Raw genomic sequence first — 45,467 nt, forward strand, 5'->3', positions numbered from 1 at the left:
CTTGTCGGGCGAATAGCAGTGCACGCCAATCAATTCCAGGTCTGGCCGTAATGCGATGCGCTTGATCATCTCCGACCCGACGTTGCCGGTGGCCACTTGGAACACGCGCAGCGGTGCATTCATTCGCTTCAGCCTTTCTGGGATGCATAGACGTCGGCGGCGCTACCACCGATGCCGTCGGGGTAGAACTGTTTGGCCCAGGTGCGAATCGCGGTGAACCCCTCGTACTCGGCGGTCGCCAACGCCGGTGGGTCTGAATAACGTTGGTGCCGCCAGATTTCGACGTCCTGCTCGAACTGGCGAATCACTTCCTGCCCGAATTCGCGTGCCTTGGTTTCGGCACGCTCAGTATCTTTGCCCGGGGTGCGGCCGATGTGGACCATGAACCGGACGTCGGAGGTGGACTCGTCGACGGGGGTGATAGCCGAGATGGTGCGGTTGTCGATCATGCCCCAACTCTTGGTCACCGCGATGCCAAGGCCACCGTTGATGGCTTCCACCCGGCTGTCGATGTCCTCGATCTTCTGGTTGTCGTCGCCTTCGAAGGTGATGGTGAAGTCGACGAAGGACACCGGTTCGGCGAAATCGTGGCGGGTGAAGACGGGCACGATCGGCGTGTTGTGCACGTACTTGAAATGCGCGAAGTCAACCCCGTTTTCGAGCACGTACTGCGGGTGCATTTGCAAGCGCTCGCGAAACAACCGCTGCTGTGGGTAGTAGCCGTCGGCACTGCTGCCGTCGTTGAAGCCGGCGAAGATGTCCGGCGCCTCGAAGAACGGTTCGCGCCCCTCGACGTCGTGCCAGATGTAGACCGACTCATTGCGCTCCACCACCGGATAGGTCCGGATCCGCCGGCCGCGATTGGGCCGATCCTGATACGGAATGCAGACATTGCGACCCTCGTGGCTCCACTGCCATCCGTGAAACGGGCATTGCAAGATTTCGCCGACGACCTTGCCGCCGAAGCCCAGGTGCGCCCCGAGATGCTCGCAGTAGGCGTTCATCACGGTCAGCTGACCGGAGTCGGAGCGCCAGGCGACCATCTCCCGACCGAAGTAGGTCATCTTGTGGACGTCGCCCACGCCGATCTCGTCGGACCAGGCCACCTGGAACCAGCCGGTCGGTTTCATCGACAACGGCGGTTTAGCCATGTCAGCGGGTCCTTCCTGACGTTCTCGGGCCGACGACTTTGGATGTTAGCGCCCTGGGCCGCAAATTCATAGTGGGTACTATGAAAATCTCGCAAAACCGCTACCATCCAGAGCATGGCTTCCGCGGACGTGCAGCAGCGGCGCAGTAACAAGCGCGGTCTGGCCACCCGCGAAGCGATGCTCGACGCTGCGGTGCGCTCGCTGGCATCCGGGGATCCGGGTGCGGTGTCTGCCAGTCGCATCGCCAAGGAAAGCGGCGCCACCTGGGGCGCTGTGCAATATCAGTTCGGCGACGTCGACGGGTTCTGGTCCGCCGTGCTGCACCGCACCGCCGAGCGCCGTGTGGCGACGATGTCGACATTCACCAGCGCCGAACCCGACGCGCCGTTGCGCGAGCGAGTGGGCGCGATCATCGACACGCTGTATCACGGACTGGCGTCGCCGGATTCGCGTGCGATCGAGAATCTGCGGGCCGCGCTCCCCCGCGAGCCTGACGAACTCGAGCGCCTGTATCCGCGGACCGCTGCCGAATTGTTCTCCTGGGGCAAGAGCTGGCAGGACACCTGCCAGAGCGCTTTCGCGGGTCTGGGCGTCGACTCGCAGCGCGTGCGCGAGGTGGCGGCGCTGATCCCCGGTGCGATGCGCGGCCTGGTTTCCGAGCGTCAGCTCGGTTCGTACGCCGACCTCGATGAGGCCCGCCGAGGGTTGACCAACGCGCTGGCAACCTATCTCGAGCAGTCTCGTCCTATCTGACCCATTCTGGCTGCTGCTCGGTTTCGACCGCGGAGAAGTCCTTGTGTCCCAGCCCTGCCGTGCATCCGCCGTCGACGACGAACTCCGAGCCAGTCGAGTAGCTGGACTCGTCGCTGGCCAGGTAGATCACCAGGTTGGAGACCTCCCTGGGCTCGGCCGCACGGCCCAGCGCGGTCTGGAAGAGGTCATCGGGTACCCACTCGGTCATCGGTGTCTTGATCAGACCCGGATGGATCGAGTTGACCCGTATTCCACTGGGGCCCAACTCAAGAGCCGTGGATTTTGTCAGCCCGCGCACGGCGAACTTGGTGGCTGTGTAGCCATGACAGGCGATCGTGCCGGCCATCCCTTCGATCGACGAGATGTTGATGATCGACCCGCTGCCCGCAGCCTTCATCGGTGCGACAACAGCCCGGATGCCGAGGAACACACCGGTCAGGTTGATGTCGAGAATGCGATGCCATTCCGAGAGTTCGTATTCCTCGATCAGGCCGACATTGATGATGCCGGCGTTGTTGACCAAGATGTCGACCCCGCCGAACCCGTCCACCGCGGTGCTGACGACGCGCCCCCAATCGTCGGGTTTGGTGACGTCGAGGTGCACGTATCGGGCGGAGTCGCCAACCTCTGCGGCTACCGCTTCGCCTTCGGCGTCCAGGATGTCGCCGAAGACCACCTTGGCTCCCTCAGCCACGAGCGCGCGGACATGTGAAGCGCCCATTCCGCGGGCGCCGCCGCTGACCACCGCGACCTTGCCCGCCAGTCGTCCTGCCATCGATTCCTCCTGTCAACGCACGCAATCGACGCTGACACTAGTCCGATGTGTCACGGTTGATAACTGAGTGGTCGAGGTGGATGTGAGGCGGCCTTCAACTCGCTGAGTTCGACCGAAACTCTTCTTCGACCTTCTTGCCGAGATCTGGGTCCATGTTGCGCCAATACTCGAACACTCGCGACAAACACCGGCCCCCTGACACCCTTGGATATGTGTCCAACGACGTTGTGCCCCAGACGACCTCACACGTCGCCGTCCGACGTCTCACTCTCGACCTCAACATGCGGCGTAGTGACCGGGATCTGCTTGTAATTGGTCCCAAGCCATGCCCGATCCGCGTCGAAATAGCAGAAGCCGCACGGGTCGCGTCACGTGTTTGGGCTGCTTCGCATGTGGGCTACAACAGATCCAACACCTCACCGATGCTCAAGCTGTTTCTATCGCGACTCGACGATCTGATGAGCCCAAGCAAGAAGGACTGACGCCGCGGACGCGCCCATCGCATCAAGCGCGATCAGCACTGGACCGCCAGGTTCGGATGGCGCGGCGTGGAGGCGATGAAGTTCTCGAGGATATCCGCGACCGCCGTCGGCTCCTCGGCATGCGGGAAGTGCCCAACACCGTCGAGCACCTCGAGGCGACTGCCCGACAGCGCGTCATGGGCGGCGTACGCGTGCGAGACGGGGATGATCCGGTCGCGATCACCCCAGATCAGCAGGGTGGGGAGATCGGCCGTGAGGTGAAGCTTGTTCAGCGCACTGACGGCCTGACCGCGGTGATCCACCACCGAGCGCAGAGTCCGCAAGAATGCCTGGCGGGCCCCTGCATCCGAAAGAGAGCAGTACGCCTGCCACATCTGACCTGCGCGAGGTGCCCGAATCCCTGTCGACGTCAGCCACGAACCCAGCTTGTTGCCAAGGTTCAGCACCGGTTGCGGTGCGACCACCGGAAGCACGAGCTCGGCACCCGGTGCCGACAGGATCCGCAGCAGCGGACTCAGGTCTGGGCCCAGACCGCCGCTGCCGATAAGGACCAGCCGCTCGCAATAATCGCGGTGTTGGTAGGCGAACTGCATCGCGATGCCGCCGCCGAGGGACTGCCCGATCACCGTTGCCCGGTGCACTCCGAGTTCGTCGAGAAGATCGCGCAGCCATACCGCAAACGCGCCCAACGAATAGTCGCCACGCGGTTTCGCGGACTTACCGTGGCCCAGCAAGTCAGGGGCGATGACCCGGTACGTCTTGGACAATTGCGGGATGATCGCCCGCCAAGTGTCAGAACTGCCGGCCATACCATGAATCAGCAATAGGGCGGGGCCACTACCCACATCTCGGTAGGCGATCCGGTCTCCGTGCAGTTCGAGGTAAGTCAGCTCGGTCATGCGCCTAAGTTACGCCACCGTAGGTTACCCGCGGGTAATTTGTGGTTTGACTCACTTTCGGAGACACCGGCGTGACAAGACAATCGAGTGATGCGCAATCACTTCCGACCTTGCATTCTGGTGATCGCCACGGCCATAGTCGGAAGGCACCCACGCAAGGATGTCGAGGTCATCATCCGGGCCCGGTCGCCTTTACTCGATCTTGACCGTGCGTTGAATCGCCCACCCGACGATGGGCGATATGAGTACGCTTCCATGCGTGGAACTGGGGGTTTTGGGACCTCTCCAGGTCCGGCAAGGCGACAAGCCCGTGATGATTCCGGGCGCCAAGCCGCGCGCCGTCCTCACGATGTTGGGGCTGCACAACGCCTCGGTTGTCTCGGCCGACACCCTGGTCGAGTTGCTTTGGGGCGATGCTCCGCCACGCACTGCCGCGAAGGCCCTACAAACCCACATCTCGTCATTGCGTCGCGTCCTCGGCGACGGTGTGGTGGCAACTGAGGGCGTCGGCTGGGCACTGCAGGAAGCCGAGGTCGATGCTTCACGCTATAAAGCGGCGGCAAAAGAGGCGCGCGATGCCGCCGCGACCGGCGACATCAGCCAAGCGGTGGCCCGCTTCGAGGAGGCACTTGCCCTTTGGCGAGGTATCCCCGAACTGCCGGACGGTCGGCGGGGAACCTCCGAGAAGACGCGCTGGATCGAGGGCCACGCTGCGCTCGTGGAGGATCGCGCCGACGCGCTCCTCGCAACGGGCCGCGCCGCCGAGGTCGTCGGGGAGCTCGAGGCGGCGGTGGCCGAGGCGCCGCTACGCGAAAGGCGATGGGGCCAGCTCATGCTCGCCCTCTACCGCGTCGGCCGGCAGGGTGACGCTCTTGGCGCCTATCAACGGGCGCGGACGCTGCTGGCCGACGAGTTGGGTATCGATCCCGGGCCAGAGCTTCGGCGACTCGAGACCGCCATTGTCGCACAAGATGCTACGCTAGATGTTGTTGTAGCACAACAACTTCCATCGGTAATGCGCGCAGTGACCTTTCTGCTCACCGACATTGAAGGATCGACCGCCGCTTGGGAGGCAGACGCCGCGGCGATGGCAGTGGCGCTTGCACGACACGACGAACTGGTCGAGCAGGTCGTCACGTCGCGCGGAGGACGGCTGATCAAGACGCGCGGCGAGGGTGACGCCACGTTCTCGGTCTTCGAGCGACCATCGGCAGCGGCGGCGGCCGCTCTGGAGCTGCAGGACGCAATCACCCACGAGCAGTGGGACATCCGTGAGCCGATGCGCATCCGCATCGCACTGCACACCGGCGAAGTCGAGCTCCGTGACGGCGACTACTTCGGTCGGGCGGTCAACCGCGCCGCCCGCCTGCGATCACTCGCGATAGGTGGCCAGATCCTGTGCTCGGGCGCGACCGCCGAGCTCGTCATTGACTCACTGCCCGACGACGTCGTGCTCGGCGATTTAGGCATGCGCCAGCTGAAAAACCTGGCCCGCCCGGAGCATGTCTTCGAGCTTCGCCTCGATGCCGGCGAGCGCGAAAGTCAAGGGGAGACCAGCGAAACGCCAATAGAGCGTCCCGCTCTGCCCACGGTGCTGACCGGTGCCGGGCCGTTCGTTGGGCGCGGCCGTGAACTCGAACGACTTGTGTCCGCCTGGCAGACCGCGCTCACCGGTCGCATGCACGCGGTGCTGATCGCCGGCGAGCCCGGAGTGGGCAAGACGCGCTTGGCCGGCGAGTGGTCGCAGCAGGCCTACGAGCAAGGAGCGGTGGTGTTGTACGGCCGCTGCGATGAGGATCTCGGCGCGCCATACCAGCCATTTTCGGAAGCGCTGCGCTCGCTGGTGCCCTGCCTCGGGACCAGCCGGCTCAGGGGAACGCGCGGTGTCGAAGCACTGCTTCCAGTGGTTACCGGGCTGACCGACGTGCTACCCGATCTTGCGGCGCCGACTCGTGCTGACCCGGACACGGAACGCTATGCACTTTTCGACGCAGTCGTCGCACTGTTGGAGACAGCCTCCGCGAGCGCGCCCGTCGTGCTGATTCTCGACGACCTGCACTGGGCGGCCAAGCCGACATTGCTTCTGCTGCGGCATCTCCTGCGCTTCGGTGATCACGCCCGCGTGCAGATCGTCGGGACATACCGCAGCACCGACCTCGACCGTGCCCATCCGCTGGCCGCGATGCTCGCCGACCTTCACCGGGACGGCACCGCCAATCGCCTTGCGCTCACCGGGCTAGACGAGGACGACGTGACGACATACGTCGCCGAGGCCGGTTACGACGACGAGGAGCTTGGGCGGGCGTTGGCATCGGTCACCGGTGGCAACCCGTTCTTCCTCATCGAGGCGCTGCGCCATGTCGACGAAAGTGGCGGTGTCTGGGATCCGAGCACGTTGCCGCAGGGTGTCCGTGAAGCCGTGAGCCGCCGGCTTTCTCGGCTTACGGTGGAGACGAACAAAGCTCTTGGTGCGGCCGCTGTCGTCGGGAGCCGGTTCTCCCTGGACCTGGTGGAGAAAGTGGTCGAGCAGGATCTCGTTGACGCTTTCGACGAGGCGTGCAAGGCCGGTATTGTCATCGAAGAGCCCGGAGGTCGCTACCGGTTCAACCACGCCCTCGTCCGGCAGTCGTTGCTCGCCGAACTGCCCTCGGTACGACGGATGCGGCTGCATCAACGCATCGCCACGACACTGGAGGCCCAGCCCGGTGCTGGCGACGAGCTGTTGGACGAACTGGCTCACCACTACTTCGAATGTGCTTGGGCGGGAAACGCGGCCAAAGCCGTTGAGTATTGCCGGCGCGCCGCAGACCAAGCGATGGCCCGTCTCGGTTACGAAGGGGCCGCGGATCTGTACGACCACGCGCTGCACGCGTTGGAGGAGCTTGACGACGAGTTGCCCGACCGGGACGACCAGGCCGCCGAACTGCTGGTCGCGCGCTGCGAGGCTTTACTCGCCGCGGGTGACGTGGCTCCAGCGGTAGGCGCGGTCTCGCAGCTGCAAGAAGCAACAACGCATTCGGGCCGCCTAGCGGCATGGGCGACGTGCTTCGACGGCCAGCTGTCGATGCTGATCCATCCCGAGCGATTAGACGAGGTTGAAACCGCACTCGGCACGGCCGCCAACAAGCTGGCCGAATTAGACGATCCCGCAGGCGAAGCCAAGGCCCACACCGTTCGCGCCTCATGCCTTGCCCGCCTCGGAAGAATCGGTGACTGCGAAGTCGCCCTCGACGATGCGCTCACGGCAGCGCGTCGCGCGCGCGATCACCGCCGAGTCAACGCGGTACTGGCCGGCGCGCCGCTCGCCGCGCTGTGGGGCCCGAACCCGGTTCCGCGTGCCGGCGGGCGCTGTCTCGACGTGGTGCGGCTACTCCGCATCACCACGGATTCGCCTGCGGTCGAAGCGACGTCGACGCGGTGCCAGGCCGTATTGGAGGCCTTCCGCGGACGCGCCGCGGCGGCCCGGCGAATGATTGACTCGGCCCGGCGGACGGTCACCGAACTCGGCCTGCGCCATGCCCTTCTCGAGGTCGAGCAGTTCGCAGGCATCGTCGAGCTCGTCTTAGATGATCCAGCCGCAGCCGAGCCGCATCTGCGTAAGGCGTACAAAGGATTTCGTCGGATGGGGCTGGACGCCGATACCGCCGAAACCGCCGCACTACTAGGCCGCGCCTGTCTTGCACTGGATCGAGATACCGAGGCCGACGAGTTGTGTTCGGAGAGTGAGCGTCTCGCGGGACATGCACTAAAACCATCGATCGCCTGGCGCACGGTCCGGGCTCAGTTGCTTTCACACACCGACGATCACAAGGAGGCCCGGCGGGTAGCCGAGGCTGCGGTGAACCTCGCCGAGCGCACCGACGCGCTGGTCGACCACGGTGACGCATGTCTGGCACTGGCAATGGTTTTGAGCAGCGCAGGCGACGTCGCAGGGGCGCGAACCACCGCCGAGCGGGCGGCGAACTTGTACGACCGGAAAGGCGCTGCGGCACTTACCGAAAAGGCGCGCCGCATTTTCGGCGAGCGCCCTGAGACACCCGCACCGCCCAAGGTGCCGAGCCCCGAGCTGTCCAACGCCTGCGTACAGGCGGCCAGCCGGCTCATCGATGCTGTCAATTGCGAGGCCTTGGACGAGGTAGAGCAGCTGTTAGCCCCATATGTTTCCGTCGAGAGTCGCCGCAAGATCGTCGGCTTCCCGCGTAGCGACATCCCATCCAGCCAATGGCCCCAGGATATGCGGGGCTATCTGCAGACGGGCATGGTGCGCTACCTCGGCACGCCTCTGGCCGTGCGCGGCGACCGTCTTGCCCTCTTCCGGCTGGAGATGGGCACTGCAGATCTGAGTTCGGGGGCGCCGCAGGACGAGATGCTGCAGGTGGCGGGCCTGGACGAGGAAGGTCGAATAGCGCTGCAAGTGAAGTTCGACATCGAAGACATGGACGCCGCGCTCGCCGAACTCGACGCCGCGCACGCCCGATTCGAGGACCAGCGCGCACAAACGCCGCGGCTGGACAATGCGTGCGTGCGAGCGATCGCCAGCAGCGACGCTTGTCTCGATCGTGGGGATTGGGACGAGTTCGAACGGCGTTTCGCGGCCGATGGGTTCTTCGAAAGTCGTCGCAAAATGGTCGGTTTCAGTACGGCAGATATTCGGTCTGGTAAATGGCAACACCAGTTGAGAGGCCTCCTTGAGACCGGGGAAACGATTATTTACCGTCACGAGGCTGTTGCGGTGCGAGGCCAGCGGTTTGCCCTCTACCGAGCGGAATATGGCACCCCAGATGTGAGCCCAGGCGCAGCGCGACAGGAGGTGTTACAGCTATTCGGGATCGACGAGGACGGGCTGTGCGTGTATGAGGTGTGGTTCGACTCCGATGACATGGACCTCGCTCTCGCCGAACTCGACGCCGCGCACGCGCGTTTCGAGGGCGAGCAGCCGGCCACGAGGCAGCGGCTTGAGAACGCTGCAACCCAGGTGTACCAACGCATGTGGCAGTACTTTGAAGCCCGCGATTGGGCGGCCATAACCGAGATGGTTGCTGACGATGAGTTGCTTGACGATCGCCGGCGAGTGGTCAATTCCGGTATGCGACGGGGTCGCGAAGCCGGAATCGAAGAATTGCGGGCGGCGGCCGACATCGGCTTCACGATAACGATGGTGGGCATCATCGCGGCCCGCGGCGACTGTCTCGCTCTAGTGTGTGTTCGCGCGTCGGGGCGCGATCCCGATGCGATACAAAACGATGTCTTGCAAATCGTACAGGTCGACGCCGACGAACGGATTGCGGTCGTAATTACGTTCGACAGCAACGACTTCGATGCCGCCGTCGCCGAACTCGACGCCCGCTACCTCGCCGGCGAGGCTGCTGCCCACTCGCCCACCTGGCTTGCCATCACGCAAGCGTGCGCCGCCTTGAATCGACACGAACTCCCCGCGACAAAGCCCGACTTCGTAGACGTCGACCACCGGCCGATTACATCGTTCGGACCGGGAGACCTCATGTCGTACCTTGCTGCGGCGGTGGAGGACTCGTCGGAGATCCGGATCTACATAGAGACCGTTCACCGGATAAGCGATCGCGGGGCGGTCACCACCCACGTGGCAACCGGGACCTCAAGGGAGGGCCTCTATGCCGAGTGGCGAATGATCGATGTCTTTGCGGTCGAGGACGGCGTGATCAGTAGTGCTGAACTCTTCGACGAGGCAGACCTCGACGCCGCGATCGATAAGTTCGATGAACTCAGCCGACCGGCACCGCGGCTGGAAAACGCCGCAATACGTGTGTACGAGCGCCTTTGTTCCTGCGTTGCGGCCGGCGACTGGGACGTCGTGGCACAGATAACGGCCGAGGACGTTTGCGTCGACGATCGCCGGCGGGTGGTCAACGCCGGGGTCCAACACGGTCGAGACGCCAACATCAAAGATGCCCAGGCGACCGTTGATGTCGGCTTCACGCTGACGATGGTCGGCACCCTGGCAACCCGCGGCGAACGCCTCACCCTCTCACGAGTGCGCGTGTCGGGCAGCGATCCCGGCACGATTCAAAACGACGGCCTGAACCTCGTCGAGATCGACGCCGAGGAGCGAATCGCGGCGATCGTCGTATTCGACCTCGACGACTTCGAGGCTGCCTTCGATGAGCTTGATGCCCGCTACTGCACGGGTGAAGCCGCCGAATACGGGGGCACGTGGTCGGTGATCACGGAGGGTTACGCCGCGATCAACCGGGGCGAACTTCCCCGGACGACGCCGGATTGGGTCAACATCGACCATCGGCTTGGGACGTCGTTTGCGCCGGGCGATCTGCCCGCCTTACTCGCCGAGTGGAAACTCGCACCTGACGTGAGCAGCTTTTCGTCCATCGAAGTTGTGCATCGATTGAACAACCGCGGCGCTGTGATTATCTCCGTGTCGCATGAGACCTCACACGAGGGCATCGACGCCGAGTGGCGGACGATCAGCGTTGTCGCGGTCGAAGGCGACCTGATCAACCGTCTAGAAGTCTTCGACGAGGCAGAACTCGACGCGGCGATAGCCAGGTTCGACCAGCTCAACCGTTCGTCACCATCCGTTGAAAACGCGGCGAGTCGAGCGGCCGGAATCTATCTACAACGAGTCATTGCTCATGACTGGGACGCGATCGCAGAAATGTTGGCCGCCGATTTCTCCATGGACGATCGTCGTCACGTGGTGGGCGGCGGGATCCACCGTCGGGACACCGAGATCGTCATGTCGCAAGTGCAAGTCGACCTCGGCCTCATGCGCTCTGTGCCGACCGTCATCGCGGTCCGCGGCGAGCGCCTCGCGCTGAACCACGTCCACCACTCGGGGCGCAATCAAGAGCTAGAGCCATTCGTTGCTGAGATGCTGGTCGTCGTAGAACTCAACACAGACGATCGGATCGCAGCAGCCGTCGCTTTCGACCTTGACGAGTTCGACGCCGCCATCGAAGAACTCGATGCCCGATACCTGGCTGGCGAAGCAGCCGCGCATGTGCACGTATGGTCCACCGTCAGCGATGGCTTCACTTCTATGCGCCGGTACGAGTTGCCGCCGACGACATCGGACTGCGTCAGTATCGACCACCGACGGACAGCTGCGTTCGCCCCGGGTGAACTGAACGACTATTTCCGTGCCGCGTTTGACCTCACGACAGACCTGCGGATCTACATCGAGACGGTGCACCGCCTGAACGACGTCGGAGCGGTTTGCACCCATGTGACACATGGCGCTTCGCACGAAGGCTTCGAAGCCGAGTGGCGAGAGGTCGACGTTTTGATGGTCGAAGGCAACATCGTCAACCGTTGCGAGGTATTCGACGAGGCAGACCTGGACTCTGCGATCGCCTGCTTCGACGAACTTCAGCCGCAGACGCGACGGCTGGAAAACGCGGCAACCCAAGTGGCCGAAAGGTTTTGGAGATGCTTCGCGGCCCGCGACTGGGATGGCTTCGCCGAGACTTTGGCCGACGACTACTACAGCGACGATCGCCGTGCGATCGTGGGCTCGGGAACCCGCTATGGGCGAGATCGCGCGCTATCAAATATGCAGGCAATGGCCGACCTCGGTTTCACCAACGGGGTGACGACCGTTCTCGCGATCCGAGGGCGTCATCTCTGCCTCGTACGTTCCGTCTACACGGACAGCGGCCAAGCGGCAGCGAATGTCATCACCGACGTTCTCGGCCTTGTCGAGGTCAACGCCGATGATCGGGCTACTGCCATCATCGTGTTCGCCCTAGACGACTTCGATACCGCCATCGCCGAACTCGATGCCCGATACCTCGCCGGTGAGGCCGCCGACCACGCGGAGACTTGGTCGGTTATCGCAAAGTCCTACGCCGGGGTCAATCGCCAGGAGTTGCCCCCGACGACGTCGGATTGGGAAAATGTCGACCACCGGCGAGCTATCGCGTTCGCGCCCGGCGATCTGGAGGCATACCTCCGCACAACATTCGACAACTTCGTGCCGGACTTGCACGTCTACGTCGAAGTTGTGCATCAGCTCAGCAACATTGGAGCAGTGGTCACCCGGTTCGCGCGTGGAACCTCACGAGATGGTCTCCAAGCCGAGTGGCGAGAGATCGGCATTTCCACGGTAAGTGGCGACTTGATCACCCATTCTGAGATGTTCGACGAAACAGATCTCGACGCCGCGCTCGCCCGCTTTGAGGAGCTCAATCTGGCGAGGCCGCGACTGGAAAACGCCGCAAGCCAGGCAGGTGAGCGCTACTTGGCCCTTTTCGCGGCGCAAGCCTGGGACGCGATGGCGGGATTGCTGGCCGATGAGTATTCCAATGACGACCGCCGTCGCGTCGTTGGCGCAGGGGTACGACACGGTCGAGACGCCCAGATAGCGGACATGCGGACAGTCGCGGACCTGTGGACCACGAACGTCACCAGCACCGTCGTGGCGACGCGCGGAGGCCGCCTTGCCCTCATGCGGCTCACCTACTCGGACCGCGATCGCGCATCCGAAGCATTTCTCACGGAAGCACTCGGCGTTCTCGAGATCAACGCCGACGGGCGGATCGCCGCAGTTGTCTTTTTCGACCGTGACAACATCGACGCAGCCTTCAATGAACTCGACGCCCGATACGTCGCCGGCGAAGCAGCAGCCCACTCGCAGACGTGGTCGGTTATCGCGGCAAGCTACGCCGCGTTCAACCGGCACGACCTTCCCGTCGCGGACTGGGTCACCATCGATCGCCGACGGGCTACCCCGTTCGAGTCCAGCACCATGACCGAGACACTCCGCGCCATTTGGGATCTCACGCCTGACCTCAACATTCGGATCGAGACGGTGCATCGGCTCAACAGGTTCGGTGCGGTCATAACCCATGCGGCGTCGGGCACCTCGCCGGAAGGCTTCGAGGCCGAGTGGCGGGCGATCGACATCTTAACCGTCGACGACGACCGGATCACTGGTTGCGAAATCTTCGACGAGGCAGACCTCGACGCGGCGCTTGCCCGGTTTGACGAATTGTGCCCACCAACACCGCAGTTGGAGAATGCGGCAAGACGGGTGTACGAGCGCATGCAGGATCTTTTCGTGGCGCGTGATGAGGGCGCCATAGCCGAGATCCTGGCCGACGACATCTATACTGACGATCGACGTCGGATAGTGGGGGTTGGAGCCCAACACGGCCGGGATGCCGTGATCGCCGAGATGTCGGCAGTCGTCGAGGTCGGGGTTAGGAACCATACGTCGGAGATCGTTGCGACCCGCGGCGAGCACCTTGTCCTAAGTCGTGCGCGAACCTCCGGTCGGGATCAGCATGCCGAGGCCTTCCACGTCGAAGCCCTCGACGTCATTGAGATCGACACCGACGAACGGGTGGTGGCCCGGGTCGTATTCGACCCGGACGACATCGTCGCCGCCCTCGAGGAACTTGACGCTCGCTACCTTGCCGGCGAAGCCGCCGACCGCGCGCACACGTGGACGCTTATCGCAGGCCTTTATGCCGCGCTAAACCGGCACGAGCTGCCTGCGAGAACGCCAGACTTTGTTGACGCCGATCACCGTCGGTTGGCTTCGTTTGCGCCCGGTGACATCGTCGAATTCACCAGTTCCGCTTTCGATCAAATTCCGGACATCTCGTTCCGTATCGAAGCCGTGCATCGGTTGAGCAACTCCGGAGCAGTTGTCACCCAAGCACTGCGCGGGACCTCGAGAGGGGGCTTCGAGGCGGAGTGGCGCGAGATCCACCTCACGATGATCGAAGGCGACCTGTTCTGCTGCAGTGAAATCTTCGACGAGGCAGACACCGGCGCCGCGATAGCCCGCTTTGACGAACTTCAGCCGCAAACGCGGCGACCAACAAACGCGGCAAGCCAAGTCAATGAACGCTTCTGGGGTTATTACGCGGCCCGCGAATGGGACGCCATGGCCAGGCTGCTCGCCACCGACATCTCCTCCGACGATCGTCGTCGCGTCGTAAACGCCGGAATCCAGCACGGCAGGGATAACCAGATCGCAGACATGCGTGCCCTCGCCGCGGTTGAGTCGAACATCACGGTGACCGACATCGCCACCCGCGGAGAGCGCCTCGTCCTCACTCGTGTTTGTTCGTCGAATCGCGACCTGAGGCACGGGGAGTTCGACGTCGAGCTGCTGGCCATCGCGGAGATCGACGCCGACGATCGGATCGCGGCGACCATTCTGTTCGATGCCAACGACTTCGACGCCGCCTTCGAGGAACTCGACGCCCGCTACGTCGCCGGCGAAGCTTCCGCCTACGCCGACACTTGGTCGGTGATTGCCGGAAGCTTCGCCAGCTTCGTTCAGCACCAACTTCCCGCGATGACGCCGGATTCTGTGTTCGTAGATCATCGACCGCTGGTAACGATCGAGTCGGTGGATCTGGCCGCGTTAACTCGTTCCGTATGGGACGTCACCCCGGACGGCAAAGTCTCCGTTGAGGCGGTACATCGGCTGACCGAACTAGGAGCCGTCGTAACCCACGTGCTGAAAGGTATCTCGCCAGAAGGCTTTAACGCTGAGTGGCGGATGATCGATGTTTTCACGGTCGAAGGCAGCCTGCTCAGCCGCTGCGAAATTTTCGACGAGTCAGATCTCGACGCCGCGTTGGCAAGGTTCGACGAGCTCAGTCGGCCGACGCCGCGGCTAGAAAACGCGGCAAGCCGAGTGCATGCCCGCCTCAAGGCGTTCATTACGGCCCGGGACTGGAATGCGTTAACCGAGATCGTGGCCGACGACATTGCAATCGAAGACCGCCGTCGGGCCGTGAACTCCGGGATTCAATACGGTCCGGATGCCGCCATCGCGGACATGCGGGGCGCCATTGAGTTGGGACTCACGAATATCTCGTTGACCGTCACTGCGACCCGCGGCGATCGCCTTGAGCTCTCTCGTATGTATGTCTCGGGCGAAGATGCACCTGATGCGTTCGGCATCGAGTTTCTCAGCGTCTTCGAGATCAACGCTGACGGGCGCCTGGTGGCACGCGTCGGGTTCGACCCCGATGACATCGACGCCGCCCTCGTAGAACTCGACGCCCGGTACCTTGCTGGCGAAGCGGCCGCCCACGCGCACACATGGTCCGTCATCGCGAACGCCAACACAGCGTTCAACCGCCACGAGATGCCGCCGACGACGCCGGAATGGGTCAATATCGACCACCGGCCTGTGACAGCTTTCGGACCCGGCGACATGGAAGCCTACATCCGTGCCACATGGGACGTCGCGCCAGACATGAAAAACAGCATCGTGACCGTGCATCGTTTGACCGACCTCGGAGCGGTCAACACACAGATGACGCTTGGGACCTCGCAAGAAGGGTTCGAGGCCGAATGGCGAGAGATCGTGCTTTTGACGGTCGACGGAGACCTGCTCAACCGGATCGAAGTCTTCGAAGAGACCGACCTCGACGCCGCTCTCACGAGGTTCGACGAACTGCACCGCCCGGAGGCGTGAGCCTAGCCTGACCGGAGTCCCTCCTCGACCTTCTTGCCGAGATCTGCGTCCACATTGCGCCAGTACTCGAGCACCCGCGACAGGACCGGCTCCTTGACACCCTGAGACACGTGTCCAACGATGTTGTGCACCAAGCGGTCTCGCGCCGCGTCGTCGAGAACCTCACGCACCATGGTTCCGGCCTGGCCCCAGTCATCGTCCTCGGCGCGCAGGGTGTAGGCGGCGCGGATCATCTCGCCATCGGCTTGCCAGCGCACCTCGGCGGCCCGCGCCGGGTCCGCGTGCGGACCGCCATACGAGTTGGGTGCGTACACCGGATCGGAGACGTTCTTCATCCGCATCGCGCCGTCTTTGGAGTAGCTGTTGACCTCCACATGCGGCGTGTTGACCGGGATCTGCTTGTAGTTGGCACCCAGCCGTGCCCGGTGCGCGTCGGAGTAAGAGAAGCCACGGGCCAGCAGCATCTTGTCCGGGCTCAAGCCGGTGCCGGGCACGATGTTGTTGGGCTCGAAAGCCGCCTGCTCGATCTCCGTGTGGTAGTCGGTGACGTTGCGGTCAAGGGTCATCTTGCCGACGTCGATCAAGGGATAGTCGCCGTGCGGCCACACCTTGGTTAGATCGAATGGGTTGAAGCGGTAGGTCTTGGCCTCCTCGAACGGCATGATCTGCATTTTCAGCGTCCAGCTCGGAAAAATGCCGCCCTCGATCGAGTCATAGAGGTCCCGCTGGTGGTAATCGCCATCCTCACCGGCGAGCTGGTCGGCGTCCTCCTGGGTGAGGAAGTCGACGCCCTGGTCGGTGATGAAGTGGTACTTCACCCAGAAGATCTCGTCGGCGGCGTTGATCCAGCTGTAGGTGTGGCTGCTGTAGCCGTTCATCTGCCGCCAACTCTTGGGGATGCCGCGGTCACCCATCAGCCACGTCACCTGATGAGCCGACTCCGGCACCAGACTCCAGAAGTCCCACTGCATGTTGTGATCACGCACATTGCTTGCCTGCAAACGCTTTTGGGAGCGGATGAAGTGCTGGAACTTCATTGGGTCGCGCATGAAGAACACCGGTGTGTTGTTGCCGACCATGTCGAAGTTGCCCTCCGACGTGTAGAACTTCAACGCGAAACCGCGCGGGTCGCGCCACGTGTCTGGGCTGCCGCGCTCGCCGGCGACAGTGGAGAATCTGGCCAGCATGTCGGTTTTGGTGCCCGGCTGGAATACCGCGGCCCTGGTGTACTTGCTGACGTCGTTGGTCACCTCGAAATGGCCGAAGGCGCCGCCGCCCTTGGCGTGCGGCTGCCGTTCCGGGATGCGCTCCCTGTTGAACTGCGCCATCTGCTCGATCAGGTAGTGATCCTGCAGAAGGATCGGGCCGTCGGGTCCGATCGTCAGCGACCGTTCGTCGCTGGGCGCCGGGGCGCCGCCGTCGGTGGTGGTGTAACGCTCAGTCACGTATCTGCCTCCTCGCTTTTAGCTGCGCCGAAGGGCTGGCGGCGCACTATTGAAGGAGATACCCGCAAACGGCCCGAATTATCGGGGTTAGCTCGGCAATCAGAAAATTCAGTGATTGCGGAGCTTGGCGACCAACTTGTCCTTGGTCAGCCCCGAGTAACCCGTCACACCGAGTTCCTTGGCCCGCTTCTTCAGGTCGGCGACCGACCAGTCGTCGTAGGAGCCGGCCTTGCCGCCCTTGCGACCTACCGATTTCTTCCCGCGGGCAGCTGCGGCGTTCGAGATGCGCGCGGCTTTCTCTTTGGAGTTGCCTTCGCTTCGCAAATCCTTGTACATCTTTTCGTTCTTGATCGACGAATTTGGCACGATCCACCTCCAGCGATGTGATTTCTGATGGGCAGGATTCCCACCTCCACACCGCTGAAACAGCGTATTCAACAACCGACGTCACTCCGTTTCGGCGCAAGCGCTACGGGCGAATGACCCCGCGTAGTGGCATTAATCCGAGTTCGTTGTGGCTCATGAATCCAGGCGGCGCATCCACGACGGCCGGAATCGCGTTTGCCGGGCCCATGGCGGTCCAGGTGTAGCCGGGTAACGCATAGCCCCCGTCGGGATCCTTGGCCCCTTGCAGGATGAGCTCGGTGGATGAATCACCTTCGATAACAATGCGGTAGTGATAGTGCTGCGGCCAGTCCTCTTGCGGCTCAATAGCATCGAATGTATCCATTGTGTAGATCTCGTGGAAGATGACGAGCGGCTTGTTGTTCACCCATGACGTCCATTTATGGTGCTGTCGCGCGACGGTGCCTTTCTTGATCACGCCCTTGAACCCCGGCATGTCGCTTGTCTCGCCACCTTCGAATGGGATGTCGCGGGTGGCGACCCCGAGCTCGACCTCGGTGGTGTACCTGTCGATTGTCTTGCCCATTCCCTCGACGATCATCGCCATCGATTGTGCAAACAGCGGCCATGCCTGCCCCAGCAGGTTTGGGCCGTCCTCAAACCCGTCCGGATCACTTCCCATGCCCATCTCGTACAGGTACTTCAAGGTGTCCCTGCCGAAGTTCACCACCTCGTAGATGTGGATCGTGTCGATCTGGCTCACGATTCGAGCCAGCGTGAGAACGAGCAGGTCCCCTGCGAAACCGGGATTGACACCCCCGGCGTGGAACGAGGTGCCACCCTCGAGGCACGCCTGATGGATCTTGTCGATATCGGCCTGGCTGTGTTCGGTCCGGTACCACCACGCGCCACCCGACGCGACGACGTTCTTACCTGCGCGCAGCAGACGGCAGACCTCATCGGGGTCAGACCAAAGCGGCGCATAGAAGACGCAGTCGGCGTCCAGTGCCTCGATAACATCCTTGTTGTTGGTGGCGAACACACCGGTCGGCGCCTTGCCGCAAAGTTCGCCGGCATCCTTGCCGACCTTCTCAGGGCGATTGCACAGCACGCCAACCAGTTCATAGGAAGGGTTGTGGGCGAAATGGCGAAGCGCTATCGTTCCGACGTTGCCAACGCCCCACTGGATTACGCGGTACTTCTTGTCGACCGGCGACATGGTCGTCTTTGCGTGACCTTGCTCGACCGTCGTCATTGCTCCTCCTTCGATGTGATGATCACTGCTACTAATTGATCGACACTCCGGCATCGACTTTGAACTGCAGGCCGGTGACAAATCGCGATTCATCGGAGATCAGGAACAGCACCGCATTGCTGACGTCTACGGGTTCGATGCATGGGGTCGGCATAGCGTTGACGAACATCGGTATCAGGTCCGGACGTTCCTCGCCGAGAGTGGCGCCGAACGACGGCGGAACCATTCCGGTGGGCGTGCCGGTGGGATGCACCGAGTTGACCCGAATACTCTGCGCAGCAAGCTCATTGGCGAGCGCAATCGTCAGACCGGTCACGCCGTACTTAGAAGCGGTGTACGGAATCTGTAGCGGGAATCCCTTCATCGCACCGGCCGAGCTGATGTTGACCAGGCTGCCGCCACCCTGCGCGAGCAGATGCGGGATCGCCACAGCGCAGGTGTTCCACGCCCCAATGAGGTTCACATCGACCACTGTGCGCCAGTGATCGGAAGTTGTTCTGTCCCAAGGGGCGACGGTCAGCACACCGGCGTTGGCGACGGCACTGTCCAACCCGCCCAGCTCGTCGACCCCGTCGTCGACAGCTGAGCGCAATGCCGCTTCATCGCGCACATCGGCGACTCGGCTCACGCAGCGGCCGCCGTGCTCGGCGACCAAACGTACCGTCTCGGCTAAGTCGTCCTCGGTAGCCAAGTCGTATTCGATCTCCGGAAGGGATCGGCAGAGGTCGACGAGAATAAGGTCCGCACCCTCCTCGGCGAGTCTGACCGCGTGACTGCGCCCCAAACCGCGCGCGGCGCCGGTGATCAGCACTCGTTTGCCGGCGACCCGTCCGCTCGACGATGTAGATGCTGTCACCACATCAGCCCGCGAATGATTTCTGCCGGAGGGATGTCCTCGACGGCGATCAGCCCCTGGGGAGCGCGGCAGACCCAGTCAATCGCATTCACCACTCGGGCTGCGGTAGAAAGGCATCCCGCTTCGGTGACGTCCAGCCCCGGGTGCGACACGTGCGTGTTCAGCTCGACGCGAGGGTCCCCGTCGACCACGACTCGGTGGACCCCGGGATGGCCGTCGGGCGGGTATGCCCAGTCTGGTGCCGAGGCGGCGGTGAGGCGCGTGATGTGTTCCATGATGATCACCGGAACTCCGTCACGAACCCCTTCGACCGCGAACTTCACTGCGGACATCTGTCCCGGCTCGACGGTCGCCAGCTTGCATTCGATCCGTTTGTCGGTGTACCACGGCTCGATACGTTGCCGGACATCGTCGAGTTGCACTCCCAGCTGCTCGGCGAGGTTGCGAACCGCTCCGCCCCACATCGTGGTGAGCACACCCGGCAGGAACAGCATCGGCGTCTCGTCCTGGGCGGAGGTGCCGAAACCCATTGATTTGCCGGTGAACTCGTAGTCGTCGTAGTTCGCGTAGTCGAAGATCTCCTGAACGGTGATCGCACGCGCACGAGTGACCAGGCTCAGTGCGGAATGCACCTCGGTGTCGCCGGAATACCCGGGATCGATGCCGTTGACATATAGCGAGGCCTTACCGGCCTCGCAGGCTTGTTGTAGTGGTATCCGCAGCCAGTCGTCGGCCTGGTGCGGAGTCACCAGCCACACCATCGACGTCGCCACGATATTGATGCCCGCGGACAGGAACTTCGACATCTGCTCGATGACTTCTATCGGCCGGGTCTCCCCCTGCGCGGTGTACACCACACAGTCCGGCTTCAGCGCAATGAGCGCATCGATGTCGTCGGTCGCGATGACGCCGGTCGGCTCGCTCAACCCGCACAGTTCGGCGGCGTCACGCCCGATCTTGTCCGGGCTGGCGGCATGCACACCAACCAATTCCAGATCGGGGCGCCCGATGATCGCCGGTAAGGAATGGACACCGACATTGCCGGTCGAAAATTGAACTACTCTGCGCATCCTGCGTTCGTCCTTGATCAGTAGTCGGGAATCGGCAACGGCGAATTGTTGGAGTCGATGCCGCCATCCACATGAAAGATCGCGTTGGTCGCATAGCAGTCCCGTGTCGACAGATAAACGCACAGCCGACCAAGGTCGGCGACGTCGCCCAGGCGATGCAGCGGTGTCGCTTCCTGCATCTTCTCCTGCGATCCGGGCATCATGTCCAGGCTGCCCCGCAGACCGTCAGTGGCGAAGGAGCCCAGGGCTATCGCATTGACCCGGATCTTCGGCGCAAGCTCCTGTGCCATCGCACGGGTAAGCGCTTCGAGGCCACCCTTCGCGACGCAATACGCCGTCAGCGCACGGATGCCGAAACGTGCTGAGCCAGAAGAGATGTTGACGACGTTGCCGCGGCCGGCCTCGATCATGTGGGGCGCCACGAGCTGGCTCATGATGAACGCCGATGTCACACACCAGTCGAAGGTGTGGCGGAAGTCCTCATCAGTGATGTCGAGGAAGCGCGCGTAGGTCGAACCCCCGACGTTATTGACCAGGATGTCGATGCGCCCGAAGCTCTCCATCGCCGCGGCCACAACTCGCTCGCCGTCGGGGCGGCTCATCGCATCCGCGACGATCGCCAGTCCCCTACCGCCGGCATCTTCGATACCGGCGATGGTTCCGTGGATATCGGATTCCGTACGCGCGGTGCCGACTACGGTTGCGCCCGCCTCCGCCAGGACCCGCGCAATACCCTGCCCGACGCCCTTTCCGGCGCCGGTGACGATCGCGACTTGGCCGTCGAGATTGAATTGTTCAAGCGCCATCGCAATCCTCTCGCCCGCATCGTGTCGTGCTCATCTAACAAATAAAACTGACTAAAGTCAACGGAATGAGGTGCGCAGATGGCCGCCTCGGCAGCTATTCTGCACAGTGGGTGGGCAATCCAGATCAGAGGAAACGCATTATGGCAACGGTGGAAAAGCCGTCGGCGCGCGAGACCAAGCGTCTACAGACGCGGGAGCGCCTATTGGGAGCTGCCATCGCCGAGTTCAAACGAGACGGCATGGCGGACGCCGACGTCGGATCGATCGTCACGGCCGCCGGGGTCGCACACGGCACTTTCTTCTTTCATTTCCCGACCAAGGAACACGTGCTGCTGGAACTCGAACGGCGCGAAGAGGAACGCATCGCCAAGCAACTCGACCGCTATGTGGGCGACGCACATGATCTTTCCTCCACGCTCAAAGAAGCAGTTCGACTCATCTTGGGTCTGGAGCGCCGCCTCGGCGCCAGTCTCTTCAAAGACTTTCTTGCTCTGCACTTCTCACAGACCCGTCCCGCGGATGAAAGCAAGGAGCATCCGGTCATCGTGCGGGTCGCCCAAGAGATCGAGCAAGCCCAGTCACTGGGTCACGTTGCACCCGAGGTCGTTCCGGTGAACAGTGCGGTGTTCTTCCTGTTGGGCCTCTACGCGCTGCTGACCACCACCCACGATTGGCCTACGCAGGGAGCGATGCTCGACGACTATGTGGCCAGCACGCTGCGTAGCCTCCTACCCAGAAAGTGATTGACGACAGTCAGTCTCTGCGGGAAGATCGGGCCAGCCGATCGGTAGGAGGAGTTCGTTGAATTCGCCCACGTTGACCGCCGCAGGCAGCCAGCTCGACGAACACTACGAGCAGTCGCGCCTCGCGCAGCGGCAGGCCGACAAGTGGCTCATCTCGGGCAGCATCCTCATCGGCACCGCGGCCCTCGGCATCTTCGGCCTCCCCCTGTTTCTCCGGGGGGTGTGGCTACTGCGCAAGGCGCAGCGCGACGGCTTGTCGGTCCGCCCGATGCTGGTGACGTTGCTCGGGTACCTGGTCATCATCGACGCCGCCATCAACACAGTCGGATGGGCGCTCGACCTGGTTGCCAACCACACCATCCTGGCCCGAATCCTGTTGAATGGCTGGGGCGCAATGTTCGACGCCGGCTACTTCTGGCACTACAACGAGCTGTGGGTCGGCGGTGCGGCGGGGCCGGGTGAGAAAGCACTTGAAGTGGGCCTGATCCTCACGGTGTTCACCATGCGGATCGCGGCCGCGATCGGCTTCCTGCAGATGAAGCGGTGGGGCCACCAGTGGATGGTGATCACCTGTTGGATGGGCGTGCTGATTTGGTGCGTCTATGTCTTCAACATGACGATGTTCGCTGACGTGCGCTATGCCGGGGTCATTGTCCCCGTCGTCGGTTGGTGGCTCTACGACATCTTCTACATCAGCCCGTTCCTGGCGATTCCCTATCTGCACTCCGTCAACCGCGAGATTTTCACCGACTGACGTCGCTTTCATTGACTTTAATCATTGACCTTGGTCAGTAATCACGCTACAAATGCTAGACCATGACACCACCGGTCAAGGCCACCGCACGCGAGGTGCGTAGGCGACAAACCCGGGAACGCATCCTCGGCGCGGCGATCGCCGAGTTCAAGCGCTCCGGGATGACGGGCGCCGATGTCAATACGATCGTCTCAGCCGCGGGCGTCGCGCACGGAACGTTCTTCTTCCACTTCCCCAGCAAGGAGCATGTGCTTCTCGACCTGGAGTCCCGCGAAGAAGCGCGCATGGCCACGGAATTCGCCGAATATCTCGAGGACGCACACGAACTTGCAGCCGTGTTGAGCGAAGTCGTCCATCTGGTGACCGGCCTCGAGCAGCGGCTCGGTTCGCTTCTTTTCAAAGAACTTCTGGCGCTCCATTTCTCGCCGACGCGCCCCAGCAAGGATGACTGGAGCGATCACCCGGTGATCGTTCTGCTGGTCGATGAGATCGAGCGGGCGCGAGGCGACGGCGAAGTGCATCCGGAAGTGGACGCCTTCTACAGCGCGACGTTCTTTCTGCTCGGCATCTACGGCGTACTCACCACAACCGACAACGCCGACAAGCGCGACACGATGCTGACGAAGTTGATCGCTACCGCCGTGCGCGGTCTGGAGGTCCGATGACGCGATCGTGCGTGTGACAACCCGTCAACAAGGAGGTCTGAAGTGGATTGGGTCTGGGAGATCCTGCGGTATGTCGCAGCCTGGGGAGGGACAGGGCTGGTCATCTGGTTCTGGTACTGGATGTTTTCGAATCTCGGCACGTTCTGAGCGTCGATGATCAAGCTTTCCGACACCGACGCCATGGCGCTCGAACGCAGTTGCGCCGTAACGGCTGTCGCCATGAGCGGGCGGCGCCGCGAGGGCGTGCGCCTGGTGACCGGCGAGCGTCGCGAGTTCAGCTTGAGTTCGCAACTCGATTTCGTGCACGTCCCTTACCCATCGATCGAAAGGGACTGGACGCGCAGGACTCTGACATGCGGTGTGGCCCTGCAATGTTCACCGTCAAAAGAACGAATCACCGCGTTTAGGCTGAACGAACTGTCAGCGCGCGAACTGCGTGCGGTAACACTCGTCGAGGCCAGCGTGGCCCTGGGGTGGATCGCCTCGAACTGGCCCGGACTGCTCGTGGAAGCGCACCGGGTGCTGCCTGACGTCCCGACGTTGCCGGCCGACACGGACGCTGACGAGATGGTCAACCGGGCAATCTCGATGTCACGCACCGCCGCGTCGCTGAGCGTTCATCCGCTCTTGGGTCGTTTGCCCTTGGCCTACACCGCGCCGCAGGGGTTGTCCGACAAGCTGCGGCGCTCTTTCGGCAGAATGCCGTGGACCACAACGCAAAAACGCCTGCCCCGCCCGTACTCCGTTCCGGTCGGCGGCGACGGCGGGGTGCGCAACCCCAACCTGCCGCCACCCAGCCGGCCTCAGGACAACGACCTCGATATCACACCACAGCACCGCCCGGGCATCCCCTACCCCGAGTGGAACTCCTGGACAAAGAGTTTCATGCGGGACCATGTTGCTGTTCTCGAACGCACGCATGCCACCCCTACGCGTTCACCGGGCCCGGTGTCCGCAGAGCTGCGGAAATGGTTCGAAGAACACACCCACCGGGCGATGAAGAACCGCCTCGAGGACGGCTCCGACCTCGACGTCGAGCAATACGTGAGCCACTACATCGACCTCGCGACTGGCGAAGCAATCGAACCGCGCATCTTTCGCGATTTGCTGCCCACCAGCCGCGACGTCACAACAGCGCTATTGCTTGACGGCAGTTCGTCATTGGGTGTGCACGGCGGACGGATCTTCAAATTGGAGTTGGCCTGCGCCGACGCTCTGTCAAAAGCGATGACGCTCGCGCGGGAGCGCCACGGAATTTTCGTCTTCACCGGCAACACGCGACACCGCGTCGAAGTCAATTGCCTCAAGGACTTCGAAGATCGGCGGTTCGTGCCGCCGGGCCGATCGGGTCTGGCCACCGGCGGCTACACCAGGCTCGGTGCACCATTGCGCCACTTGACCAGTCGGCTTCTTGCTCAGCCCTCCGAGCGGCGGCTGCTCATCGTGATCGGCGACGGCCTGATCTCCGACGAGGGTTACGAGGGCCGTTATGCGTGGGCCGATGTGGCGCATGCGGTCGAGGAAGCCAACGACGCGGGCGTCGCCATCTACTACCTGGGTGTCGGGCCGACCCGCGTCGACCCGCTGCCCGAAGTTTTCGGACCCCTTCGCTCCCAACGCATCCGGCGAGTCGAGGAGCTTCCGCGGGTGCTGGCCCACGTCCACCGGGAGCTGGTGACCGCATGACCACCGATACCTATTACTCGAACGGCAACGAAGTCCAGTTGTTCGAGCAGGCCTATCAGCAGCGGCTGCCGGTGATGCTCACCGGCCCGACCGGCTGCGGCAAAACACGGCTGGTCGAGCACATGGGCCTGCTGCTCAGCCGGCCGGTGGTCACGATCAGCTGCCATGACGATCTGACCAGTTCGGACCTCGTGGGCAGGTTCATGGTGACCGGCGGCGATGTGGTGTGGACCGACGGCCCCCTGACCCGGGCGGTGAAAGCCGGCGCGATCTGTTATCTCGATGAGGTGGTCGAAGCACGCCACGACTCGCTGGCCATCCTGCATTCGCTGACCGACCACCGCCGTGCTCTCTACCTCGACCGGGCAGACGAAGTCGTCGAAGCGCCCGAGACCTTTATGCTCGTCTGCTCCTACAACCCGGCCTACCGCAGTTCCCTCAAGGAACTCAAGCCGTCGTTTCGCCAGCGCTTCGTGACGCTTCCGATGCGGTATCTGCCCGCGTACCGCGAAGCCGAGGTGATCGTCGCCGAAGCGGGCATCGAGCTTTCAACCGCGAGACGGCTTGTTGCCTGTGCCGCCGCGATCCGGACCGCCGACCACGCCTTCCACTTCGAGCCACCGTCCACCCGCGTCCTTGTCACCGCCGCGCAGCTGATCGCCGCCGGCGCAACCGAATTAGAGGCGGCCGAGGCCTGCATCCTGGCGCCACTGTCGACCGACGGTGCCATCGGCGACGGCTTACGCGAGGTCGCCGTCGCCAGCCTCTCCACCGCCGACAGCTCGCGAACGTCGCACTAGTAGAACCGGGAAGGGAGCCACCACCATGGATCAGAAGGAACGACAGCGCAAGAAGGCACTCATCATCTTGCAGATCGTCATTTACGGCTACCTGCTGCTGATGTTTGGAATTCAGCTCTACATGTCCTTCGCGCGCGGCTGGTGGGAATTGTGAACTCACCTTTACTGAGCGGCAAACCGGCATCCGATGAATCGGTCAGCCTCGAGGACCATCACGACGAATCCCGTCTCGCACAGCGCCGGGCCGACAAGTGGATGATCGTCGGCGCGGCCTTGATGGGGATGTGGGCGCCGGGCCTGATCGGCTTCCCCATCTTCATGCGCGGAGTCTGGTTGCAGCGCCAGGCTTTACGGGCGGGTCTGTCGGTGCGGCCGATGATCGTCACCTTGATCGGTTATCTCGTGTTGATCGACGGAGCACTCAACAGCCTGGGCTGGGCGCTGGATCTGGTCGCCAACCACACATTGATCAACCGGGTGCTGATGGTCGGCTGGGGCAACATGTTCGACGCGGGTTACTTCTGGCATTACAACGAACTGTGGGTCGGCGGCGCCGCGGGCCCCGGTGAGAAAGCCTATGTGGCGGGGCTGATTTTGACGGTGTTCGCGATGCGCTGTGCCGCGGCAATCGGCTTCCTGCAGATGAAGCGGTGGGGCCACCAATGGATGGTCATCACTTGCTGGATGGGCGTGGTGATCTGGTGCGCCTACGTGTTCAACATGACGATGTACGCCGACGTGCGCTATGCGGGGGTGGTCTTCCCCGTCGTCGGCTGGTGGCTCTACGACATCTTCTACATCACGCCGTTCCTGGCCATCCCGTACCTACACACGGTCAATCGCGAAATCTTTACCGACTGAACAGTTTAAGGAGAGCACCGCTGTGACTTCCCCCTCATCCGCACCGGCGTCCACCGAGGACAAGGACCCGGCCGACGATCTGCCCCCGGGCACCACGCCGTATTACGCCAGGATGCACAAATACATCAAGAGGGCCGTCATCGTCTGTCTGGTCGCCCTTGTCATCGAAGGCGCCTTCACGCTGCCCTTCATGGCGGTCTATTACGGCTATCCGACGCTGAGCCTGACTCAGATCTGCAGTGAATTGCTCAAGGTCCGCTACTCCGACGACACCTTGGAGTGCAAGGTTCCTTATCCAATGTTGGGGCCCCCCGAGGGCGCCGAGGGCAAGGACACCGCCCGGGACCAGTGGGGCATCCAGCCGGTTCCGAAGTACCACCGGCTGAAATTCCGCGAACTGGTGCGCATCCACGACGCACGTGTGGCCCGGCAGGCCGCCCAACAACATGGCGCTCCGGCTCCGTGACCTATCGAGTAGTTCAGTGGACGACGGGCAACATCGGCAAGAAGTCGGTACATGCGATCGTCGAGAACTCGCTGCTCGAACTGGTCGGATGCTACGCGTGGTCGCCGGACAAGGTCGGGCGCGACGTCGGCGAATTGTGCGGCATCGAACCACTCGGCGTACTGGCCACCGACGACGTTGACGCCCTGATCGCGCTCAAGCCCGATTGCGTGGCATACAACCAGATGTTCGCGGACGTCGACGATTTGGTTCGCATCCTCGAGGCCGGCATCAACGTTGTCACCACGTCCGAGTTCATCACCGGCCATCGACTCGGCGACGGTCGCGAACGCATCCTCACGGCCTGCGAACTCGGTGGGTCGACGATCTTCGGCAGTGGCCTGAATCCCGGCTTCATCGAGCTCTTCGCGATCGTTTCTGCGGGGCTATCGGACAGGATCGACCGGGTGTCGATTGTGGAATCGTTTGATACCACGATCTACAACTCGCCGGAAACCGAGAAGATCATGGGGTTCGGATACCCGATCGACTATCCGGACCTGCTGGCGGTGACCGAGCAGGGGTCGGGGATCTTCCGCGAAGCCGTCCTGATCGTCGCCGATGCGCTGGGCGTTGAGCTCGACGAGATTCGTTGCGAGGCCGAGTACGCCCAGGCCACCGAAGACGTCCACCTGCCCGGGGACTGGGTCATCGCCAAGGGTTGCGTCGCGGGAATTGACGTGAGCTGGAAGGGCTTTGTCGGTGAACGTGACGTCGTCGAGGTACGTGGGGTCTGGACCAAGGGTCAATCGCTGGAGCCCATTTGGACGATGGGATTCGGATACAACATCACCGTCGAGGGCCGACCGACGATAAAGACCACGCTGGCGTTCGAGCCGCCTGCAGATTTTGTCGCAGAGACGATCGAGGAATACATCCTGCTCGGTCTGACCATCACGGCAGTGCCGGCCATCACCGCAATACCGGCCGTCGTGGCGGCGCCGTCCGGCATAGCGACCTACAACGATCTGCCATTGCTACTTCCCCGTGGAGTCCTCAATGTCTGAACAGCAATATCGCGTCATTCAGTGGATGACGGGCGACGTCGGACGAGTCGGGGTCCGTCACTTCGCGGACAATCCCTTGTTCGATCTCGTCGGCGTACTAGTGCATAGCGAGGACAAGGTCGGCAAGGATGCCGGCGAGATCGCGGGCATAGGGCCGATCGGAGTGATCGCGACCAACGACATCGAGTCAACCGTTGCCTTCGAAGCGGATTGCGTGTTCTACACACCGATCATCATGGATGTCGATACCGTCTGCCGACTTCTGCGCTCGGGCAAGAACGTCGTCACCACGAGCGGCTTCTTCCATCCGACGGACGACTTCCGCGAGGGCGGTGACCAGATAAGCGCCGCCTGCCAGGAGGGTGGGACCTCTTTCCATGCCGGGGGAATCCATCCGGGCTATGCGGGTGACATCTTGCCGCTCACGCTGGCTCGCGTGGTCAGCAAGATCGACCAGATCCGCGTCTACGAAGTCGTGAACGTGCTGACCGATGCACCCTCAGATCACATTGATTGGCTGGGTTTCGGCAAGGAAAGGGACAAATTCCTCGCCGAGCCAACGATTCTGGGCTTCGGAATGACGTTCTTCGCGCAGTCGATGCACATGATCGCCGACGGCCTGGGCGTGCACATCGACGAGGTGACCCCGGATCTCAAGGCCGCCGTCGCGACCGAGGACATTACGCACGAAATGGGCTCGATTGCCCGCGGCACGGTCGCCGCACAGCATCACGAATTCACCGCGTGGGTCGATGGCCGACCGCTCATCATCTTTCATGCGATCTACACGACCTGCGGTCCGGAACATCTTGATACGGCCTGGGATTGGGGCAAGACGAGGTACCAGATAGTGATCGATGGAGATCCGCCGACCGAACTGACGCTCGAAGGCGCGGCACAGCCGGACGGCACCATGGCCCATCCTGGCTACAACTGGACCGCGATGGGCGCCATCAACGCGATCCCCGACGTCTGCGACGCACCACCGGGATGGCTCACCCATCTGGACCTCGGGCTGATCCGGCCGCGCGGGCTGGTGCGCAAATGACCGGTGAACCCAGCTCGTTGCGGCTGCATCACGTGACATTTGCCGTGGGCCTCGAACGCCTGGACACCGTGACAGAGTTCTTCACCGAACTCGGGTTCACCCTCCAGCCCGCCGAATTGACCGAATCCGGACTGCAGATCCGCCTGGACTGGGAGCGAGGCATCGAGCTGATCAGTCCGATCGCCGGATCGTCCGCGTCGGTCGCGGCCTCCGTCAACGAGTTCCTCAACGAACACGGCGATGGTGTCTACACCGTGGTGATTCAGGTTCCGGGGGCGTCAGCAGCCGAATCTGTCGCCGTCCGCTATGGCGCTGCGACGCGCTACCGGTTTCACCTCGAGGGTGGCGGCACCCATGTGGACGAGAACGAACTATCGGTTCTCGGCCTGCCGCTGACCTTGCTGGACACCAACATCCCGTGACGAAGCCATCAGCTAGGAGATGTCGTGACTGTTGACGCGGCCAGGCCGAGTATTTTCAACGCCGGACTACCCACCCTGAGTTATGACCTCACCGACACCCCGCAGCAGATCTATCCGCAGTTCCGAGCAGCGCTGCAAGAGGCCCCAATCGCATTGGGGCCCATTGGCCCCGAGATACTCTCCTACGAACTTGCCCGGACGGTCCTTCGCGATCCACGCTTCGTCATCCCTCCGGGGATTCATCTCTCCGCTCACGGCATCACGTCGGGACCGTTGTGGGACAGAGTCACCCACAGCATTTTGAACATGGAAGGCGACGAACACCGTCGCCTGCGCAGCCTCGTGTCCAAAGCTTTCACACCGCGGGCGACCGCGGGCATGGACGACACGATCCACACCGTGGTCAACGAGCTCATCGATCGCGTCGCGGACTCGGGCCGCTGCGAATTCGTCGCGGACATCGCACGGCCGTATCCCATCCCGATCATCTGCGCGTTGCTCGGTGCGCCTCGTGAGGACTGGCAACAGTTTTCACGGTGGGCCGAGGACATCTTCAAGATCGTGAGCTTCGACTGCGATCTCACCGCGGAGGAGCCCGTCATCCTCAAGGCGTGGGGTGAGTTCGACAACTACATCGACGACATGGTCGCGCGTCGGCGCCGACACCTGACCGAAGATCTGTTGTCTGAGCTGATCGGCATCGAAGATGCGGGCGACCGCCTTAACGCCGGCGAATTGCGCATGTTGGCGTTCAGCATTTTGGTGGCCGGCACCGACACCACCCGCAGCCAACTGGCCGCATCCATGCAGGTGCTGTGTGATCACCCAGAGCAGTTGGCGCTGCTGCGCGACCAGCCCGAACTGGCGATGCGCGCCGTCGAGGAGACCATGCGACACTCGCCGTCGATGTGCAGCACGGTGCGGAGCGTCACTGACGACGTCACCATCGGCGACTACACGTTCCCCGCAGGCACTTTCATCTTGGTGAACACATACGCGGCCAACCGCGATTTCGCCGTCTACCACGATCCGACACGCTTCGACATCACCCGTGACGAACCTCCGCCGATCCTGACATTCGGCGGCGGGGTGCACTACTGCCTCGGCGCCAACCTGGCGCGCCGCGAACTCGCCGAAGCGCTCAAGGTCCTCGCCCGGCGCCTGCCGAACCCCAGGAGCGCCGGACCGGCGCGATGGAAGCCGCTACTGGGCATGAGTGGGCCGACCAGCCTGCCCATAGAGTTCGATGCCGAATAGCGGGAATGACATGGCGATCGACACAGCCTCAACCAGCGTCTTCGACGCAGACCTGCCGACGCTCGCCTATGACGTCACGGAGACGCCGTTCGAGGTGTACGGCCGCCTGCGGGAGGCTCAGCAGCAGTCCCCGGTCGTGATGGGACCTGTTGGCCCCGAGGTGCTTTCCTACGAGTTCGCACGGGCGCTGCTGCGCGACAACAGGTTCGTCATCCCGCCGGGCATCCACCTCACAGCGCAGGGTGTGACGTCAGGTCCGTTGTGGGACAAGGTCGTATCGAGCATCATGTGCAAGGAGGGCACAGAGCATCATCGGCTGCGCAGCCTGGTGTCGCGGGCATTCACGCCGCGCGCGACAAGCCGTCTGCGGGACACGATCGACGACGTGATCAACAACCTGTTCGACCGGGTGGACGACGCCGGCCGATGCGATGTAGTCGCCGACATCTCGCGGTCCTATCCGATCCCCATCATCTGCGCACTGCTCGGGGCGCCCCCGGAAGACTGGGCGAACTTTGCAGAGTGGGCCGAAGACATCTTCAAACTCGCCAACTTCGAAAGCAATCTCATCGAGGAAGCGGACGCCGTGATGAGGGCGTGGGCCCAACTTGACGGCTACGTCGACGAGATGATCACCGAACGACGGAAGAGCCTGACCGACGATCTGCTCTCTGAGCTCATACGCGCCGAAGACCACGGAGACCGTCTCAACGCCGACGAATTACGCATGACGGTGGCCAGCCTGCTGCTGGCTGGAACCGATACCACCCGAAATCAGCTGTCGGCGTCGGTACAAGTCTTGTGTGATCATCCCGAGCAGTGGGCGATGTTGACCCAGCAGCCCGAGCTGGCGATGCGCGCGGTCGAGGAGAGCATGCGGCATTCACCCGCCGTGTGCAGCACAGTTCGTACCGTATTGGAGGACGCGACCTACGACGGCTACACGTTCCCCGCCGGTACCTTCATCATCCTGAATACCTTTGCCGCCAACCGTGATCCGCAGGTGTACGACGATCCGGACAGCTTCGACATCACCCGCGAGACAGCGCCGGCAATCTTGACCTTTGGTGGTGGCATCCACTACTGCCTGGGTGCGAACCTGGCCAGAATGGAGCTGGCCGGGGCGCTCCAGGTTCTCGCTAAACGGATGCCGAATCCCCGCCGCATCGGCCCGGCGCCATGGAAGCCGATGCTCGGCCTGAGTGGACCGATCGAGCTGACCGTCGAGTTCGATAGCGCGACCGCCGCGCAACCTAAGGAGACTCAGTGAGCGACATGAGATTCGATGGCAGAGTTGCCATCGTGACCGGCGCCGGCGGCCAGCCGCCCAGCCTGGGTCGGTCGCACGCCAAGCTACTCGCCGAGCGCGGCGCCAAGGTTGTGGTCAACGATCTCGGCGTCGGCCCGGACGGGCGCGGCATCCTCCGGGCGGATGCCGAACAAGTCGTCGACGAGATTCGGGCCGCGGGCGGTGCGGCGGTGGCCGACCAGCACAGCGTCGCCGACGAAGACAGCGCGCGCGAAGTCGTCCAGACCGCGCTCGACACCTGGGGTCGCCTCGACATTCTGGTGAACAATGCCGGCGTCGCGTTCATCGTCCATTTCGATGAGATATCGAGCGCCGACATCCGCAAAGTGATCGACGTGCACCTGATGGGCACGCTGTGGATGTGCCGTGCGGCTTGGCCGTTCATGCGTGACGCCGGCTACGGCCGGATCGTGAACACCACATCGGGGGGGATGTTCGGGCAGGAAAACCTGACCATTTATGGCACCGCCAAGGGTGGGATCTTCGGGTTGACGCGGGGGCTTGCGATCGAAGGTGCCCCGAGCGGTATCAGGGTCAATTCCCTTGGACCGGCAGCGAACACGTCCGCCATGCACCACCTCCACGAGGCCTGCGCTTTCACGACCATGATGGAGGAACACTTTCCGGCCGACCTCGTATCGCCGGCAGCGGCGTACCTTGCTCACGAGGAATGCGAACTCTCCGGGGCCTACCTGGAGGTCGGGGCCGGAAACGTCGCGATGCGGGTTTTCGGCATGAATGCCGGCTACCACGACGTCAAACTGGACATCGAGAGAGTGCGCGACAACCTCAGGGCCATCGTGGACAAGTCCACGACAACCATCATCCCGGACTTCTGGGAGGCGTCCCCGGGTGCGGGTGGGGCCGCGCAGCTGGGGATCGTCCCGAAGCCCTACGAAGCGGTGTGAGGTAACGGCTGATGCCCTACGAAATCGATCGCGGCGTACTGCTCAAGGTCGCCCAGGAGGTTGTGGGTCTGCCGCTGGAAAGCGGCGAGCCTCTGACGCGCGCGACCCAGTTGCTCGCCGACGAATATCCCGATCTGATCGATCCCACGCCGGGTCGCTGGGTCGGCATTAAGGCGGGCGGCATCCTCGGCAACATCGAGTACGGCAGGGGCGCCGTGGCCACCACGCTGCCGTTCGCGATGGTGGACACGCTGTTCCTGTCGCTGGAATTCGGGTCCGTCCGCAGGTCGACCGTCGAGTTCATCAAGCTGGTCAGGAAACGGGTTCGCCCGTGAAAATTGCTCATGTCTGTCAGAGGAGAGGCCATGCTTCAGGATCGGAAAGTCCTAGTGACCGGCGCGACCGGTCAGATCGCTGGTCCCATCGCTGAGAACTTCGCGGCAAGCAATGAGGTGTGGTGTGCCGCGAGATTCTCCGACCCGGCGCGCAAAACGCAACTCGAGGCATTGGGCGTGAAGACGGTGCTGTGGGACATGGACTCCGGCGATATGTCCGCGCTACCCGACGACTTCACCCACGTCGTGCATTCGGCGCTTCATGTGAGTCCGGACTACGACGAGTCGATCACCAACAACGCTGAAGCATCCGCTCTGTTGATGCAACATTGCCGGAAAGCCGAGGCATTTCTGCATGTTTCGAGCACGTGCGTGTACAAGCGGCACGACGATCATCCCGATCACCTGTATGCCGAGACCGACCCGCTAGGCGGCCTCGCCAGCTATGCAGAGGTGTACCCGGTGATCAAGCTGACTTCGGAGGGATCCGTGCGCGCGGCTGCCCGAATGCTCGATCTTCCCACAACGATCGCGCGGATGAATGTGGGATACAGCTGGACCGGCCACGGCGGGCTACCCGTGATGATGTACCACACGATGAAGGCGGGCCAGCCCTGGCCCGTACCGATCGGTTACTTCAACGTGGGCTCGCCGATCGGCGGTGTGGATATCGGTTTACAAGCGCACAAGCTGCTCGAAATCGCCTCCGTCCCAGCCACGGTCGTGAATTGGGGCGGCGATGATGCCGTCTCGGATGGCGAGATGGGCAAGTACGTCGCAGAGCTGACAGGCATCACCTTGAACCTCGCCGAGAGCCCAATCAGCTTCGACTCGTTCCCCTCGGATAACAGTCGCCGTGAACAGCTCATCGGCAAGTGTTCGACGCACTGGAAAGATGGGATCCGAGACACTTTCGAGCGCCTCGGAATACTCGCGACTTAGCGGGCCCGCGGAAAGCTGACCGGTGCAAGCGCCTTCAGAAGGTCAATGTCAGCGGATGGGCTAACGTTCCGGTGCACGTAACCCGCGGACCATCAACGCCTTCGGTGAGGATCCCATCTTGACGGAGTGGGTTCCCTCATAGCCGATGGAGGTCTGCCCTGGCGATAGGGCGCCCACGGGACGAATCGATTGCCTCACCGGTCGCTGCGTCGTGTTCGGATAGCGGCGACGGGGTCAACTCGGCATGCAGGGTCCGTCCATACTTGAACCGCATCAGCCGGTGTACCGACGGGACCACCACGCCATGAAGGACGGGATACTTGCGCCGCAGCAGCCGAGCTGCTTGTCGGTACTCGGCTCCCTCCAGCAGCCGTGCCCGCGCCGGCAGCATCGGGCCGATCGGCTTGCCTGCCATCGTCGCCGAGCCGAATTCGACGGTCGGGTTGCGCCGAATCCGTCGTGCCTTGATCGCTTGCTCGTACGTGCGGAAGTACGCACGGTCGCCATCCACCGCGATACTGACGGGACTGGTTCCAGCGGTCCCATCCTTGCGAAATGTGGTGAGCCTGATGGTCTTTTGCCGAACGAACGGGACCAGCCGCGGGTCCGTCGCCACGCCGACGTTGCCCAGGACGTAGTTGAGCTGACGTAACCGCAGCACGAACGCGATGATCAACGCCACCGACGCCGCGCCTAGCGCCCAGGCTTGCAGGGCCGAACCGCCGAGGTCGAGGTCTACGGCATGGTTCACGGTGTGCACGGTGTTCGCCACGATGTACCCGGCAAGCACGGTGGCCAACGCATCCGACCAGATCAGCGCGAGCAGCAACAGAACGCCAAGGCCCACCTGGAATGCGCCGACATCGTGCACGAAGTGCTCATGTGCCGGGAACCCGACGGCCTCGGCGAACGAGCGGGGATCGATCAGACACCAGACCCCTATCCCCGTGGTGAGCAACCCTAGTAGTGCCGTGATCGTGACCAGGTACACCCGTGCCGGGGTGCCGATGGGAATCATGCGCCGTCCTCCAGTCGTTTCGTCCACAACTGCTAGACGAGGCTGCACGTCGATGTGTGACAGGCGGCGGTGGCGCTTAGAGGTTGCGGGACATGTAGGCCAGGAGTTCGGCGGTGTACCCCCACAATCGGGTGGTGTCGTCGAGGAAAGCGGCCGGCCCGACCCAGTGGCCGAAGCGGTATTCGTGCCAGCGGGCCGGGTCGGCGAGCTCGGACAACGCGACGGTGAACACCCGACAAGTCTCTGCGGAGTCGACGGGATAAATTGGGCCGGATCGACGCCAATCGGCGATGACAGCGGTGACGTCGAACCCTGACGGATGGATGTGGAGTCTGGGCAGAGTGATCATCGGAACGACGTCGCGCGGATCGAGGCCGATCTCTTCTTCTGCCTCGCGCAGGGCGGTAGCCGCGGGACCACGGTCGGTCGGCTCGCGGGACCCGCCGGGGAAAGCGACTTCGCCTGGGTGGTCCCGGAGTTTGTTGCTGCGCTGCAGGAGAACCGATTCGGGGCCTTGGGGTGACTCGCGAAGCAGGACCAGGACAGCTGCCTGACGGACAGCCACGCTAGTCGCGGCAGGATCGTTGACGCTGAGCTCATCGGGTCGGGCGGCGCTCAGCGCGGTGATGAGCGGGACCAGCGGGTCGGGGATGTCGGCCGGATCGACCAGTCGTGTTGGCGCGGCGATCCATTGGTCAATGGTGTAGGTCGGCTGGCTGGGCATGAGGAGTGTTGAGTCTATGGGGGAAGTCGAGGCAGTGGCGTTTCGGTAGCGCTTACGTGCGCGTGGTCGGCTGCCCTAGAAGGCTGAGCATCGACTTTTTGGCGTGCTCGGCAGCCCGCTCGTCGCCATAGATCTGGCGGGAGGGAGACACGCTAGCGGCCAACGCCTCGAGTCCGAAGCCGATCTGTTCGGCATCGGTGCCCCGGGGTAGGTCTCCGGCCTCAACGGCAATCGCGGCGTCTTCGATAAGTTGTGCGCGCCATCGGCGCATATATGCGGCAAGGGCGTCGTGCACCGGACCGGGGCGGCTGTCGAATTCGAATGAGGCCGCGGCGATGAAGCAGCCGCCCGGGAAGGCAGGACGTCGGGCGTAGTCGATCCAGCTATCGCAGATCGCGAGGAGGCGGGTCAAGCCGGCCGGTACATGCTCGACGGGCCGCCACACCTCGCAACGGAACACCTCGGCCGCGAAATCGAGAGTGGCCAACTGAAGTTCGAGCTTGTTGCCGAATTGACCGATCACGCCGGCTTTGCTCATGCCGAGCGCGGTGGCGAGCCTTCCCAGGGTGAGGCCCTCAAGACCCTCTACCGATGCCATGTCCGCAGCGCGGCTCAGGATCTTCTCGCGAGTGTTAGATGCCTCAACCAACGAACGTCGACCTGCCATGATCCAAATATACCGTACGATCGATCGCTATTGCCTTACGAACGATCGTTCGCTATATTTCCCTAAATCTCGTTTGCGACCACAACACGGCGCCTGCACCGTCATTGCAGGGAAGGAAGGGGAACCATGACCGTCGTCTTCGTCCACGGCGTACCTAACACCGCGGCGGTGTGGGATCCGGTGCGCTCACTGCTGACAGATCACAACACGATCGCCGTGAAGATGCCCGGCTTCGGCTGCGACGGACCTGCCGACTTCAGCGCGACGCGGTACGCATATCGCGATTGGCTGATCAAGCAACTGGAGGCGATGCATGAGCCGGTCGACCTTGTTGGACACGACCAGGGCTCAGTCATCAGCCAAGGCGTCATCCTCGCCCGACCCGATCTGGTCAACAGCTGGACACTCGGCGGGGGGGTTTGCGCGGCCGAATTCCTCTGGCACCCGCAGGCGCGTATCTGGCAGACGTCCGAGCTCGGCGAGCAGTGGCGCGACCACTTTCTCGGCCTCGAAATGGACGCCCGCGCAGCGATATTGGCAGCGGCCGGCGTACCCCAAATCGACGCTGAGCGCGTCGCGGCCGAAATGGACCGGCGGATGCTTGACCACATACTGCCGCTGTACCGGTCCGAGCCATACCTCGAAGACTGGGCGTTCGATCCGACCTCCACGTACCCGCCGGGCCTTGTGCTGTGGGGCAGCGAAGATCCATACCAGGCAACAGAATTCGGACGCTCCGCCGCCGCAGCCGCCGGTGCGCGTTTCCACGAACTCGCGTGCGGGCACTGGTGGCAGGTCGAGCGCACTGAAGAGGTGGCCGCCGAACTGACCAGCCACTGGTCTGATAGCGGCGCGGCCGCCGCCTGACGTCGAATTCATGTCGCGGCCGTTGCAGCATGCCAGCGAAAATTGTTCGGCCGCAAGGCTTACGCGTAGAGCTGACAGCGCTCAATCAGGATGCCGGCCAGCCGTTCCGGTTCACTGATCATCATGAAGTGACACGTATCCATCTCGATGAGCGTCGACACACCACCAAGGGCCTCAATGTATCTGCGCTGTACCTTCGGCGCGAGGGCACGATCCCGCCGAGTCAGAATCCATGTGCGGGGAATGTCATTCGGCATTCCCTGCCGAGATACCTTCTCGCTGAGGATGCGAAGCGATTCCGCGTAGAGCTTGCCGGCCATGAATTGGCGGCGACGTGAAGGAATGCCGTTCATGAACGCGAATCTCGCCATCCACTTCGGCGTTGGGGTCGGCACGTTCTTCTTCGCGATGCGTCGGGCGACTTGCGCGATCAGCCACGGTGAGCTCTCCACAATGGACGTGCCTTCGGGCGGAAGGAATCCGGCGGCGAAGATCATTTCACGCACCCGCGCCGCTCCCAGCTTGGTGACCACCCCGGGCAGCATCATGCCTCCGATCGAATGGCCAACGATGACAATGTCGCCCAATCCGGCGCTTTCGATGTCACCGACCAGCGAGGCGACATAGTCGGCGATATTCATCTCTTGCAGGTCGCCGAGCTTGTTCCCCCGTCCCGGCATGTCGAGGGTCACCACGGTCAACTCCGGCGCCCGCCGATGGATCTCTTCGACGACCAGGCCCCACGAATCAGCGGCCATGCCGCCTCCGTGCACGAGGACCAGCGCGGGTAGTGCCATAACGAATTCCTTCAGTGCCGTAGCCCCTGGACCGCATCGTAAAGGCCGCGGCACGGTGGTACGCCACGATTGCGGGTCAAGTCAGCTAGCTGTGCCCGGGCGCCGCCACCGGATCGGCGTCCCACGAGCTCGTTTCCGTTTATCCTTTGTGGACCTAAGTGGGGACGGTGAGCATGTTTCTCCGCGAGTATGAGCAAAAGTTGGCGCCGCATCTGTCATCGGAACTCGGCGAACCGATTTTGCGCTGCATCGCGCTCAACGCCGCCGGGCTGCACGACAGGATGGAAATGGAGAGTGCCACTACTCTCTGGTGGCGGCCGTCGTTGATCGTCAATGGGCAGCCGCAAACTCGACTGCCGCGGACAATGTTCCTCATCCTGACGCCGACGCGGGTCCTGATCACCGACACCAAGAGCGGCATGAGCGGCCACCGGCCCGTTCTCGGCTCACCGATCCTCACCCTTCAGCGAGGAGACGCCGAGCTGAGCGCCGTCAAAGACGACGACGGCGTCTGGCTTTATCGCCTGAAATCCCGGGCCCAATCAGCGGAACTGGACTTGGAACTGGCGTATAGCGGCCGCGGCATTGCCGCCGAATTGGCCGCCCAGCTGCAGGAGTTCTCGGTCACACAGCCCCCGGCCAGCGCCGAGTCGGAACTGACTGCGCCGCCGGAATCGATCGTCGCGTCGCAGATGCTCGATGCCCGCCGGCGGTACCGGAGAAAGTCATATCGGATGGGCGGCGTCTTGAGTGCCGTGGCTTCGCTAATGCTCTTCGGCTTCGGCGCCTATCAGATCTGGGGGTCTCACGTCTACACACCGACCACGAAGTGGCTGTTCGTTTGGTGCGCAATTTTTGCGGTCGGTGCCGTCTTCCTGTTCATGCCCGAATCGGGGCCTGACCACAGTGCCGAGCCACGGCGAGGACGACACGCTGGCTCGTAGTCGTCGACTTACCGTTGCTACATGTGGCGACCGTCCGCCTGATGCCCCCATGATCAGCACAAGATGAAGCTCTTTACCCCATCGGGTAGTCAGCTCGCCGCAGCGGCCAATGGAAGCGTGGCGCCCAAAGTATGCAGCTTATCGGAAAGCCCTGCAGCCCTGCGTATTTCGATAAATGCATCGATCATCGCGTCGGTCGCCTCATGCGGGTCGACCAGTGTGACATCGTCGGTCAACACGGAGATGGCCAGTTGATCGACGTAGCTCCACACCGTGATGTTCAGGCCACTTCCGGCCACTACCGGCCCGACCGAATAAATTTCGCTTACCGTCGCGCCCTCGATCTGGCCGCGCTCGCGCGGTCCCGGCACGTTGGAGACTGTGAGGTTCATGACGCTGGCGGACTCGACGCGGCGGGCCTGCGTCCGAAAGAACCGCGGCGCAAGCGAGGGCGGCAGGTAGGACAGCCAGGCCGGCAACAAGGTGGGGCCGAGCAACTGGTGATTCTCTTTGGCAATCTTGGTCGCCGTCGACGTCAGTTGCACCCGTTGCAGCGGGTCGTCGATATGAACCGGTAGCGATGGCGTCATGTAAGTGAACTCGTTGCCATCCAAGCGGTCGGGCGAGGTGTTGTAACTGACCGGCACACCGGCAATCAACGGCGCGTCAGCGGATCCGTCGTAGCGCAGCAACAGCCGACGTAACGCACCGGCAGCCGTCGCCAACACCACGTCGTTGAGCGTCACACCGAGGTGCTTACTGGTCTCTTTGACATCGGACAGTGCCAGCGGCGCCGTCGCGAAGCGGCGCCCCGGCGTTACGCGGTGGTTTATGAAGCACTGCGGCGGGGCGAAGTTGCGGGCGAGGTCGGGGTGCGCGCCACGTTCCTTGGATCGGCGTCGCACCCGCGAAACCCCGGTCGCCGTTTCCTGAACCAGCCGAGGAAGTTTGCGGATCAGCCCGACGTGGTCGCGGGCGGCGGCCCGCAGCAGACCCACCCGAGTGAGCGGCTCATCGGCTGAGCCCCACACCGGGAGGTGGGTGGATTGCTGTTGTTCCAGCGCCATAGCCAACTGATTCGCCGACGCGAGGCCGTCGGCCAGCACGTGGTGCACCTTGTGGATGATGGCGATCCGGTTCTCGGCCAGCCCTTCGACGACGTACATCTCCCACAGCGGCCGGCCGCGGTCCAACGGGGTGCTCGCGATCTCGCCGATCAACTGGTCAAGCTCGCGACGGCCGCCGGGAGCCGGGACCCGGGCCTGACGCAGGTGATAGTCGAGGTCAATGTCCTCGTTCTGCACCCACATGGGGTGATGCAATTTCAGCGGGATGTCGACCAGTTGATAGCGAAGCGGTGCCAACGCCATGAGGCGTGCATACGCAACCTGGCGAAACAACTCGAAACTGAAGCCGCCCTGCACGCCCGACACGTCGAGCACGCCGATCTTGAGCGTGTGCATGTGGATCTCGGGTGTTTCGCTGTAGAGCATTAAGGCGTCCACGCCGTTGAGTCGCTTCACATCCCACCCCGTTGGTCAACACCGGCCAGGTCAATCCACATTGGACATCGCGCGAACGTTGGTTGGGTGGCTTTGGCGAAACCCCCTTCTGATTAGCCGGACCGTCCGGGAGAACCCCGGTGCCAGCGATAAGTGCGACTCGATGTGAGCAACGCATGCTGTGTCTCATCAGGAATTTCGAGTGGGGCGGGCGGGCTCGAACCCGCGACCAACGGATTATGAGAACGCTTGATCTGGCCTTTGGTCATCGCAAGCGTTTTACGACCAGTATCGGTCGAGGACGGTTCTTCGTAACCTAATCACCTGTGCCACAGCGTGTTTCATCTATGGGTCGGCACTGGCTTCTACGGCTTACTGATGCCTGCCGTCCCTGCTTCACACCAACTGAGGGTGAACACCGGGGATGAGGTCAGCTCCGGCGGCGATGCGCTGCAGCAGGTGCCTCAGGGTGTCGCGCTCTCGGGAAGACAGCGGTGCAGTGATCTGGTCTTCCAAGGCAGATGCCTGCTTATCGAGCGCGGGGATCAGGCGGCGGGCCTTCGCGGTCAGCGTCACCGCGACTGCGCGACGGTCGTCCGGATGGGGTAGCCGTTTGGCCAGTCCCTGGCTCTCCAGGTTATCGATCGCGGTGACCATCGCGTTCCGATGAATGCCTAGTCGTTCCGACAGCTGGCGTTGCGATTGTCCGTCATCGGCGGCGAGTGCCGCCAGCACCGCATAGGTCCGCGGCTCCACGCCGATTGGAGCCAGCCGGTGTTGGAAGTCGACGCCGACGTACGAGCCTAACTGGGCGAGCAGAAAGGGAATTCGCTCATCGAGTGCCGCGATGCCGCGCTGACCATCATCCATGCCCAGTAGATTAGCACTGGTGAGGACTGTCACAAATCATGATGGCTTGGCCGCGGCGCGTCCTCTCCTACCTGTGGGCGCCGGAGACGTAGGTGCATCCAGCGCCTTGTGGCGAGAACCATACCGAGCCGGTTAAGAATAGCCCTTTACATGACTGTCCTGTTAGATGATGATCATATTTAGTGATTAATTGGAGGTTGTTATGGACATCATCATTTTCGGCGCCAATGGCCAAACCGGCCGTCTGCTCGCCGGGCAGGCACTAGCGGCCGGGCACCGCGTCGTCGCGGCGACCCGCCGACCCGGCGATTTCCCGCTGTCAGACCCAAAGTTGACCGTGGCTGCAGCGGACGTACGCGACCCGGCCACGGTCACCGCCCTTGTTGCGGGCGTCGACGCGGTGCTCTCCACGCTGGGGGTTTCCTTCACGCGCGAGCCCGTCAACACCTATTCAGTCGGCACGGCAAATATCGTCGCCGCGATGCAAGCCTCGGGCGTGCGGCGGCTCGCGGTGGTGAGCTCGACCGGTGCCTACCCCACCAGGCGTACCGAGTTCCCGTTGGCCCTGAAGGTATTTGAGCCGATCATCACGCGAACAATCGGTAAGACGGTCTATGACGACATGCGCCGGATGGAAAATATCGTGCGTGGCAGCACGCTTGACTGGACGATCGTGCGGCCATCAGGACTGTTTGATCTGCCGACACCCACCGACTACCACGCCGGAGAGGTTGATCCGATTGGTGGTTTCACCGCGCGCATCGACCTGGCCCACTACCTGCTGACGCTGGCCGATGACTCCGCAACGGTCGGCAAAACCGTCGTTGTATCGACCACGAGACATACACCCACCGTGTGGCAGATGATCCGCCGAGAGGCACGCTCGAAGCCCGCCGACGACGCGAGCTCCGCCGCGCCAACAACATAGCCAGCACCGACTCTCGTACCAGACCAAAACGTGCACAACACTTCCCGGCGACCATTACCGCGACACAACGCTGCAACCCTGCGAAAGGATCAACCGTGATACTTGTCACCGGCGCAACCGGTACCATCGGCAGGCCCCTTGTCAATGTGCTCGCGGCGACGGGCTATCAGGTCCGCGCCCTCGCGCGCCACACCGGCATACACGCCTACCGCCTTCCTGCCGGTGTCGAGAGTGTCCGCGGCGACGTATCGCGACCCGAGACGATCGTGGCGGCGCTGCATGGAGTCACGACGTTGTTCATCCATCCGCGCGCGGTCGAAGCGGACGCCGCACCCGCGCTGCTGGCGCTGGCCGCCGAACACGGAGTCAAACACGTCGCCGCGCTATCGGCCATCAACGTCGATGACGATCTGGCATGGCAGCCATCGCGGTTCAACGGTGACCGCAACAAGGAGGTCGAGGACGCGGTCATCACCAGCGGCCTGCCGTGGGTGAGTGTGCGGCCCTCTTCATTCGCGGTCAGCGCAACAGGCATGTGGGCCTCTCAGATCCGAAACGGCGATGTCGTGCGCGGGCCATACGCGGGATTCGCCGACCCGTTCATCCACGAAGTCGACGTGGCCTCCGTGCTCGCCCGGGCGCTGCTCGACGACAGCCTTGCCGGACAGAAGATTTCGATCACCGGACCGCAGTCGGTTACCCACGCGGAGATGGTCAGCACCATCGGCGGAGCGATCGGCAGGCCGCTGCGCTACGAGGAGATCTCCCCCTCGGAAGCGGCGCAGGGCATTATCGCGCTAGGGCTGCCACGGTCCTTCGCTGACGCGATGATGGCCCGCTACTCACGGGAGCTGGAGAATCCGTATCCGGTCACCGACGGGGTCGAGAAGACTCTCGGCCGACCCGCACGCAGCTACGCCGAGTGGGTTGTGGATCACGCCAGCGTGTTCCAGAGCTCCCCCGCCGCATGAACCCAGCCGGCAGCCCGACGCACCCCCAAGAGAGATGCCATGACCACACCGCCTGAAATCCACTCTGCGCGTGCCGAATCCTCAAGCAGCACAGGCAACCCGCCGCCGCGGCGGACATCCGACACTATCCGGCGAATGGCACTGTTCGCCGGGTTGTTATTCGGCGGCCTGTTCGCCGGATTCCTTCTCGCGGTCCTGATCCTCGAAGCCAGCCTGCGAAGATCTCCGGTCTCCGTCTATACCCAGGTCCGGCAGGTCGAGCTGGCGCACCTCGACGACCTCGCCACTGTCCTGCTGCCGGCGGCGCTACTCGCCACCGCCACCCTTGTCGTCGTCACGATCCGACGGCCGGGGCGCACGCGCTGGCTGGCCCTGACCGCACTCGTCCTGCTCCTCACAACGTTCATCATCAGCGCGCTGCTCAGCGTTCCCATTAACACGGATCAACAACGCTGGTCTGTCCACGCACCGCCCAGCGACTGGGCCCGCGTGCGCGACCGCTGGCAGATCGCTCATCTCGTGCGCACCACCACCACCGTGTGCGCGTTCATTACCCTTGTGGCAGCGGCCATCACGCAAGCACCACAAGAAGGGCCCGGGGCGCAGGCACTGCGTTGGCGAGGCACATGACGTAGTCGAAGTCCGTTACGTCACCTGCGAACCGCACTGCGGCCGTCGCTCCGGTGATCGCGGAGAATGTAGAAGGAGCCAGTTGACTCATGATGCCCGGGTGAGAAAGAGGACGCCATGGCTGAAGCCGCCGTTCGACAGCACGTAGCAGACGCGGTCGGGGCGATTTGCGCAAAGGACATCGACACCCTCATGGCCCTCTATGCACCCAACATCGTGTCATTCGATATCGGTCCGCTCTTGCGATACACCGGAGCTGACAATAAACGTCGAGCCTGGCAAGAGGTCTTCGCTGCATTTGCGGCTATCTCCTATGAGGTCCGCGAGTTGAACGTCACGGCGCAGGGCGAGCTCGCCTTCGTTCATAGCCTCAACCACATGAGCGGAACCCTGGTTAGCGGTGACATCATCGACCTCTGCGTGCGTTGGACAGCGTGCTTCCGCCGAATCGATGGCCTATGGCTGGTTGTACACGACCACGTGTCAGTTCCGGCAGACCTCGAGCATGGCCAGTCTCGGTTTGTCAGTTCGGATCAGCCTGCCCCTTGGTGAGAGCTGGATGCCGGTGCGTTCAGACCCGACCGCGGCGGCGACCTGGAGGCTAGGCGCCTTCCCCACGGCCGTGTCGCGTCGGCGGATTAGCTAGAGCGCCTTCCCTCGCCCAAGCGCCGGTATTTCGCCGGTATTTTCCGGCCTGCCGGCGCGACGACTACCGCCAACAACGCCTCTACCAGCCAAAATGCGTGGGCGGGCGGGGCTCGAACCCGCGACCAACGGATTATGAGTCCCTTTTCAGCGCTTCCGCGACCAGCGAAAACGGTCAGCTCAAACCGCCCAAACCGCTTCCGTAGAGCCATTTTTAACCGTTGCCGGTACGGCTACAAATCGCCCCCAGCCGCCGGGGTGACGCCGGGGTGAGCTCCGGGTCTGACTGTCAGCGAACTGGCGGCCGGAGGTGACGCCGTAGCTCCAGGGCCAGTGCCACGGCCAGCCGTCGCTCCCCTGGCGGATAGCCCAGCAGCTCGGTCGCGCG

39 protein-coding genes, 1 tRNA gene and 2 pseudogenes are annotated in these 45,467 nt (G+C 63.0%); 24 read left to right on the forward strand and 18 right to left on the reverse strand.

Annotated features, from left to right (window positions below):
- Window positions 1-123: pseudogene (locus WAO18_RS12715) on the reverse strand (dihydrodipicolinate reductase); the annotation flags it as partial.
- A 5-nt stretch (window positions 124-128) separates the two neighbouring features.
- Window positions 129-1,151 (reverse strand): Rieske 2Fe-2S domain-containing protein, encoded by a 1,023-nt coding sequence (locus tag WAO18_RS12720; protein WP_422206628.1) that lies wholly within the window; start codon window positions 1,149-1,151, stop codon window positions 129-131.
- A gap of 177 nt (window positions 1,152-1,328) precedes the next feature.
- Between WAO18_RS12720 and WAO18_RS12725 the strand changes: the two genes are divergently transcribed.
- Window positions 1,329-1,904 (forward strand): TetR/AcrR family transcriptional regulator, encoded by a 576-nt coding sequence (locus WAO18_RS12725; RefSeq protein ID WP_422206663.1) that lies wholly within the window; start codon window positions 1,329-1,331, stop codon window positions 1,902-1,904.
- Here WAO18_RS12725 and WAO18_RS12730 read toward each other — a convergent pair.
- From WAO18_RS12730 to WAO18_RS12740, 3 genes and pseudogenes are all read right to left on the reverse strand, one after another.
- On the reverse strand, window positions 1,897-2,679 hold the full coding sequence (locus tag WAO18_RS12730) for a glucose 1-dehydrogenase (RefSeq protein WP_422206629.1): 783 nt from the start codon (window positions 2,677-2,679) through the stop codon (window positions 1,897-1,899). The genes WAO18_RS12725 and WAO18_RS12730 overlap by 8 nt on opposite strands.
- A gap of 94 nt (window positions 2,680-2,773) precedes the next feature.
- Window positions 2,774-3,035: pseudogene (locus WAO18_RS12735) on the reverse strand (catalase); the annotation flags it as partial.
- A gap of 158 nt (window positions 3,036-3,193) precedes the next feature.
- Window positions 3,194-4,060 (reverse strand): alpha/beta fold hydrolase, encoded by an 867-nt coding sequence (locus WAO18_RS12740; protein ID WP_422206630.1) that lies wholly within the window; start codon window positions 4,058-4,060, stop codon window positions 3,194-3,196.
- 349 nt (window positions 4,061-4,409) lie between these two features.
- Between WAO18_RS12740 and WAO18_RS12745 the strand changes: the two genes are divergently transcribed.
- Entirely contained in the window at window positions 4,410-15,497 is an 11,088-nt protein-coding gene (locus tag WAO18_RS12745; protein ID WP_422206664.1) for a BTAD domain-containing putative transcriptional regulator, read from the forward strand.
- Window positions 15,498-15,499: 2 nt separating this feature from the next.
- Here WAO18_RS12745 and WAO18_RS12750 read toward each other — a convergent pair whose 3' ends face one another.
- The 6 genes from WAO18_RS12750 to WAO18_RS12775 all read right to left on the reverse strand — a co-directional run bounded on the left by WAO18_RS12750 (window position 15,500) and on the right by WAO18_RS12775 (window position 21,274).
- Window positions 15,500-16,942: a catalase gene (locus WAO18_RS12750; protein ID WP_422206631.1), complete on the reverse strand. Its 1,443-nt coding sequence runs from the start codon at window positions 16,940-16,942 to the stop codon at window positions 15,500-15,502.
- 108 nt (window positions 16,943-17,050) lie between these two features.
- Window positions 17,051-17,308, reverse strand: coding sequence for a DUF7218 family protein (locus WAO18_RS12755; RefSeq protein ID WP_422206632.1), 258 nt, complete (start codon window positions 17,306-17,308; stop codon window positions 17,051-17,053).
- A 103-nt stretch (window positions 17,309-17,411) separates the two neighbouring features.
- A complete protein-coding gene (locus WAO18_RS12760) occupies window positions 17,412-18,542 on the reverse strand; it encodes a dihydrodipicolinate reductase (protein WP_422206633.1) in 1,131 nt (376 codons plus the stop codon).
- Between the two features lie 31 nt (window positions 18,543-18,573).
- A complete protein-coding gene (locus WAO18_RS12765; protein ID WP_422206634.1) occupies window positions 18,574-19,398 on the reverse strand; it encodes a mycofactocin-coupled SDR family oxidoreductase in 825 nt (274 codons plus the stop codon).
- Window positions 19,395-20,468, reverse strand: a complete 1,074-nt coding sequence (locus WAO18_RS12770) for a dihydrodipicolinate reductase (protein WP_422206635.1) — start codon at window positions 20,466-20,468, stop codon at window positions 19,395-19,397. The genes WAO18_RS12765 and WAO18_RS12770 overlap by 4 nt, the downstream gene beginning before the upstream one ends.
- A 17-nt stretch (window positions 20,469-20,485) precedes the next feature.
- Window positions 20,486-21,274: an SDR family NAD(P)-dependent oxidoreductase gene (locus tag WAO18_RS12775; RefSeq protein ID WP_422206636.1), complete on the reverse strand. Its 789-nt coding sequence runs from the start codon at window positions 21,272-21,274 to the stop codon at window positions 20,486-20,488.
- A 140-nt stretch (window positions 21,275-21,414) separates the two neighbouring features.
- On the opposite strand from WAO18_RS12775, the gene WAO18_RS12780 reads away from it, so the two are divergent.
- The 16 genes from WAO18_RS12780 (at window position 21,415) to WAO18_RS12855 (ending at window position 34,516) form a co-directional block, all read left to right on the forward strand.
- Window positions 21,415-22,017 (forward strand): TetR/AcrR family transcriptional regulator, encoded by a 603-nt coding sequence (locus WAO18_RS12780; RefSeq protein WP_422206637.1) that lies wholly within the window; start codon window positions 21,415-21,417, stop codon window positions 22,015-22,017.
- Between the two features lie 58 nt (window positions 22,018-22,075).
- On the forward strand, window positions 22,076-22,771 hold the full coding sequence (locus WAO18_RS12785; RefSeq protein WP_422206638.1) for a hypothetical protein: 696 nt from the start codon (window positions 22,076-22,078) through the stop codon (window positions 22,769-22,771).
- Between the two features lie 62 nt (window positions 22,772-22,833).
- Complete coding sequence (locus tag WAO18_RS12790) at window positions 22,834-23,436, forward strand: TetR/AcrR family transcriptional regulator (RefSeq protein ID WP_422206639.1); 603 nt, start codon at window positions 22,834-22,836, stop codon at window positions 23,434-23,436.
- Between the two features lie 153 nt (window positions 23,437-23,589).
- Window positions 23,590-25,122 (forward strand): nitric oxide reductase activation protein NorD, encoded by a 1,533-nt coding sequence (locus tag WAO18_RS12795; RefSeq protein WP_422206640.1) that lies wholly within the window; start codon window positions 23,590-23,592, stop codon window positions 25,120-25,122.
- Window positions 25,119-25,922, forward strand: coding sequence for a CbbQ/NirQ/NorQ/GpvN family protein (locus WAO18_RS12800; RefSeq protein WP_422206641.1), 804 nt, complete (start codon window positions 25,119-25,121; stop codon window positions 25,920-25,922). Before WAO18_RS12795 ends, WAO18_RS12800 begins: the two co-directional genes overlap by 4 nt.
- A gap of 25 nt (window positions 25,923-25,947) precedes the next feature.
- Window positions 25,948-26,076, forward strand: a complete 129-nt coding sequence (locus WAO18_RS12805) for a hypothetical protein (RefSeq protein ID WP_264072759.1) — start codon at window positions 25,948-25,950, stop codon at window positions 26,074-26,076.
- Entirely contained in the window at window positions 26,073-26,783 is a 711-nt protein-coding gene (locus WAO18_RS12810; protein WP_422206642.1) for a hypothetical protein, read from the forward strand. The genes WAO18_RS12805 and WAO18_RS12810 overlap by 4 nt, the downstream gene beginning before the upstream one ends.
- A gap of 22 nt (window positions 26,784-26,805) precedes the next feature.
- Window positions 26,806-27,249: a hypothetical protein gene (locus WAO18_RS12815; RefSeq protein WP_422206643.1), complete on the forward strand. Its 444-nt coding sequence runs from the start codon at window positions 26,806-26,808 to the stop codon at window positions 27,247-27,249.
- Window positions 27,246-28,295, forward strand: coding sequence for a dihydrodipicolinate reductase (locus tag WAO18_RS12820; RefSeq protein WP_422206644.1), 1,050 nt, complete (start codon window positions 27,246-27,248; stop codon window positions 28,293-28,295). Before WAO18_RS12815 ends, WAO18_RS12820 begins: the two co-directional genes overlap by 4 nt.
- On the forward strand, window positions 28,288-29,343 hold the full coding sequence (locus tag WAO18_RS12825; RefSeq protein ID WP_422206645.1) for a dihydrodipicolinate reductase: 1,056 nt from the start codon (window positions 28,288-28,290) through the stop codon (window positions 29,341-29,343). The genes WAO18_RS12820 and WAO18_RS12825 overlap by 8 nt, the downstream gene beginning before the upstream one ends.
- Window positions 29,340-29,765 (forward strand): hypothetical protein, encoded by a 426-nt coding sequence (locus WAO18_RS12830; RefSeq protein ID WP_422206646.1) that lies wholly within the window; start codon window positions 29,340-29,342, stop codon window positions 29,763-29,765. Before WAO18_RS12825 ends, WAO18_RS12830 begins: the two co-directional genes overlap by 4 nt.
- Window positions 29,766-29,789: 24 nt before the next feature.
- Window positions 29,790-31,022: a cytochrome P450 gene (locus WAO18_RS12835; RefSeq protein WP_422206647.1), complete on the forward strand. Its 1,233-nt coding sequence runs from the start codon at window positions 29,790-29,792 to the stop codon at window positions 31,020-31,022.
- A 10-nt stretch (window positions 31,023-31,032) separates the two neighbouring features.
- A complete protein-coding gene (locus tag WAO18_RS12840; RefSeq protein WP_422206648.1) occupies window positions 31,033-32,292 on the forward strand; it encodes a cytochrome P450 in 1,260 nt (419 codons plus the stop codon).
- 5 nt (window positions 32,293-32,297) lie between these two features.
- Window positions 32,298-33,239, forward strand: a complete 942-nt coding sequence (locus WAO18_RS12845; protein WP_422206665.1) for an SDR family NAD(P)-dependent oxidoreductase — start codon at window positions 32,298-32,300, stop codon at window positions 33,237-33,239.
- Between the two features lie 11 nt (window positions 33,240-33,250).
- A complete protein-coding gene (locus WAO18_RS12850) occupies window positions 33,251-33,574 on the forward strand; it encodes a hypothetical protein (protein ID WP_422206649.1) in 324 nt (107 codons plus the stop codon).
- Between the two features lie 30 nt (window positions 33,575-33,604).
- Entirely contained in the window at window positions 33,605-34,516 is a 912-nt protein-coding gene (locus WAO18_RS12855; RefSeq protein WP_422206650.1) for an NAD-dependent epimerase/dehydratase family protein, read from the forward strand.
- A 136-nt stretch (window positions 34,517-34,652) separates the two neighbouring features.
- On the opposite strand, the gene WAO18_RS12860 is transcribed toward WAO18_RS12855, so the two are convergent.
- The 3 genes from WAO18_RS12860 to WAO18_RS12870 form a co-directional block, all read right to left on the reverse strand.
- Window positions 34,653-35,534 (reverse strand): PPOX class F420-dependent oxidoreductase, encoded by an 882-nt coding sequence (locus WAO18_RS12860; RefSeq protein WP_422206651.1) that lies wholly within the window; start codon window positions 35,532-35,534, stop codon window positions 34,653-34,655.
- Between the two features lie 76 nt (window positions 35,535-35,610).
- Complete coding sequence (locus WAO18_RS12865; protein WP_422206652.1) at window positions 35,611-36,258, reverse strand: NUDIX hydrolase; 648 nt, start codon at window positions 36,256-36,258, stop codon at window positions 35,611-35,613.
- A gap of 52 nt (window positions 36,259-36,310) precedes the next feature.
- Window positions 36,311-36,925 carry a TetR/AcrR family transcriptional regulator gene (locus WAO18_RS12870; RefSeq protein WP_422206653.1) on the reverse strand — a complete coding sequence of 205 codons (615 nt, stop codon included), beginning with the start codon at window positions 36,923-36,925 and terminating at the stop codon, window positions 36,311-36,313.
- Window positions 36,926-37,051: 126 nt separating this feature from the next.
- On the opposite strand from WAO18_RS12870, the gene WAO18_RS12875 reads away from it, so the two are divergent.
- A complete protein-coding gene (locus WAO18_RS12875) occupies window positions 37,052-37,792 on the forward strand; it encodes an alpha/beta fold hydrolase (protein WP_422206654.1) in 741 nt (246 codons plus the stop codon).
- Window positions 37,793-37,851: 59 nt separating this feature from the next.
- On the opposite strand, the gene WAO18_RS12880 is transcribed toward WAO18_RS12875, so the two are convergent.
- Window positions 37,852-38,589, reverse strand: a complete 738-nt coding sequence (locus WAO18_RS12880) for an alpha/beta fold hydrolase (protein ID WP_422206655.1) — start codon at window positions 38,587-38,589, stop codon at window positions 37,852-37,854.
- A gap of 173 nt (window positions 38,590-38,762) precedes the next feature.
- Between WAO18_RS12880 and WAO18_RS12885 the strand changes: the two genes are divergently transcribed.
- Window positions 38,763-39,533, forward strand: coding sequence for a hypothetical protein (locus WAO18_RS12885; RefSeq protein ID WP_422206656.1), 771 nt, complete (start codon window positions 38,763-38,765; stop codon window positions 39,531-39,533).
- A gap of 89 nt (window positions 39,534-39,622) precedes the next feature.
- Here WAO18_RS12885 and WAO18_RS12890 read toward each other — a convergent pair whose 3' ends face one another.
- Entirely contained in the window at window positions 39,623-41,056 is a 1,434-nt protein-coding gene (locus WAO18_RS12890) for a WS/DGAT/MGAT family O-acyltransferase (RefSeq protein ID WP_422206657.1), read from the reverse strand.
- A 375-nt stretch (window positions 41,057-41,431) separates the two neighbouring features.
- Window positions 41,432-41,905, reverse strand: a complete 474-nt coding sequence (locus WAO18_RS12895) for a MarR family winged helix-turn-helix transcriptional regulator (RefSeq protein WP_422206658.1) — start codon at window positions 41,903-41,905, stop codon at window positions 41,432-41,434.
- A gap of 202 nt (window positions 41,906-42,107) precedes the next feature.
- Here WAO18_RS12895 and WAO18_RS12900 point away from each other — a divergent pair, with 202 nt between their 5' ends.
- From WAO18_RS12900 to WAO18_RS12915, 4 genes are all read left to right on the forward strand, one after another.
- Complete coding sequence (locus tag WAO18_RS12900; protein WP_422206659.1) at window positions 42,108-42,833, forward strand: NAD(P)-dependent oxidoreductase; 726 nt, start codon at window positions 42,108-42,110, stop codon at window positions 42,831-42,833.
- 95 nt (window positions 42,834-42,928) lie between these two features.
- A complete protein-coding gene (locus WAO18_RS12905) occupies window positions 42,929-43,804 on the forward strand; it encodes an SDR family oxidoreductase (RefSeq protein WP_422206660.1) in 876 nt (291 codons plus the stop codon).
- A gap of 135 nt (window positions 43,805-43,939) precedes the next feature.
- Window positions 43,940-44,434 (forward strand): anthrone oxygenase family protein, encoded by a 495-nt coding sequence (locus tag WAO18_RS12910; protein WP_422206661.1) that lies wholly within the window; start codon window positions 43,940-43,942, stop codon window positions 44,432-44,434.
- A gap of 117 nt (window positions 44,435-44,551) precedes the next feature.
- Complete coding sequence (locus WAO18_RS12915; RefSeq protein WP_422206662.1) at window positions 44,552-44,986, forward strand: YybH family protein; 435 nt, start codon at window positions 44,552-44,554, stop codon at window positions 44,984-44,986.
- A gap of 191 nt (window positions 44,987-45,177) precedes the next feature.
- Here WAO18_RS12915 and WAO18_RS12920 read toward each other — a convergent pair.
- Window positions 45,178-45,271: transfer RNA gene (locus tag WAO18_RS12920), tRNA-Met, on the reverse strand.
- Window positions 45,272-45,467: the final 196 nt, after the last annotated feature.

This window comes from Mycobacterium sp. (assembly GCF_049278535.1).
Lineage (GTDB): Bacteria > Actinomycetota > Actinomycetes > Mycobacteriales > Mycobacteriaceae > Mycobacterium.

Bases quoted from the DNA above. Each gene is read 5' to 3' on its own strand.
- WAO18_RS12720 (WP_422206628.1), bottom strand. From the start codon at position 1,151: ATGGCTAAACCGCCGTTGTCGATGAAACCGACCGGCTGGTTCCAGGTG.
- WAO18_RS12725 (WP_422206663.1), top strand. From the start codon at position 1,329: ATGCTCGACGCTGCGGTGCGCTCGCTGGCATCCGGGGATCCGGGTGCG.
- WAO18_RS12730 (WP_422206629.1), bottom strand. From the start codon at position 2,679: ATGGCAGGACGACTGGCGGGCAAGGTCGCGGTGGTCAGCGGCGGCGCC.
- WAO18_RS12740 (WP_422206630.1), bottom strand. From the start codon at position 4,060: ATGACCGAGCTGACTTACCTCGAACTGCACGGAGACCGGATCGCCTAC.
- WAO18_RS12745 (WP_422206664.1), top strand. From the start codon at position 4,410: ATGTTGGGGCTGCACAACGCCTCGGTTGTCTCGGCCGACACCCTGGTC.
- WAO18_RS12760 (WP_422206633.1), bottom strand. From the start codon at position 18,542: ATGACGACGGTCGAGCAAGGTCACGCAAAGACGACCATGTCGCCGGTC.
- WAO18_RS12770 (WP_422206635.1), bottom strand. From the start codon at position 20,468: ATGCGCAGAGTAGTTCAATTTTCGACCGGCAATGTCGGTGTCCATTCC.
- WAO18_RS12775 (WP_422206636.1), bottom strand. From the start codon at position 21,274: ATGGCGCTTGAACAATTCAATCTCGACGGCCAAGTCGCGATCGTCACC.
- WAO18_RS12780 (WP_422206637.1), top strand. From the start codon at position 21,415: ATGGCAACGGTGGAAAAGCCGTCGGCGCGCGAGACCAAGCGTCTACAG.
- WAO18_RS12790 (WP_422206639.1), top strand. From the start codon at position 22,834: ATGACACCACCGGTCAAGGCCACCGCACGCGAGGTGCGTAGGCGACAA.
- WAO18_RS12795 (WP_422206640.1), top strand. From the start codon at position 23,590: ATGATCAAGCTTTCCGACACCGACGCCATGGCGCTCGAACGCAGTTGC.
- WAO18_RS12800 (WP_422206641.1), top strand. From the start codon at position 25,119: ATGACCACCGATACCTATTACTCGAACGGCAACGAAGTCCAGTTGTTC.
- WAO18_RS12805 (WP_264072759.1), top strand. From the start codon at position 25,948: ATGGATCAGAAGGAACGACAGCGCAAGAAGGCACTCATCATCTTGCAG.
- WAO18_RS12825 (WP_422206645.1), top strand. From the start codon at position 28,288: ATGTCTGAACAGCAATATCGCGTCATTCAGTGGATGACGGGCGACGTC.
- WAO18_RS12830 (WP_422206646.1), top strand. From the start codon at position 29,340: ATGACCGGTGAACCCAGCTCGTTGCGGCTGCATCACGTGACATTTGCC.
- WAO18_RS12840 (WP_422206648.1), top strand. From the start codon at position 31,033: ATGGCGATCGACACAGCCTCAACCAGCGTCTTCGACGCAGACCTGCCG.
- WAO18_RS12845 (WP_422206665.1), top strand. From the start codon at position 32,298: ATGAGATTCGATGGCAGAGTTGCCATCGTGACCGGCGCCGGCGGCCAG.
- WAO18_RS12850 (WP_422206649.1), top strand. From the start codon at position 33,251: ATGCCCTACGAAATCGATCGCGGCGTACTGCTCAAGGTCGCCCAGGAG.
- WAO18_RS12855 (WP_422206650.1), top strand. From the start codon at position 33,605: ATGCTTCAGGATCGGAAAGTCCTAGTGACCGGCGCGACCGGTCAGATC.
- WAO18_RS12860 (WP_422206651.1), bottom strand. From the start codon at position 35,534: ATGATTCCCATCGGCACCCCGGCACGGGTGTACCTGGTCACGATCACG.
- WAO18_RS12865 (WP_422206652.1), bottom strand. From the start codon at position 36,258: ATGCCCAGCCAGCCGACCTACACCATTGACCAATGGATCGCCGCGCCA.
- WAO18_RS12870 (WP_422206653.1), bottom strand. From the start codon at position 36,925: ATGGCAGGTCGACGTTCGTTGGTTGAGGCATCTAACACTCGCGAGAAG.
- WAO18_RS12875 (WP_422206654.1), top strand. From the start codon at position 37,052: ATGACCGTCGTCTTCGTCCACGGCGTACCTAACACCGCGGCGGTGTGG.
- WAO18_RS12880 (WP_422206655.1), bottom strand. From the start codon at position 38,589: ATGGCACTACCCGCGCTGGTCCTCGTGCACGGAGGCGGCATGGCCGCT.
- WAO18_RS12885 (WP_422206656.1), top strand. From the start codon at position 38,763: ATGTTTCTCCGCGAGTATGAGCAAAAGTTGGCGCCGCATCTGTCATCG.
- WAO18_RS12895 (WP_422206658.1), bottom strand. From the start codon at position 41,905: ATGGATGATGGTCAGCGCGGCATCGCGGCACTCGATGAGCGAATTCCC.
- WAO18_RS12900 (WP_422206659.1), top strand. From the start codon at position 42,108: ATGGACATCATCATTTTCGGCGCCAATGGCCAAACCGGCCGTCTGCTC.
- WAO18_RS12910 (WP_422206661.1), top strand. From the start codon at position 43,940: ATGGCACTGTTCGCCGGGTTGTTATTCGGCGGCCTGTTCGCCGGATTC.
- WAO18_RS12915 (WP_422206662.1), top strand. From the start codon at position 44,552: ATGGCTGAAGCCGCCGTTCGACAGCACGTAGCAGACGCGGTCGGGGCG.